Here is a 42,119-nt window from a genome sequence, read left to right as displayed (position 1 = left end):
GAGGTCGGTCTCGAGGGTGCGGCCCTTGATCTCGGCGAAGATCCGATCGCGCAACGTCGCGAGGTGCGCGGTCCGGGCGCGCGTGTATGCGTTCTCGGCCTCGAGGTGCGCGATGACGGCGGGGTCGTCCTTCGCACGGAGCCACTCGTACGGATCGTCGACGTCGTCGCCGTGGTGGCTGCGACGAACCGGGCGCCTCGGGGCGACCGGGGCGGAGACGGTGTCGATCGGAGGCGCGGACGGGTCGTTGGCGGTCACAGGTCAACGGTAGTCGAGGCATCCGCCGGAGCATCCGATTCGCCCGTACAGGCCCGCTCCGGCTGGACAGGCCCTGACCGTCTGCCGGGACACCCCTCCGACGCGCCGTCCTGAGTTGACCGAGGGCGACCGCGGTGTAAGGATTTCTGTGGCCGGTTGCCGGTTCCTGAACTCACGGTGAACTGTTCGTTCGTCACGCCGATCCCGTCGGCACCTCTCAGACCTTCCCCTCATTCTCACGAAAGCGAACGGTGGAAACCGCAGCCCTGCTCGTCGCGCTGGTGATCGCCCTGGCGCTCTTCTTCGACTTCACGAACGGCTTCCACGACACCGCCAACGCGATGGCGACGCCGATCGCGACCGGTGCGCTGCGGCCCAAGGTCGCCGTGCTCCTGGCCGCGGTGCTCAACCTCGTCGGCGCGTTCCTGTCGACCGAGGTGTCGAAGACGATCTCGCACGGGATCATCCGCGAGGACTCCCTGACCGGCACCACGATGCTGCCCATCATCTTCGCGGGCCTCATCGGCGCGATCACGTGGAACATGCTCACGTGGCTGCTGGGGCTGCCGTCGAGCTCGTCGCACGCCCTGTTCGGCGGGCTGATCGGCGCGACGATCGTGGGAGCGAGCGTCGCGGCGATCGACTTCGGTCAGGTGCTCAGCAAGGTCGTGCTGCCCGCCCTCATCGCGCCGTTCACGGCGGGTGTCATCGCCTTCGCCGCGACGCGCATCGCGTACGCGATCACGCGCCGGTACGACAACAAGCCGGATGGGCGCGACGGATTCCGGTGGGGCCAGATCTTCACGTCGTCGCTCGTCGCGCTCGCCCACGGCACCAACGACGCCCAGAAGACGATGGGCGTCATCACCCTCGCCCTCATCGTCGCGGGGTGGCAGGACCCCGCCCACGCGGACCCGCAGACGTGGGTCATCTTCGCGTGCGCCATCACGATCGCGCTCGGCACGTACATGGGCGGCTGGCGCATCATCCGCACACTCGGCAAGGGCCTCACCGACGTCAAGCCCGCGCAGGGCTTCTCGGCCGAGACCGCCACGGCGTCGACGATCCTCGCCTCGAGCGCCTTCGGCTTCGCGCTCTCGACGACGCAGGTCGCTTCGGGCTCGGTCATCGGCTCGGGGCTCGGTCGCCGTGGCTCGAAGGTTCGCTGGCGCACGGTCGGCCGGATCGCGATCGGCTGGGTCCTCACTCTTCCCGCCGCCGCGGCGGTCGGCGCCGCGTGCGCGATGCTCATCGTCTGGTTCGGCCCGTGGGGCATCGCCGTCGACGCGGTGCTCGCCGTCGCGGTCATCCTCGGCCTGTTCCTGCGTTCGCGTCGCAACGCGGTCAACTCCGCGAACGCCATGAGCGAGGTCGCCGAGTCCGGGCGCGCCGTCAAGGTCAAGCGCAACCCGCCGCCCACGCGGCGTCAGCGCGCCGCGATGCGCGCCGAGGCCCGCCGTGAGCGCGAGGCGGCCGCCGCGGCAGCCAAGCGTGAGAAGCGCGAGAAGGAGGCGTCGAAGTGAACATCACGATCGACTGGATCGCCTTCGTCGAGGTGTTCGCAGCCGCTCTCGTCGCCGCGGTTCTCGTGGTCGGCTTCTATGCGATCGGCTTGCGCCTGCTCGTGCGCGCCGGACGCGTGCCGGTCGTCGCGCCGGTCGAGTTCACCGACGCGATCACCGTCATCTCCGAGAAGGAGGCCCGTCGCGCGGCGAAGGCCGCGGCGAAGGCCGCGAAGAAGAACCCCCTCACCGAGGGGCAGAAGCTGTTCGCGCTCGTCTGCGCATACGCGTCGTTCACGCTGTGCGGTCTCGCGGTGCTCGGAGGACTGCTGCTCATCGTCCTGAAGTGAGGCTCACGGATGCGGGACCACCGGCGCCGCCGCACCGGCACGTAGCATGACGGCATGGAGGTCCCCCAGCCCGTCCAGTTCGGCCAGTACCCGCCTGCCCGGCGCACGATCGTCCACCTGAGCGACACGCACCTGCTCGCCGGCAACCCGCCACTCGGGGGCCGGTACGACACGGCGGCGAATCTCGCACGCACGCTCGAGGCTGTCGAGGCGCTCGGCATCCGTCCCGACGCGATCGTGTTCACCGGTGACCTCACCGACCTCGGCGAGCCGGAGGCGTACCGCGCCCTGCGCGCCGCGGTCGAGCCGCTCGTGGCGCGGCTCGGGTCGCCGGTCGTGTGGGTCGCCGGCAACCACGACGAGCGCCCCGCGCTGCGGCGCGACCTGCTCGACCTCGAACCCACCGAGGAGCCCGTCGTCGGGGCGTGGGACCTCGGCGGGCTGCGCCTCGTCGCGCTCGACACGAGCGTCCCGGGGTGGCACCACGGCGACCTCGACGAGGGACAGCTCGCGTGGCTGCGGAGTGTGCTGTCGACGCCGGCCCCGCTCGGCACGATCCTCGCACTCCACCATCCGCCGCTGCCGAGCCACCTGCCGCTGTTCGACATCCTCGAGCTGCGTGACCAGGGTCGTCTCGCCGCCGCGATCGCCGGATCCGACGTGCGCGCGATCCTCGGCGGGCACCTCCACTACTCCACGAGCGGCACCTTCGCGGGGATTCCGGTGAGCGTCGCCGCGGCGACCTGCTACACGATGAACCTCGCGCGGCCGGCATCCGAGGTCAACGGAATGGACGCCGGCCCGTCCTTCCATCTGGTGCACGTGTACGACGACACGATCACGCATTCGGTCGTGCCGGTCGTCGACGCCGTGACGGGGGACTACTTCTCGGCGGAGTGGATCGAGCGGATGGCGCGGCTCACGCCCGAGGAACGGCTGGAGCGCTTCTCGCGCAAGCGCTGACGCGCGGCTCGCGGGCGCGAGAACGCCATCGCCGGGTCGTACATACCACGCGACCGCACCGTACGGGAGGTACAGTCTCGGGGCGCACGCGCGCGGGTACGCTCGTAGGCATCCCACTCCACTTCCGTGACGACCCACAAGGACAACACGATGTCACTGGACGCAATGACGCGCACCCGCACTGAGACAGATTCCCTCGGATCCATGCAGATCCCGGCCGACGCCTATTGGGGCATCCACACCGCGAGAGCCCTGGAGAACTTCCCGATCTCGAAGCGGCCGATCTCGGTGTACCGCGACCTCGTGCGCGCGCTCGCGATGGTCAAGCAGGCCTCGGCGCGCGCGAACAAGGAGATCGGGGTGCTCGACCCCGAGAAGGCCGACCTGATCGACCGCGCGGCCCAGCTCGTGATCGACGACCAGTTCCACGACCAGTTCGTCGTGGGCGTGATCCAGGGCGGCGCCGGCACGTCGACCAACATGAACGCGAACGAGGTCATCACCAACATCGCGCTCGAGCTGGCCGGTCGCGAGAAGGGGGACTACGAGTTCCTCTCGCCGATCGACGACACGAACCGCAGCCAGTCCACGAACGACGTCTACCCGACGGCGGTCAAGATCGGCCTGAGCCTCGACCTGCAGACGCTGCTCGAGGAGCTCGACCTGCTGCGCCGCTCGTTCCTGGCCAAGGCCGTCGAGTTCCACGACGTCCTCAAGGTCGGCCGCACGCAGCTGCAGGACGCCGTGCCGATGACGCTGGGGCAGGAGTTCAACGGCTTCGCGACGACTCTCGGCGAGGACTACAACCGCCTGCTCGAGAACAGGTACCTCCTGATGGAGGTCAACATGGGCGCGACGGCGATCGGCACCGGCATCACGACCCACCCCGACTACAGCAACGCGGTGCTGCGGCACCTCCGCGAGATCACGGGCCTCGATCTGGATCTCGCGACCGACCTGGTGGAGTCCACGAGCGACACGGGCGCGTTCATGTCGTTCTCCTCGTCGCTCAAGCGCAACGCGATCAAGCTGTCGAAGATCTGCAACGACCTGCGCCTCCTCTCGTCCGGACCGCAGGCCGGACTCGGCGAGATCAACCTGCCGGCGCGCCAGGCGGGTTCCAGCATCATGCCGGGCAAGGTGAACCCCGTCATCCCCGAGGTCGTCAACCAGGTCGCCTTCGCGGTCGCGGGCTCCGACCTCACCGTGACGATGGCCGTCGAGGCCGGTCAGCTGCAGCTCAATGCGTTCGAGCCGGTCATCGCGCACTCGATCTTCCAGTCGATCACGTGGATGCGCCGGGCGATGCACACGTTGCGCGTGAACTGCGTCGACGGCATCACGGCGAACCGTGAGCGGCTCGGCGCGATGGTGGGCTCGTCGGTCGGCGTGATCACGGCGCTGACGCCGTTCATCGGCTATGCGGCCGCGGCTGCCCTCGCCAAGACGGCGCTGCTCACGGGCCGCAACGTCGCCGACCTCGTCGTCGAGGCGGGGCTCATGTCGCGCGAAGAGGTCACGAAGCAGCTGTCGCCGGCGCGGCTGTCGGGACTCGAGGCGATCACCGCCGCGATCCCGGTCGTCGGAGCGGACCCGATCACCGACAAGCCGAGCGCACCCGATCTCGACGATGTGTGAGTCCTGATTGCCCGCTGTCCGCGCGGGCCGATAGCGTTCCAGGGTCACGACCGAAAGGTGTCCGCATGTCAGACCCTCAGAACCCTGTCGACCCGCAGCAGCCACCGGCGTACCAGCCGCCCGCGTACCAGCCGCCGCCGCAGCAGTACCCCGGTGCCGGTGACGCGGGGTCGGGGTACTCCGCCGCGCCTCCTGCTCCGTACGGCCCGCCGGCGACCCAGACCGTGCCGGGCAGGACGATGGGCATCGTCGCCTTCATCCTGTCATTCTTCGTCCAGCTCGTCGCGCTGATCCTCGGGATCATCGCGCTCGTGCAGAGCAAGAAGGCCGGCCACTCCAACGGCTGGGCGGTGGCCGCGATCATCATCTCGGCGGTGCTGATGGTCATCGGGATCATCGTCGGCATCGTGCTGCTGGCGGTCTTCCTCCCGGCGCTCGGCGAGCTCGCGCAGCGATGCGCCGAACTCGGCCCGGGCACGCACGAGCTGCCGAACGGCCTCACCATCACGTGCGGCTGAGACCGCCGAACCACGTGAAAGGGCGGCTCCGCGGACGCGGGGCCGCCTTTTCGTCTGCGGTGGCCGCCCCCTCAGTCCACGATCCGGCAGTGGGTCGTGAGCGAGCCGATGCCGTCGATGCCGACCGTGACCGTCGAGCGGTCGCGCAGGAAGATCTGCGGGTCGCGCGAGTAGCCCGCACCGCCCGGGCTGCCGGTCGAGATGAGCGTGCCCGGCAGGAGCGTCGCCGAGCGCGACAGGTGCGATACGAGCGTCGCGACCGAACGCACCATCTGCCCGGTCGACGCGTCCTGCATCTGGTGTCCGTCCACGATGGTCCAGATGTGGAGGTCCTGCGGGTCGGGGATCTCGTCCGCCGTCACGACGAACGGGCCGGTCGGCGTGAACCCGTCGAACGACTTGCATCGCGACCACTGGGCCTCGGAGTACTGGATGTCGCGCGCCGTGATGTCGTTGACGACCGTATAGCCCCACACGTGCGAGAGCGCGTCTTCGGCCGACACGTCCTTCGCGGGGCGGCCGATGATGACGCCGAGCTCCGCCTCCCAGTCGATCGCCTCGCTGAGCGACCGCGGCCAGGTCGTGGTGCCCCCGTGGCCCGCGAGCGAGTTGGGCCACAGCACGAAGACGGTGGGGGTGGAGTCGGTCTTGAGCCCGAGCTCACCGGAGTGGGCGGCGTAGTTCAGGCCGATCGCGAGGATCACGGGCGGGTTCAATACCGCCGAGGCGAAACCGAGGGTGTCGAGCGGATGCCGCTCCGCCGCGCCGGCCGAGGCATCCGCCACCCGCTCCAGAAGCTCGTCGCCTCCGGCGATGAGCTCTTCGAGATACCTCGGCGCACCGGGGAACAGTCTCTCGACGAGGACGGCCGTATCGCCGTCGACGACGGCAAGGCGCGGCGCATCCGACCCCGTCCGGGTCACGTGGGCGAAACGCATCCGACCAGCCTATTCGGATGTGCGGCGACCGCGCCGCCGACCCTAGGCTGTGCGCATGACGACCAACCCGGACGGACGACCCTCGCTCGTCCCGCCCCCGTTCCCGTCGCCCCTCGCCCAGCCTCAGATCGGTCACGGCGCCGCCATCCCGCCGGTCGGCACGCTGCCCGCATCCGTTCCCGTGTCCGTGCCGTCGCGGCTCGGCCGCACCGCCCCGATCTGGCTGTCGGGTGTGCTCGTGCTGCTGTTCTTCGTCCTCGCGGCCTACTTCCTCAACGCGATCGGCGCGGGCGCGTCGATCGTCGGCATGATCCTCGCGCTCATCCCGCTCGCGGGCGTCTTCATCGCGATCCGCCTCGTCGACCGCTGGGAGCCCGAGCCGCGCGGTCTCGTCGTGTTCGCGGTCGCGTGGGGCGCGATCGCATCGGTCGCGATCGCCCTCGGCGTCGACCTGCTGCTGACGATCCTGTTCGGCCCGGCCGATTCCGTCGCCGCGGATGCCGCATCCGCTGTCATCCAGGCACCCATCGTCGAGGAGCTCGCGAAGGGCCTGGGCGTGTTCATCCTCTTCGCGAGCGCCCGGCGCGCGTTCGACGGCCCGGTGGACGGCGTCGTCTACGGCGCGCTCATCGGGGCCGGGTTCGCCTTCACCGAGAACATCCAGTACTTCGCGATCAGCCTCATCGAGGGCGGCGTCGCCGACGTCACGGCGACGTTCTTCCTGCGCGGGATCCTGTCGCCGTTCGCTCACGTCATGTTCACGAGCCTCACCGGCCTGGCACTCGGCCTCGCGGCTCGGCGCGGCCTCACACCGGGGCAGGCGGTCGGCCCGTGGCTCATCGGCATGGTCGGCGCGATGGGTCTCCACGCGTTCTGGAACGGCTCGGCGGTCTTCCTCGACTTCTTCGCGCTGTACATCACGGCGCAGGTGCCCCTGTTCGTGCTGTTCATCCTCGGGATCATCGCGCTGCGACGCGAAGAGGCACGGCTCACGCGCGCGCGACTCGGCGAGTACGCGGCGGCCGGGTGGTTCACGCCCCAGGAGGTCGACATGCTCGCGACGGGTCGTGGGCGGAAGGCGGCGATGCAGTGGGCGATGACGCTGCGCGGCGACCGTCGGCCGATCATGCGGGAGTTCATCGCGGATGCGACGGCCCTCGCCGCCGCTCGGCAGCGAGCGATCACGGGGCGCGACCCGCACGCGATCGACGACGAGCATGAACTCCTGCGCAAGACCGCGGCCGCCCGCGCGGCGCTGTTCGCGCTGTGACGTCGCGGTAGCGGCGACCCGCCGGGCGGCTCTTGACACGTGTGCGGCGGCTTGGGCATCCTGATGCCAGGTCAACTCAGCGCTCGGTAGACACGCAGGCATCGCCGCGGCACCGGGCGCTGAGTCTTGCGGCGCGTGACCAGCCGCGTTGACTCCGTCCTCCTGCTCGCGTTGTATGGACGCATGAGTGACGACCGCACCAAGCCCGAGATCGATGCTCCCGTGGGCCCCGCCCCTGATGAGCTCGTCATCCGCGACATCATCGTGGGGGAGGGCGCTGAGGCATCGCCGGGCGACACCGTCACGGTGCACTACGTCGGGGTCGAGTACGAGTCCGGCGAAGAGTTCGACTCGTCGTGGAACCGCGGCGAGAGCATCCAGTTCCCCCTCCGCGGGCTCATCCAGGGCTGGCAGGACGGCATCCCCGGCATGAAGGTCGGCGGTCGTCGCGAGCTCACGATCCCGCCGGACCTCGCGTACGGTCCGGCCGGCGGGCACTTCCTCGGGGGCAAGACCCTCATCTTCGTGATCGACCTCATCGAGGTCGGCTGACCACCGCTTTCCGCGTTTCGCAAAGGGGACGGATGCCGCGGCATCCGTCCCCTTCGTCATCCGCACGAAGAATTTTTACATTCATGGGAATAGATCCACTCGAGCGGCGCGTTGGACCAAGGAGTCCGTCGCGCCCGCGGCGGCCCCGAGACGAAGGATGAGCATGACCGACACGACCACCGCCACCGCCACCCCGATCGACGTTCCCGGCTACAAGGCGGGCACCTGGGTGCTCGACCCGTCGCACAGCGAGGTGACGTTCAGCGTGCGTCACATGATGATCTCGAAGGTGCGCGGCACGTTCGGCGTCAAGCGCGCGACGATCGTCGCCCCCGAGAACCCCCTCGAGGCCACGGTGGAGGCGAGCGTCGACGTCGCGTCGGTCGACACCAAGGACGAGGGTCGCGACAACCACCTGCGCTCCGCCGACTTCTTCGACGCCGAGAACCACCCGACGATGGAGTTCCGCTCGACCGGCACGCGCATCGAGGACGGCGACTTCCTGGTCGACGGCGACCTCACCATTCGCGGCGTGACGAAGCCGGTCACCTTCGAGCTCGAGTTCGGCGGGTTCGGCGTCGACCCGTGGGGCAACTACAAGGCCGGCGCGACGGCGAAGACGGTCGTCAACCGCGAGGACTTCGGCCTCACGTGGAACGCGGCGCTCGAGACGGGCGGCGTGCTCGTCGGCAAGGACGTCACGATCACGCTCGACCTGCAGGGCGCGCTCCAGCAGGACTGACGCACCGGACCACGAGAGCGGATGCTCCGACCCATCGCACCGGGTCGGGGCATCCGCTTCGTCATTTCTCGGCCCGCGACCGCATGCGCAGCCGGTTCTGCGCGAGCAGGATGCCGAGGAAGACGACGAGGGCGCCGACGGGCTCGTTCCACGAGAGGCGCTCGCCGAGGATGATCACACCCAGCGCGACACCCACGAGGGGCGTGATGTAGGTGACGGTCGACGCGCGCGTGGGGCCCCACGCCCGCACGGCGTTCTGGTTCCAGATGTACGCCACGCCGGTGCCGAGGCAGCCGAGGAGCACGATGCTGCCGACGACCCAGAAGTCGAGGCGCACGGGAGAGAGGACGAGCACGGGCGTCGCGAGCACCATGATCGCCGCGGCGATGCCGATGTTCAGGAACGAGAACATGAGCGCGCTCATGCCGGTGTTCGACACGAACCGACGCATGTACGTGAGGCTGAACCCGTAGCACGCGGTCGCCCCGAGAATCGCGATCTGCGCGACGATGCTCTGGTTGAGATCGAGCCCCTGCCACGGTGCGATGATCACGACGACGCCGAGGATGCCCGCGAGGATGCCGGCGATCTGCGTCAGCGTGAGCTTCTCGACGCGGAAGATCAGCCCCGCCATGACGGCCGTCATGATCGGGGTCGTCGCGTTGTAGATGCTCGCGAGGCCGGACGTCACGTATTGCTGCGCCCACGAGAACAGCAGGAAGGGCACGACGCAGAACGACACCGCGAGGACCGTCATGTGACCCCAGATGCGGATGCTGCGCGGCAGCGCCTCGCGCCGCGCGAGGACGAACACCCCGAGCGCGAGCGCGCCCAGCACGAGCCGCGACCACGCGACCTGCGCGGGGGCGAGCCCGGTGAGGGCGACCTTCATGAAGAGGAAGCTCGAGCCCCAGACGAGTCCCGCGAGCGTGAACTGGATCGCGACCGACGCGTTGGAGCCGACGCGGTCGCGCACGACGGGGAGGGGAGCGGTTGCGGTGTTCACCCGGGTGACTCTAGACCCGGCGTGCGACCGTTCCGCCGGTCGGGCACTGCGGCGTCCGAAATCCGCCGATGTTCGGCCGGGCGGCTACGCTTCGCGAAGTCAGGGCGTGGGGTGGAGCGCGTCGTACTCGCGGAAGCGCGGGTTCAGGCGCACGAGCAGCCCGACCAGCCCGATGATGATGAAACCGCCGATCAGGGGCGGGAACCACAACGTGGTGAGGGTCGCGAGCGTGCCCGCGTACAGAGCGCCGATGCGCGGACCGCCCGCGACGACGACCGTGAAGATGCCCTGCAGGCGCCCGCGCACCGCGTCATGGACGGCGGCCTGCATCATCGTCGAGCGGTAGATCGAGCTCACGTTGTCGGCGGCGCCCGTGATCGCGAGCGCGAGGCACGCGAGCACGATGAGGGCGATGTTCGGATGCGTCGCATCGACCGTCGGCGGAGCGAACCAGCCGAGCGCGCCGGCGACCAGCACGAGGCCGAACAGCACCGTCGCGGCGCCGTACACCTGGATCGAGCGTTGGATGCCGATGCCGTGATGCCGCACGCGTCCGATCGGGCCGGAGAAGAGGCTCGACAGGAAAGCGCCCGCCGCGACGGCCGCCGTCAGGGTGCCGGTCGTGATCGAGCCGCCGCCCAGCAGCACCGCGCCGACGGCGGGGAACAGCGCGAGCGGGTTGCCGAACGTCATCGCGATGATGTCGAGGATGTACTGCAGCCGGATGTTCGGCGCCTGCTTGAGGAAGCGCCAGCCGTCCTTGAGCGACTCGAGACCCGGCCGCACGATCTCGCCTTCGGGACGGATGCTGGGCAGAGCCCACAGCCCGAGGAACAGCGACAGCATCAGCACGACGTCGATCGAGTACGTCCACGCGTAGCCAGCGAACGCGACGAGCACGCCCGCGAGCGCGGGACCCGCCATGACCATGATGCCGATCGTGATGCCCTGGAGCGCGGCCGCCGCGGGCAGCAGCTCGCGGGGGATGAGGCGCGGCACGATCGCGGCGCGCGTGGTCATGACGATCGAGTTCGCGGCCGAGTTCACCGCGCTCAGCGCGTAGAGCCACGCGACGGTCTCCTGCTGCGTCCACGCGAGGATCGCGAGCAGCACCGTCGAGGCGAACGTGACCACGGCGGCCAGAAGCGCCACGAGGCGCCGGTCGAAGGCATCCGCGAGCATGCCGCCGTAGAGCCCCGCGAAGATCATCGGAACGAGGCCGAAGACGGCGACCATCGACACCGCGAAGGTGTCCTGCGTGAGCTCGTACACGTGGAGCATCACGGCGACGATCGTGAGCTGTCCGCCGAGGCCCGCGAGCGTCGAGCCGATCCACAGGCGCGCGAACGCGGGGCTCGTCGTGAGCGGGCGCAGGTCGATCAGGTGGTCGCGGCGCAGTCGCGGCATCCGCCTCTGACCGTTTCCGGCGCTCACGCGTCGACCTCGACGCGCTTGACGCGCGACGTGTGGCCCCCCACGATCTCGACGCGGCTCGGTGCGACGTCGAAGTGGTCGGCGAGCACCCGGACGACCGCCGCGTTGGCGGCCCCGTCGACGGCGCGCTCGCGCACGTACACGGTGAGGCCGTCGGCGGATGCCTCGACCAGGGGCCCCTTGCGGCTCCCCGGCTTGACGCGCACCGTGTACTTCACCCGATCGAGGGTACCTGCGCGCCGGAGCGCGGCATCCGGCGTCATCCCCGCCCATTGGGAGGCAGGATCCGCTCAATTCCGCCTCGCTCTCCGACGCTGGTAGACTCTTCCGGTTGCCGTTAGATCGGCCGCGGATAAAGAGAGCTCACGCACAGGGCGTCGGGCGCCGCGCAACGACGAGGAAGGGGATCACTTTATGGCACTGGATGCAGAGGTCAAGAAGGCGATCATCGAAGAGTACGCGACGCACCCCGGTGACACCGGATCCCCCGAGGTGCAGGTCGCGATGCTGACGCAGCGCATCAAGGACCTGACCGAGCACCTGAAGGAGCACAAGCACGACCACCACTCGCGTCGTGGGCTGTTCCTGCTCGTCGGTCAGCGCCGTCGTCTGCTCGGCTACCTCCAGGACATCGACATCGAGCGTTACCGCAAGCTGATCGAGCGTCTCGGACTCCGCCGCTAAGAAGGCACCGCGACCAGCGTTCAATCGCGCAAAACATTCTTGGAAGGCCGCCCCCAGGTGTGGGGGCGGCCTTCATCGTTGAGTCCGTTCCCGTCGCCCCGGTGCGACGGTAGGAGATGGTGCCGGCGCAGGACCGCTGTCGGGTACCGGGTCCTCCGCGCGGACCATCTCCTACCGTCAGGTCAGGGCGCGTCGGGCGCGGGGGCCGGCGTCGAGATCACCACGGACTTCGTCCGCGTGTAGTGGTGGAGGGCCTCGGGGCCGTTCTCGCGACCGTAGCCGGAGTTCTTGACACCGCCGAAGGTCAGCGTGGGGTCGAGCTTGCCCCATTCGTTGACCCAGATGAGACCCGCCTCGAGCTTCTTCGAGACGCGCATCGCCTTGACGATGTCGGACGTCTGGATGCCCATCGCGAGGCCGTAGCGGGTCGAGTTCGCGAGTGCGATCGCCTCATCCTCGGTGTCGAAGGTCTGCACCGTGAGCACGGGGCCGAACACCTCCTCCTGCACCGCCTCGGCGTCGTTCGGCAGCCCCGTGATGATCGTGGGGGAGAAGTAGTAGCCGCCGTCGAGGTCGACCCGCTCGCCGCCGACGACCACCGTGCCGCCCTGCGCTTTCGCGCGCTCGACGTAGCCGCTCACCCGGTCGAGGTGCCGCTGCGACACGAGCGGTCCGATGATCGTCCCCATGTCGTCGATGCGGCCGATCGGGACCTGCGGCACGGCCTGCGACAGGATCTGCAGGAACGTGTCGTGCAGCTCGCGCTGCACCAGCAGCCGGACGCCCGCCATGCAGAACTGGCCGGAGTTGAAGACGAACGCGTTGATCGTCGCGTTCACCGCCGAGTCGATGTCGGCGTCGGCGAACACGATGTTGGCGCCGTTGCCGCCGAGCTCCACCATGACCGGCTTGAGCAGCTCGCCCGCCCTGGCGGCGACCTTCGAGCCGACCGCCGTCGAGCCGGTGAATGCGATCATGTCGATGTCGGGGTGCTCGACGATGCGCTCGCCGAGCGCGGGGCCGACGCCCGTGATGAGGTTGTAGACGCCGTCCGGGAGTCCGGCATCCGCGAAGATCTGCGCCATGATCACGGCCGACAGGGGCGTGTCCTCGGCCGGCTTGTGCACGATCGAGTTGCCCGCCGCGAGCGCCGGCGCGATCTTGGACGCCGCGAGGATGAGCGGGAAGTTGAACGGCGTGAGCGCACCGACCACGCCGATCGGCTCGCGCACCGTGTACTGGAAGGCCGGGAGGGTCGTGTCGCGCAGCGCGCCCTCACCCGTCTGGGCGAGCGCCGCGTAGTACTCGAACGTCTCGGCGGCGGTCGGCACGTCGACGACACGTGCGAACAGGATCGGCTTGCCCACGTCGGCGCTCTCCGCCTGCGCGAGCTCCTCGGCGCGCTCGCGGATGAGCGCGGCGATGCGGATGAGCACGCGGGCGCGCTCACGGCCGGAGAGACCCGACCAGACACCGCTCTCGAACGAGGCCCGTGCGGCGGCCGCCGCGGCGTCGACGTCGTCGACGGTCGCCCACGAGACGTCCGCGATCTTCTCGCCCGTGGCGGGCGTCACGACGTCATGGCGCTCCCCGCTGGACGATTCGCGCCATTCGCCGCCTATGAACAGCCGTCCGGTGGCGGTCGCGAGCATCGTGTCGGTCATGTCTTCTCCTCATCGAGATGGACGTGTCAGCGCAGGCCGCCCGTTCGGGCAGTTTCAGGTGGCCTGATCGTTGCCGATTATGGCGACAATCCGTCGCGCGGTCAAACAGCTCGATGAGGGTCGCGCAGGCGGGAGGAGATCAGCCGGATGCCGCGGCCCGCGCCGCGAGCAGATCGGCGTGCCAGCGCTCGGCGACATCCGGATGCGCGCGCAGGCGCGACTTGAGGGCGTTCTCGCCGTACAGCGAGTGGATCGGGTTGGACGGGTCGTGCGTGACGCCGCGCGCCTGGACCGCGAGCTCGGGCGGCAGGTCGATGAGCGGCAGCCGCTTGTCGAGCGCCGGGTTGAAGAAGAACGGCACCGAGATGCGGTCGTCGGGGTGGCGCGGCGAGATCACGCGATGGTTCGTCGCGATGAGGTAGCCCTGCGTCGCATACTCGAGCATCTCGCCGATGTTGACGACGAACGCGCCGGGGACCGGGGGAGCGTCGACCCACTCGCCGTCTCGCTCGACCTGCAGCCCGCCCTTGCCCGGCTCGATCCACAGGAGCGTGAGGACACCGGAGTCCTTGTGCGCGCCCACACCCTGCTGGGGCGCCGGATCCTCCTTGCCGGGGTAACGCACGATCTTGATGAGCGTAGAGGGCTCGCCGAAGTGCTCGTCGAAGTAGGTCTCGGGCGCGCCGAGCGACAGCGCCCACGCGCGCAGCAGCTTGCGCGCGACGCCGGAGAGGCGGTCGTGCCACTCCGAGACGACCTCGCGCAACTCGGGCTGGGCCTCGGGCCACAGGTTCGGGCCGATGAGGCGCGCGAAGTCCGGGGCATCCGGATCGTCTATCGCCTCGCGCTCGGGCCCGATGTCGATCTGCTCGCGCCAGTCGACCTTGCCCTGCGTGCGTTCGCCTCCGATTCGCGTGTACCCGCGGAAGTGCGGGCTGTTGACGTTCTCGATCGCGAGCTTGTCGGCCTCGGGAAGCGCGAAGAAGTCCCGCGCGGCGCGGTGCAGGCGTCCCTCGAGCTCGGGCGTCACACCCGTGCCTGTGAGGTAGAAGAACCCGACGTCGTGCGTCGCGGCGCGCAGCTCGTCGCGGAAGCGCGCGGCCGCCTCGGCGCCCCGGTCGAGCTGGGAGAGATCGAGGATCGGCAGGCTCAGGTCGCTCATGCGCCGAGAATAGGCACGGTCGATGCCCGAGCGCTCGAATGTTGCCCGGCGTTACCGTGGGGCCATGCGCTCTGTCGTCGTGCTCCGCCTGGTCGTGCCCTCCGTGTGGTTCGGGCTCGTGCTGGGGCTTTCCTTCATCGAGACCCCGCTCAAGTTCCAGGCGCCGGGAATCACCCTCCCGCTCGGGCTCGGCATCGGGCGTCTCGTGTTCACCGCGCTCGCGATCGCGGGCTGGGTGCTGCTCGTGACGATCACCGCCCTCGCGGTGCCGCGCCCCCGAGTCGACCGCGCGGCGTGGGCGATGGTCGGCGCGATGTGGGTCGTGCTCGCGGTGCAGACCCTTGTCATCCGGCCGCTCCTCAGCGCGCGCAGCGACATCATCATCGAGGGCGGCGATCCCGGTCCGTCGTTCCTGCACTACGCGTACGTCGCGGCGGACGTCATCCTGCTCGCGCTCCTCGTGCTGTGGGTCGTGCGCGAGGCGAAGCGACTGCCGCTCGTGCTCGACGCTTCGCGCGAGACCGCCGCGTAGCATCCGCTTTCGGCCGTTGCGCTCGCGCTCGGGGACCGCTATGTCTGTCTCATGACCGCGACCTCGCGTGCCGTCCTCGTCACCGGATGCTCCACCGGCATCGGCCGTGAGATCGCGACACTGCTCGCGTCGCGCGGCTGGACCGTGTACGCGACGGCGCGCAGGCTCGAGTCGATCGAGGACCTCGAGAAGGCCGGATGCCGCACGCTCGCGCTCGACGTGACCGATGAGGAGTCATCACGCGCGGCGGTCGACGCGGTCGTCGCGGCCGAGGGTGCGGTCGGCGTGCTCGTCAACAACGCGGGGGTCAACGAGCTCGGGGCGACCGAGACGCTCCCCGTCGACCAGGTGCGCCGCATGTTCGAGACGAACGTGTTCGGGGCGCTGCGCCTCACGCAGCTCGTGCTGCCGGGCATGCGGAAGCAGCGGTGGGGACGCATCGTGACGATCGGCTCGATGAACGGGCGGTGGATCATGCCGGGCATCGGCGCGTACGCGGCGACGAAGCACGCGCTCGAGGCGTTCACGGATGCGCTGCGCTACGAGGCGCGCCCCTTCGGCATCGACGTGTCGCTCATCGCTCCGGGGATGGTGACGACGCGGTTCGGCCACGCCGCGGCGGAGCGGCGCGACACCGAGCGCGTCGACCCGGCATGGGACGACTTCAACGAGCGGGTCGCCGCCCTGACGCTCTCGTGGGACCGCGGACCGCAGGCGCGCCTCGCCTGCACGCCGGCCGACGTGGCCGATCGCGTGCTACGGGCGGTGGAGGCGAAGCATCCGCGCGCCCGCTACCGCGTCGCCCCGTCGGCGACCCTCATGCTGGGGCTGCGCCGAGTGCTGTCGGAGCGGGCGTTCGAGCGCGTGCTGCGCACGCAGTTCCCGTCGCCGAAGCCCGGCGCTTAGCGGTCGGGGCCGGGCCGCCCGCCCACCGCTCGCGGCTCGCGAGGCGCTTCCCGCGGCCGTCGCGAGCCCGTCGGATCGCTGCGGCGGCCCTCGCGTCGAGCGAGGTCGCGATCGGCGAACAGCCACGCCGGTCGCGGCTCGATGAACGGGCGGAACACCCACCTGACGGGGCGGGTCGCGAGGCCCAGCGATATGAGCACCGACGCGACGATCACGATCGGGAGCCACAGCCACGTCGGCTCGAGGTGACGCAGCACGCCGGACTCACGGAAGGGGTACAGCACGAAGGAGTGCAGGAGGTACACGTACATCGTGTACTGCCCGAAATGCGTCCACCAGTGGGTCCCGCGCGGCACGAGCGCGAGGAACGCGGTCACGAGCACGAGCGCGATCGCGATGAGCACGAGCCGCACGCCGCCCGCCCACCACTGCGTGCCGCCGATCGACGAGTAGTTCTCGTCGTAGAACAGCCACGCGCCGAGGTTCATCTCGCGCCACTCGTCGATGAAGTACCACGCGGCCAAGCCCGCGGCCGCGAAGGTGCCGATCGCGCCGACGAACACCCACCACGGCCTGCGGTCGAGCAGGCGCAGGCGGTCGACGATGTCGTGCTCGCGCAGCCACCAGCCGAGCGTGAAGAACGGCAGCAGGCCCATCGTGCGCGACAGCGACAGCGTCGAGTCGATGTTCGGCAGGTAGCCGGCGCCGATCGAGATCACGATCGTCCAGGCGAGCGGCCACCGCAGCAGTGCGAGGTACGGGAGCACGAGCCGGAAGATGCCGAGCGCGAGCAGGAACCACAGGGTCCACGAGGGCTGGGTGAGGTTCGGGTTCGCCTGCCCCTCGACGAGCCACTTCGTGAGGGTCCACAGCGCCTCGAAGATGACGTAGGGCACGAGGATGTCGGTGATCACGCGGGCCATCTGCCGCCGACTGGGCGGGTCCGAGCGCGAGAAGTACCCCGAGATCAGGGCGAACGCGGGCATGTGGAAGGCGTAGATCACGAGGTACAGCCCGAGCGCGATGTCGGAGTCGTACGTGAGCCGTTGGATCGCGTGACCGAGCACGACGAGCGTGATGCACGCGAAGCGCGCGTTGTCCCAGAAGGGCACGCGGCGCTTGGCGCGCGGCGTGCCGACGCGCCCCGTGGCCGGCGAGGCGGGGGATCCGGATGCCGCGGCTGCGGCCGCGCTGTGTGATTCGGTCATGGCGGCGAAGCCACACTATCCCCGGTTCTGCGCGCGGGAGAGGGGCTTGACCGCGAGCCGTGCGGGACGTGCCGTGCGACGCGCCGCCCGCGGCGAGGGGCCGGAGGCTGTAGTCTCATCGGCGCGATGACCACGATCGACGACGCGCTCCAGCGCGACCAGGTGATTCCCGACATCGACTGGCGCACCTTCCCGCCCGGCACGGTGCGCGACACGGTGTCGGCTCCGAGCGGTCCGCTCGCGCGTGCGACGCTCGGCGACCCGACCGCGGAGCGCGTCGTGCTCGTGTCGGGCTTCGCGGGCTCGAAGGAGGACTTCCTCCTCATGTTCCCGCTGCTGGCGGAGGCGGGCTATCGCGTCGAGTCGTACGACCTCGCGGGTCACTGGGAGTCGGTCGACGCCGGTCCTCACAACCTCGTGCCGCCGCGCGAGCACTACGACTACCGCCTGTTCGTCGACGACCTCATCGCGGTGCTCGAGGACGGGCCGACGCCCGCGCACGTGCTGGGGTACAGCTTCGGCGGGATCATCTCGGAGCTCGCACTCGTCGAGCGGCCCGACCTCTTCTCGAGCCTCACGCTCATGTCGTCGGCGCCCGCGGTCGGCCAGGTCTTCCGCGGTGTCCGGCACATCGGCCCGCTTTCCGACGTGGACCCGCACAAGGCCGCGGGGCTGATCCTGTGGGGCATCCGCTACAACCTCAACCGATCGCCTTCGCAGCGCATCTCGTTCGTGCGCGATCGCATGGACGTCACACGACGCGACGCGATCGACGATGTGGTGCGGCTCATGATGGACACGCCGGACGTTCTCGACGAGATCGCCGCGATCGACATCCCGAAGCTCATCGTCGTCGGCGACAACGACCTGTGGCCCACAGTGCAGCACAGGGAGTACGCGGCGCGCATCGGCGCGCGCATCGCGATCTACCCGACTGGTCACGCACCGTGCGAGGGGACGCCGCACCAGGTCGTGCGCGACATGCTCGCGCTGTTCGCGGAGGCCTGAGGCGCCCGTCCCGGAGCCGTTCGCGGGCTGCGGGAATAACCTTGGCGCGTAGGCGTTGCACGAGTTACATTCACTTGCATAGATACGGATGCTCCCGCATCCGAGAGCGGAACAGATCGTGAACGAGACCAGCAGCACATGGCAGGGGATGCAGTTCGGCATCTTCACCGTGAGCGACATCACGCAGGACCCCACGACGGGTCGCACCCCGAGTGAGGCCGAGCGCATCCAGGCGACGCTCACCATCGCCAAGCACGCAGAGGAGGTCGGTCTCGACGTCTTCGCTCTGGGCGAGCACCACAACCCGCCGTTCTGGTCGTCGTCGCCCCCGACGACTCTCGCCTACATCGCGGGGCAGACCGAGCGGCTCATCCTCTCGACCGCGACGACGCTCATCACGACGAACGACCCGGTGAAGATCGCCGAGGACTACTCGATGCTGCAGCACGTGTCGCAGGGCCGCATGGACCTCATGATGGGGCGCGGCAACACCGGCCCCGTGTATCCGTGGTTCGGCAAGGACATCCGCGAGGGACTGCCCATCACGCTCGAGAGCTACAACCTGCTGCACCGCCTGTGGCGCGAGGACGTCGTGGACTGGGAGGGCCGGTTCCGCACGCCGCTCCAGGGCTTCACTGCCACGCCGCGCCCGCTCGACGGAGTGCCGCCGTTCGTGTGGCATGGATCGATCCGCACACCCGAGATTGCCGAGCAGGCCGCGTACTACGGCGACGGCTTCTTCGCGAACAACATCTTCTGGCCGAAGGAGCACTACCAGCGGCTCATCGGCCTGTACCGCCAGCGCTACGCGCACTACGGGCACGGGACCCCCGAGCAGGCGATCGTCGGCCTCGGCGGCCAGGCGTTCATGCGCGCCAACTCGCAGGACGCCGTGCGCGAGTTCCGCCCGTACTTCGACAACGCGCCGGTCTACGGGCACGGGCCGAGCCTCGAGGACTTCACCGAGATGACGCCGCTCACGGTCGGCTCACCGCAGCAGGTCATCGACCGCTACGCGTCGATGCGCGACACATTCGGCGACTACCAGCGCCAGCTGTTTCTCATGGACCACGCCGGCCTCCCGCTCAAGACGGTGCTCGAGCAGCTCGACATCCTCGGCGGAGAGGTGGTGCCCGTGCTGCGCAAGGAGCTGCAGAAGAACCGCCCGGCCGAGGTTCCGGATGCCCCGACCCACGCCGCACGCGTCAAGGCGGTCTACGGCGACGGCGAGCCGCGCCAGGCGGTGCCGGGTGCCAACCGCGGCGACAACCTGACGGCCGGCTCGCCGTATCAGGACGCCCACGCGACGAAGCCCGTCGCCGCCGCAGGCGCCGCCTTCGGCGCAGCCGCGACCGCCTCCAACCGGTCGGCGAGCGAGCGAAGCGAGACGAACCGATGAGCGCCCGTCGCATCGCCGTCATCTCGGCAGGGCTCTCGAACCCGTCGTCGACGCGCATGCTCGCCGACCGACTCACGGCCGCGACGGTGGCGGCCCTTCGACGGGCTCAGGGACCGGGCGGGGCTCAGGGACCGGGCGGGGCTCAGGGCCCGGGCGGAGCTCAGGGACCGGATGGAGAGGGCATCGAGGCGGAAGTCGACGTGTTCGAGCTGCGCGACTACGCGCACGACATCACGAACAACCTCCTCACGGGTTTCCCGCCTCCCGCCCTCGAGTCGATGATCAACGCGGTCGTCTCGGCCGACGCCCTCATCGCGGTCACGCCGATCTTCTCGACGAGCTACTCGGGGCTGTTCAAGTCGTTCATCGACGTGCTCGACCCCGACGCCCTCACGGGAAAGCCCGTGCTCATCGGCGCGAACGCCGGGACGCCGCGGCACTCCCTCGCGATCGACTACGCGATCCGGCCGCTGTTCGCCTACCTTCACGCCGAGCCCGTCTCGACGGGTGTCTTCGCCGCTTCGAGCGACTGGGGAGGCTCGGGCGACCAGGTCGCGCCGCTGTCCGAGCGCATCGAGAAGGCCGCGCGCGAGTTCGCCGACGCGATCGCGCGCAAGGACCCGGCGACCGCGTCCGACCCGTTCGACCCGGAGAGCTACCTCGGCGGGGGCCGCTCGTTCGGCCACCTGCTGGGCGGCCTCGCGGGGGAGTGACGCCCGGTCGCGATCAGTCAAGTTCGATGTCGTCGCGCGTGCGGAGGGGCCGCCAGTCGGCCTCTCTGCGCACGGTCGCCTGCGGCAGGACGTCGGCTGCTGCGAGCGGACCCGCGTCGACGGCGGCAAGCCGCTCGATGTCGGAGATCGGCGCCTGGAAGGTACATCCGCGTCCTACACGTACCCGAAGATCACGGGGAAGATCGCCACGACGATCGCGGTCCATGCGAGGTAGACGGGGAGGAACGCCGTCTGCCACGATTCGAGCGCCGCGAACCGCTCGCGTCCGAAGACGAAGCGCGCCTGCAGCCAGGTCGCTCCCACGAGGTTCACGAGCAGGATCACGTTGAGTCCCAGCGACGCGAGCTTGTTCGGGCTGGAACCGTACTCGGCGATGCGACCGACCATCGAGACGAGCACGAGCACGTCGACGACGAGCACGCTCGCCAGCAGCACGATCTGCAGGCGGTCGAACCACCCCGGAGGCTGCAGCGGATCGCGCGCCGACAGGGAGTACAGCAGCAGCGCGAGCGCGAAGATCACGGTGACGTCGAAGATGATGAGCAGGTCGCGCTCGCCGAACACGACGATCGTGCCCTCGCTGCTCGCGGTGACCCCCTGCACGATCCACGCGCCGATGAGCGCGAGCAGCAGGAGGGTGAACAGCGGCGTGAACACCTTCGTCAGCACGGGCGCGATGTTCTCGACCACGCTCTGCTTGGCTTCGACGAGCCACGCGGCGATGAGCACCGCGCCCGCGGCGCCGCACGGCAGCAGCCACTCGCCCACGAACGGCTGCGCGTCGATGCCGATCGAGCCGAAGACGCCCAGCGTGATCGCCGTGATGACGGCACCACCCAGCGCGATGAGCGCGTAGTACACGAGCCATTCGCCGGAGAACCGGATGAAGTCCATGCGCGCGCGGCCCGATCGCCAATCGCCGCCGGCGTACGCGATGCCGACGACGAGCCACATCGCCACGACCGCGTGCATCGCCGAGAGGGCCTGTGTCATGCCGTCGGGCGCGAACGGGTACGCGTTCAGCACGACCGCCGTGATCGCGAACGGGACGAGCACGGCGACCGTCGTCACGGCGCTCGCGCGCCGGCGCACGAGGAAGTGGATCGCGAGGAAGGGCAGCACGAGCACGCTCGCGTTGATGAGCGCGCCTGTCGCTCCGCCGGGGAGCAGCACGGCCGCGAGCCGCACGGCCAGCGCAGCGCCGACCGCGAGGCCCAGGGCGAGCCACAGGCTGCGCGGATCGGATGCCTGGGGTGCCGCATCCGGCATCACCAGCTGCTTCCACAGTCGCTCCGAATGCTCGCGAGCGAACTCCTTCGAGAGCTCGTCGAGCCGCCCCATGCGCTTCACCGCGATGAGGAACGCTTCGTCAGGGGCGAGTCCCGACGCCTGGAGTCCGTCGATCTGGTCGCGCAGATGGCTCTCCAGCTCGTCGACGTCGCGTGCGATCGCATCGCGCCGCGAGACGAACTCGCGCCACTGCGCGATGCGCTCCTCCAGCTGCCCGCCTCCGGTCATCCCGACGCCTCCTGACGTGCTCATGCCGCCCACGCGAGGGCGACTCGCGCGCTCCCGCGGTCGTCCCACACGCGTTTGAGCGCGTCGCTGACGACCTCCCATTGCCTGCGCTGGTCCGCGATCGCGGCGTGGCCGCCGGCGCTCAGCCGGTAGTGGCGCCGTCGCCGTCCCGTGGGCGACATGCCCCACGACGCCTCGACGTAGCCGAGCCGCTCGAGCCGGTGGAGCAGCGGATACAGCATGCCGTCGCTCCACTCGAGCTCGCCGTCCGACAGCTCGCTCACCCGCTGAAGGATCGCGTACCCGTACGACTCTCCCTCGGCGAGGATGCCGAGCACGAGGGGCGTCGCGACCGCCGCGACGAGATCCTTGCCGATGCGCACCGTGCCACCTCCGTATACCTAGAACTTCTAGGTACATAGAACTACAAGGTAACACCCGTCTCGCGCGCCGTCATCCGTCCCGTGCGGGCTCTTCGATCGTCCGGCGCGCGAGCAGGGCGGCGACGAAGAAGCACGCCGCGCCGATCGCGGTGCCGAAGTTCGCCATCGCCGCGCTCACGAGCTCGCCCGTGGCCGGTCGCACGAACGCGGCCACCGCCGAGACGCCGAACGCGATCGATCCGAGCATGTTCAGCCCCGTGCCGTGCCATGTGCGGGCGTCGCGATCCCACAGCTCGCCGCGGTCCTTCGTGGCGACCACCGCGAGGGAGGACGAGACGAGAAACGCGATCGAGCCCCACGCATCCGGTCGCCACCCCGCGCCGACCCTGTCGGGCTCGATGATCGCGGCGACCAGCGCCGCCCCGGTCGAGGCGTTGAACAGGAGCGTGCCGGCGAACTGGATCGCCGCCGCCCACCAGTCCGTCCGGTCCGCGCGGTTCATCTGGATGTCGGGCGCGCGCCGACCGCTCAGCAGCAACTGGATGAGTCCCGCCATCGTGAAGAAGATCGAGCCGGCGAAGAAGGTCGCGTTCGTCCAGACGAGCCCCGCCCACGAGGAGTACGCCAGCAGCACGCCGACGAAGAACAGCGCGGATCCGACCGCGAAGCCCCAGGACTCGCGTCTCAGGCGTCGCACGCGCCGTGTGGCGCGATCGGCCTCGCGGCGCATGTCAGTGGTGGAACGTGGGCCCGATGCCCGGGTGGGGCATGGGCGCGTCGAGCGAGTCGAGGAACGCGGTCTCCGCCCGGATGTCGTCGAGCAGGGCCTCGGCGAGGTCGCGACTGAGTCCGTTGCGGCACACGATCCGCATCACCGTCTGGTCCGACAACTCGCCCGATAGAGGATACGCAGGCACCAGCCAGCCCTTGATCCGCAGGCGCTCCGACAGGTGGTACAGCGTCCACTTGTCCGTGTAGTCCGGCCTTAGGCGCCATGCGAAGACGGGGATGTCGGTGCCGTCGCTGAGCAGCTCGAAGGCGTCGAGTTCCGCGACCCCCGACGACAGGTACGTCGCCACATCCTGCGACGCCTGCTGGATCGCCGTGTAGCCCGCGCGCCCCAGCCGCAGGAATCGGTAGTACTGCAGCAGCACGGTGGCTCCGGGCCGCGAGAAGTTGAGGGCGAACGTCGGCATCGAGCCGCCGAGGTAACTCACGCGGAACACGAGGTCTTCCGGGAGGGCGGCGGTGCTGCGCCACACCACCCAGCCAACGCCGGGGTAGACGAGGCCGTACTTGTGCCCCGACGTGTTGATCGACTGCACGCGCTCGACGCGGAAGTCCCACTCGAGGTCCGGCTGCAGGAACGGGGCGACCATCGCGCCCGAGGCGCCATCGACATGCATCGGAATGTCGAGTCCGGTCGTGGCCTGAATCTCGTCGAGCTTCGCCGCGATCGCCCTCACCGGCTCGTACGCTCCGGTGTAGGTCACGCCGACGATCGCGACGACGCCGATCGTGTTCTCGTCGACCACGTCCTCGAGGCCCGTGCCGTCCATGAGCGGATGCTCCGCGGTGACCGGGACGAGTCGCATCTCGACGTCGAAGTAGTTGCAGAACTTCTCCCAGCACACCTGCACCGCCGAGCTCATGATGAGGTTCGGCTTGTCGGCGGGCTTGCCCGCCTCGCGACGCGCGTGCTGCCAGCGACGCTTGAGCGCGAGGCCGCCGAGCATGCACGCCTCGGACGAGCCGATCGTCGACGTGCCGATGACGTCCTCGTCGTCGGGCGCGTGCCACAGGTCGCCGAGGATGCGCCAGCAGCTCTCCTCGATCGCCGCGGTGGCGGGGTACTCGTCCTTGTCGATCATGTTCTTGTCGGCCGAGTCGATGTAGAGCCGGTCGGCGTACTCGTCCATCCACGTGCCGACGAAGGTCGCGAGATTCAGCCGCGCGTTTCCGTCGAGCATGGTCTGGTCGCGGATGACGCGGTACGCCGTCTCGGGAAGCATCGAGTCCTCGGGAAGCGTGCGGTAGCGCGCGGTCGTGGCCTCGCCCACGCGGGTGAACGTCGGCTGGAGCGCGTCGTCGTGAGTCATGCTGTCCTCCGTCGCATCGGGGACCGGCTCGTGTGCGAGGGTGCGTACGGAGCGGCGCCGACGCGCGCGGGACGGTCCTTGTGGGCGAGAACCTATTTCGCGGCCGGCGGGACGTCACCGCGCAGATCGCATGAAACCGAACCGGATGCTCAGGACGCGGGTGCGCCCGTTCGCCGACCTGTCGCCGCCATCGCGACGGTGAGCGCGATGGCGGCACCCGCGACGACGAGTGAGAGCACGAGCCAGTCCTCGGTGCCCACCGCGCCCGAGAACGACAGGCCGACCACCGCGGCGGCGGAGATGCAGCCGATGGAGCGGGCCGTCTGGAAGAGCCCCGCGGCCTGGCCGACGATCGCGGGAGGCGCCGTGCGGTAGAGCGATTGGGTGAGCGAGATGAGCACGAACGCGTAGGGGATGCCGACCGCCGCCATGAGCAGCAGCACGATCCACCACTCCGACGACAGCGCCAGCAGCGGGAGCGCGGCCGTCGCGACGACGAGCCCGGCCCCGCCCGTGAGCATCGTGCGGCGCACGCCCCACCGGTCGATGAGACGCTCGATCGGCCGCGCGAGCACGGCGTTGAACGCGGCGAGCGGCACGAGCGTCACGCCGACGATCGCCGTCGAGTAGGACGCGTAGTCCTCGAGATACTGCGGGATGCCGAAGAGCGTGCCGTAGAGCACGACGTTGCCGATCACGAAGAGGACGTACACGCGCACGAGCGGCAGATTCGCGGCGAGGAGCCGCAGGTCGATGAACGGCACCCGTGCGCGCAGCTCGCGCCAGACGGAGAGGCCGCCCGCGACGATCGCGGCCGCGAGCAGCAGCCACTCCGGCCCGTCGGGAAGGGCCAGCAGGAACATGAGCATCGCGACGACGGTCGCGGCGAACGCGAGCAGACCGGGGATGTCGGACTCGCTCAGCGTCTGCCGGACCGGGACGTGACCGCGGGGCTCGTCGCGCGGGATGAGGATGCGCGTGCTGACGATCGCGAGCAGCGCAAGCGGCACGTTGATCCAGAACACCGCCTCCCATCCCGCGACGAGGATGAGCGCTCCGCCGACGACGGGCCCGATGGCAGCCGTGCTCGTGTCGATGAGCTGGATGCGCCCGATCACCCGCGCCGCGTCGAAGCCCCCGCGCGGCGCGAGCGAGCGCAGCAGGGCCGCGGCGGACGGGAACGCGGCCGCCGTGCCGACCGCGAGCACGACCCGCGCGACGCACACCCATTCGAGCGAGGGGGCGAATGGTCCCGCGGCACCGGCGATCGCGACGACGATCATGCCGAACGTGAAGACGCGGTGGGCGCCGTAGCGATCGGCGAGGCGCCCCATGAGCGGCTGCAGCACGGCCGACGTCAGGTAGAAGACCGTGATGACCCACGTGACGGTCGCGACGTCGACCGAGAACTCGCGGCGCAGCGTCGTCAGGGCGACGGCGATCATGCCCGAGTTCAGCGCACTCAGCGCCGTACCCGTGCACAGCGCGGCGACGATCCAGGCGGCCCCCGCGCGCGGGGGCGACTCCCGGGCCGAGGGGTCAGTCGCCAGGGTCGATCTCCCCGGCCTCGATGGCAGCCTCGCGCACCTCGAGCTCCTGCTCGTCGACGTCCTCCTCGACCGACTCGAGGGGGTCGATCGTCGGCGGCGGAAGCTCCAGCTCGTCCTCGTCGTCGATCGGCACCTCGCGCTCGTCGTCGGGAATCGGCTCGTGGAAGTCGCTCATGTCACTCCTCGCCTTCGGGTGGCAGATCAGCGGGGTCGACGTCCTCCAGGGGAGCGGCCTCGGGGTCGGATCCGTCGAGGTCGGGCAGCTCGTCGGCCTCGCCGGAGATCTCGTGGAACGTCGGATCGAAGACCATCGCCGTGCTCCTTCGCGTCAGCCGCTCTTGCGGCGGAACTCTCGCTTCGTGATCGCGCCGTGCGTGCCGTGGATCGCCGAGTCGCCGTCGAGGTGCGCCTCGCCCTCACGGTGCTGCGCGTTCTTCTTGTCGAGTGCCTCTTTGAACTTGCGCTTCATCTCGTCGGATGCCGCGCCCGCCGGCTTGTCGTCGGTGCTCATGCCCTAACCCTAGGGGCGCCGTCGCGGGGTCGCCACCTGCGCGGAAGAGGCCAGGTGGGTGGGCAGAAGCCGCACTGCTAGGATCGACGAGGCTGCCTTTGCGGCATCCGCTCAATTCAACATGAGCTTTCACGGAGCAGGCCGGCAGGAAGCTGGTCCCCTGTGGTGGGTTCCCCGACGCGACGCGGCGGGTGATCTTCGACTGGTGACCAGCGCTGGCGAGTCCCGCGGCGATGCCGCGCGTCGAGATCTGCCTGTTCCTGCTCCTTCGAGAAACCCTCGCCCGGCACACGGCCGGACGAGGCTAAACAAAGAAGGAGAGACCTCTTGGAAGGTCCTGAAATCACGTTCGCCGAAGCCGTCCTCGACAACGGACGCTTCGGCACCCGCACGGTCCGGTTCGAGACCGGACGCCTGGCCCAGCAGGCCCAGGGCGCCGTGGCGGCGTACCTCGACGAGGAGACGATGCTCCTGTCGGCCACCAGCGCCAGCAAGCAGCCCCGCGAGGGCTTCGACTTCTTCCCGCTGACCGTCGACGTCGAGGAGCGCTCGTACGCGGCCGGCAAGATCCCCGGCTCGTTCTTCCGTCGCGAGGGCCGTCCCTCGACCGACGCGATCCTCGTGTGCCGTCTGATCGACCGCCCGCTGCGCCCGTCGTTCGTCGACGGCCTGCGCAACGAGGTCCAGATCGTCGTGACGGTGCTCTCGATCGCGCCGGGCGAGTTCTACGACGCGCTCGCGATCAACGCGGCATCCGCGTCGACCCAGATCTCGGGTCTCCCGTTCTCGGGTCCGATCGCGGGCGTGCGTCTCGCGCTCGTGCCGGGCCACGGCGAGCACCCCGACCAGTGGGTCGCGTTCCCGAACACCAAGGTGCTCGAGGAGGCCGTGTTCGACCTCGTCGTCGCGGGCCGCGTGCTCGAGGACGGCGACGTCGCGATCATGATGGTCGAGGCCGAGGCGACCGAGCACAGCTGGAACCTCATCAAGGCCGGCGCCACCAAGCCCAGCGAGGAGATCGTCGCGCAGGGCCTCGAGGCGGCCAAGCCCTTCATCCGCGAGCTCGTGGGGGCGCAGAACGTCCTCGCGAACGCTGCCGCGAAGGAGATCCAGCCGTACCCGGTGTTCCTGCCCTACAGCCAGGAGACGTACGACTTCGTCGCGTCGCGTGCGTACGACGAGCTCGTGCCGGTGTACCAGATCGCCGACAAGATCGAGCGCCAGAACGCCGACGATGCGATCCGCGAGCGCGTCAAGGGCGAGCTCGTCGCCGCGGTCGAGGCGGGTGAGCTGCCCGCCGTCGCGACGATCGAGTTCGCGGCCGCGTACAAGGCCGTCACGAAGAAGATCGTGCGCGGTCGCATCCTCACCGAGGGTGTCCGCATCGACGGCCGCGGTCTCGCCGACATCCGTCCGCTCGACGCGGAGGTGCAGGTCATCCCGCGCGTGCACGGCTCGGCGATCTTCCAGCGCGGCGAGACCCAGATCCTGGGCGTCACGACCTTGAACATGCTCAAGATGGAGCAGCAGATCGACTCGCTGTCGCCCGTCACGCACAAGCGCTACATGCACCACTACAACTTCCCGCCCTACTCGACGGGTGAGACGGGTCGTGTGGGCAGCCCCAAGCGTCGCGAGATCGGCCACGGATTCCTCGCCGAGCGCGCGCTCGTGCCGGTGCTGCCGTCGCGTGAGGAGTTCCCCTACGCGATCCGCCAGGTGTCGGAGGCGCTCGGGTCGAACGGCTCGACCTCGATGGGCTCGGTGTGCGCGTCGACCCTGTCGCTGCTCAACGCCGGTGTGCCGCTGCGCGCGCCGGTCGCGGGCATCGCGATGGGACTCGTGTCCGACGAGGTCGACGGCCAGACGCGCTACGCCGCGCTGACCGACATCCTCGGCGCCGAGGACGCGCTGGGCGACATGGACTTCAAGGTCGCCGGCACGAGTGAGTTCGTCACGGCGATCCAGCTCGACACGAAGCTCGACGGCATCCCGTCGTCGGTGCTGTCGGCCGCGCTGCAGCAGGCGAAGGACGCGCGCATGCGCATCCTCGACGTCATCACCGCGGCGATCGACGGTCCCGACGAGATGGCGCCGACGGCTCCGCGCGTGATCAGCGTGCAGATCCCGGTCGACAAGATCGGCGAGCTCATCGGCCCCAAGGGCAAGACGATCAACGCGATCCAGGACGAGACCGGAGCCGAGATCTCCATCGAGGAGGACGGCACCGTCTACATCGGCGCGACCGACGGCCCGTCGGCCGAGGCCGCGCGCGCGCAGGTCAACGCGATCGCCAACCCGACCAACCCCGAGGTCGGCGAGCAGTTCCTGGGCACGGTCGTCAAGATCGCGACGTTCGGGGCGTTCATCTCGCTCCTCCCGGGCAAGGACGGCCTGCTGCACGTCAGCGAGGTCCGCAAGCTCGCCGGCGGCAAGCGCGTCGAGAACGTCGAGGACGTGCTGGGCGTCGGGCAGAAGCTGCTGGTGCGCATCACGAAGATCGACGACCGCGGCAAGCTGTCGCTCGAGCCGGTGCTCGAGGAGGCCGACCAGGAGAGCCGTGCGGCTGCCAGCGTCGGCCCCGAGGCTCCTGCCGAGGGCTGATCGGAGTCGAGATCGCGGATGCCCGCCCTCCCGTTCGCGGAGGGGCGGGCATCCCCGTCTCCGGCATGGGTGTCTCATCGTGATGCAAGCGTTATGCAATGTTTACCGTAGGTTCCCCTCAACGACCGGTCTCGTCGGTGGCCTGCCCTAGCCTTTAGATACGTGCCGGGGGGCACACAGCATCAAAAGGTCACGATCTGTCCTCTAGGACATCGTGAGGGGGTGTGGCACATGGCTTATTTCGACGTCGAATCGAAGCGTACGGCGACGCATCTGGCTGCCGTGGCCGCGAACGCGACGGATGCATCGGCGCCTCCTGCGCCGCATCCGTCGGAGCCCATCCCCGTCCAAGGTCCCGCCGTCGGCGAGGGCGTCCGCGTACGACTGGGTGAAACCGGGCACGACATCTTCCCGCTCATCCTCGGCGGCGCCGAGTTCGGATGGAACGTCGATCTCGAGTCGAGTCACGAGATCATCGACGCGTTCGTCGAACTCGGCGGCAACGCGCTGCACACCGCCGACAGCTTCTCGGGCGGCCGCAGCGAGCACATCGTCGGCCAGTGGCTGCACTCGCGCGGCATCCGCGACGACATCGTGCTCATGGTGCGCGTCGGCGGCAACCCCGACCACCCGGGCCTCGGCCCGGTGAATCTCGTGCGCGCCGTCGAGTCGTCGCTCACGCGTCTTCGCACCGATCGCATCGACGTGCTCTACCTCGACGCGACGGCCGACACGGCTACCGCGCTGGAAGACACGCTCGCGACGGCGGAGTGGCTCGTCGAGTCGGGCAAGGTCGGATCGCTCGGCGCGATCGGCTACACGGCCGCGCAGCTCGTCGAGGCGCGCATCTACGCGTCGGCGGGCTTCCCGCGCATCACGGTGCTCGACGTTCCCTACAACGTGCTGCGCCGCCACGAGTTCGACGACGACCTGCGGCTCGTCGCCGGGGCGCAGGGGATGGCCGTGACTCCGTCGCACGCGCTCGAGCACGGCTTCCTCGCGGGTCGCCACCGCACGCGTGTGCGCGGGGCGCTCTCGGTGCGCGGCGCTCAGCTCGCGGCGAACCTCAACCGGCGCGGCAGCCGCACGCTGCGCGCGCTCGACGCGGTCGGATCCGAGCTCGGCGTGCCCGACGCCGCGGTCGCGGTGGCGTGGCTGCTCGCGCAGCGCCTCGTGACCGCGCCGATCGTCAACGCGTTCGCGCCGCAGCACGTCGAGGAGCTCGTGCAGGGGGTCGGCGTGCGCCTCAACCGCGCGCAGCTCGCCGACATCGGCCGCGCGTCCGAGTAGGCGGCGGTCCGACTGTCCACAGTCCGCGTCGGCGGGCCGGGTCGCGCGCGCCGTTGTCGTAGGGTGGAGGGGTGCCTCTGAGCGCGCAGATCCCCCCGACGAAGTGAGCTGGTGTGACGCACTACATCTACCTCGTGCGGCATGGCGAGCATCAGGACGCCGAGCACGGCCTCGCCGACGGACCCCTGTCGCCGCGCGGCCGCCGACAGGCCGCGCTGCTGGCCGACCGCCTGTCCGGTGTGCCGTTCGATGCCGTGTGGCACTCGCCCCTCGAGCGCGCGAGCCAGACGGCCCATGCGGTGGCAGACCGCATGCCGTCGGTGAACCCCGAGCCCTCGGCGCTCCTGTTCGACTGCGTCCCCACCGGCATGACCCCTGAGACGCCCGCCGCGTTCGAGCCCTTCTTCGGCGGCGTGACCGACGCCGAGATCGAGGCCGGCCGCGCGCAGATGGGCGACGCGGTGAGCGAGTTCCTCGTGCGAAGGCCGGGTGAGGTGCACGAGCTGCTCATCACGCACAACTTCGTCATCGCATGGTTCGTGCGCGAGGTGCTGCAGGCGCCCGAGTGGCGATGGATGACCCTCAACCAGGCGCACTGCGGGCTCACGGTCATCGCCCAGAAGCAGGGTCGCCCATGGACGCTCGTGTCCCACAACGACATGGCGCATCTGCCTGTCGAGCTGCGCACGGGTCTGCCCGAGACCTACCCCGTCTGACGCCGTCAGGCGAGTGTTTTCGCGTACCAGCGCGTGGCGTTCGGATTGTCGTTGTACGGCTCGATCTGCGTGAAGCCGCTGGCCGCGTACAGGCCGCCCGCGGCCTCGAGCGTGTGATGGGTGTCGAGGACGAGCTCTGCCGCACCCCATTCGCGCGCGCGACGCTCGAGATCGGCGAGGAGCATCCGCCCCCACCCCCGTCCGCGCGTCGCGGGGGAGAGGTACAGGTGCTTGACCTCGTAGCGGACCCCTGCGGGGCCGTCGGGAACGCGACGGATGCCGCCGCAGCCGACCGGCGCCCCGTCGTCGTCACGCACGATCACGAACACGCCCGCGGGCGGCTCGAACGCGGCGGGATCGGGGAACACGGTGCGGTAGCCGCCGCCGGGGAAGATCTCGGCGCGCAGCGCGAAGTAGTCGGCGAGGAGGGCATGCGCTTCGGGTGAGTCGACGGATGCCTCGACGATTTCGACCATCCTTCGATCCTAGGTCGCGCGGCCGGCGTCTCCGCCCGCCCGATTAGGCTGGACGCATGACGACGCGCGTGGCCATCGTGGGCGGAACCGGCAAGCTCGGCGGCATCATCCGCTCCGTCGTCGAAGCCGAGGACGGATTCGAAGCGCACGCCGTGCTGTCGTCGAAGTCGACGCTGGATGAGCTCGAGGGCGCCGACCTCGTGGTCGACGCGTCGTCGCCCGCCGTGTCGATCGACGTCGTCCGCGCCGCGATCGAGCGCGGCATCAACGTGCTCGTGGGAACGTCGGGCTGGTCGGCCGAGCGCATCGCCCTCGTGCGCCCGCTCGTGACGGCCGCCGGGACCGGCGCCGTGTTCATCCCCAACTTCTCGCTGGGCTCGGTGCTCAGCACGGCGCTCGCCGCCGCGGCGGCGCCGTTCTTCCCGTCGATCGAGATCGTCGAGGCGCACCGCGAGACGAAGATCGACTCGCCGAGCGGCACCGCCGTGCGCACCGCAGAGCTCATCGCGGCGGCGCGCGGCGCGGTCGGTCCGGTGGAGTCGCCGCACGTCGATCAGCGCGCCCGCGGCCAGCAGGTCGCGAGCGTTCCCGTGCACTCGCTGCGTCGCCCGGGCGTCGTCGCGAAGCAGGACGTGATCCTCTCCGGACCGGGGGAGTCGGTGACCATCACGCACGACACGCTCGACCCGGCCCGTGCGTATGCGCCCGGCATCCGCATCGCCCTTCGCGCTGCGCGCGACGCGCAGGGCGTCGTCGTCGGCCTCGACAGCTTCATCGACCTGGGCGTGCGCATGCCGGGCACGGTCGAGGAGCCGCCCGTCGCCGACGGAGACGTCTCGGGCCAGGTCGCCGGCGTGACCCCCGCATGAGCGCGCGCATCGGCGTCTTCGTCATCGCGGCGGCGCTCGCGCTGTACATCGTGCTGGTGGGGCAGCGGGCCGTGCTGCTGCTCATGAGCGGCGACGTGGTGGGCACACTCATGGGCGTCGCCCTCGTCGTGCTGCCGCTCATCGCGGCATGGGGGCTCGGGCGCGAGCTGTGGTTCGGCGTGCGCGCCGAGCAGCTCGCGCGCCGCCTGGAGGCCGAGGGTGCCGTGCCGACCGAGGAGGTCGCGGTGCGCCCGAGCGGTCGTGTGCTGCGCGAGGACGGCGACGCGATCTTTCCCGCGTATCGCCGCGCGGCGGAGGAGAATCCGGACGACTGGCGCGCGTGGTATCGCCTCGGCCTCGCGTACGACGCCGCGGGCGACCGCCGCCGCGCGCGGGAGGCCGTCCGTCGCGCGATCCGCCTCGAGTCGGGCGAGCGCAAGGCGTCTTCCGGGGCCTGAGCGCCCCGGAAGACGCCGAGATTGCGCGAATGACCGCGCGGCGGCGCATCCGGTCGTCGTTCGCGCAATCTCGGCGGGAGTAGGCGACGGGCGAGGGGTGGTCAGACCGCGGGGGGCACGGCCGCGGCGACCGCGTCCTCGACGCGCGGGTGCGCCCACGTGAAGCCCGACGCCTCGAGCTTCTCAGGCACGACGTGCAGGTCCGAGGTCAGGAGCGCCTCGGTCGCGTCGCCGCCGAGCACGAGCTTCATGCCCCACTCCGGCGCGCGCACGAGGTAGGGGCGGTTCATGCGGAGAGCCAGCGCGAAGCCGAGGTCGTTGGCTGTCGCGCGCGTGGGGCCGGTGAGGTTGACGGGTCCGTCCAGACCCGCGTCGATGACGTGACGGATTCCGCGCACCGCGTCCTCGAGCGAGATCCACGGCCACGCCTGGGTGCCGCGCCCGATGGGGCCGCTCACCCCGAAGCGCGTGAGGAGGATGAGCGGCTTGAGGATGCCCTCCCGGTGCACGATCGGCGCCGTCCGGAGCACCGCGACCCGCGCGCTCCGCCCCGCCGCGAACGCGGCCGTCTCCCATTCGCCGACGAGATCCGCGAGGAAGGACTCGCCGCGTGGGGAGTCCTCGGTGAGCCGGCGGCCGGGCGCCGACCCGTAGTAGCCCGCGGCGGACGCGGACACGAAGGGCGGGGCATCCGACCCCAGTTCGCGCACGGCGCGCGCGATCGCCTGCGTCGGGGTGATGCGCGACCAGAGGAGGGTGTTCTTGTACTTTCCCGTCCACGGAAAGCGGCCGATGCTCGCGCCGTTCAGCCCGACGACGGCGTCGGCGCCCTCGAGCACGCCCGGGTCGAGCGGCTCGGCTCGCGTGAGCCACTCCACCTCATCCGGATGCTCGGCCGGACGCCGGACGAGCCGGGTCACCGCGACGCCGTCCGCGCGGAGGCTGTCGGCGAGAGCACGCCCGATCAGGCCGGACGCGCCGCCGATGACGACGCGCCGGCCACGATCGGATTCAGGCAAGCGTCGCCTCGAGGGTGATCTCGATGCCCGCGAGCGCCTGCGACACGGGGCATCCGGCCTTCGCGGCCTGCGCGATGCGCTCGAAGTCCTCGGGCTCGATGCCCGGCACCACCGCGTTGACGTTGAGGTGGCTGCCGGTGATGCCGGTGCCCGGCTTGAACGTGACGGATGCCGTCGTGTCGATCGACTCCGGGGGAGTGCCGTTCTGCGCCAGTTCGTGCGACAGCGCCATGCTGAAGCACGACGAGTGCGCCGCCGCGATGAGCTCCTCGGGGGTCGTCGTGGAGCTGGACCCCTCGCTGCGGGCCTTCCAGTTCACGTCGAACGTGCCGGTGCCCGAAGAGACCAGGGTGACCGTGCCCTGGCCATCGGCAAGGCTGCCCTGCCAAGCGGTGGTGGCTTCGCTCGTGACGGTCATCGGTACCTCCTTGTCGCCGGCATCCGCCGTTCGGACGCCGTTCCGTCAGCCTAGCCACGCCGCACGGGCGACGCGATGGATTGACGCGGTGTCGTCAGGCCGCGGCACGCTCGCGGCCGACCAGGCCCATGCGCTGCAGCAGGAGGTAGAGCTGGCACCCGAGGCACAGCCCGAACACGGCGTTGAGGAACGCCGCGACGAAGGCCATCGCTGCCGCGATCGGCAGTGCCCACGGCACTCCGACGAGGTGCAGCATGAGCCCGACCGCGGTGACGAGCAGGCCGACGCCCTGCGCGAAGCGCGGCGGGCGCGGGTCTTCGAGCTCGGTGGGCGGGCTCAGGCGCGGCTGCACCGCCTTGCGGTAGAGGACACCCCACGGCGCGGTGCGCGGCGAGAGCACGCCCCACAGGAACAGGAGCGCGATCACGAGCAGCAGCAGGAAGGCGGGGTCGAGGACGCGCTGCGCGAGGGACGCGTAGCGGATCGCCCACTCGGCGCCGGGAATGAACGTCGCGTCGGCGAGTGGCTGGTAGGCGAACCACACCGCGTCCGCGCGCGCCGTCGACAGCCCGGTGAGACCCAGGAGCACGTCGACGAGCAGCAGGAAGCTCGTGATGCCCGCGGCGAAACGGGGTCCTCGGGGGTCGATGCCGCGGGCGGGGGCGTCAGACATGGGTGGCCGTCTCCGAGGTCAGGCGTGCGAGCTCGAGCTCGAGCACGTCGCGGTTGGGGGCGCCGCCGAATCGGGTCTGGACGGCGCCGTCGCGGTCGAGGATGAGCGTGGTGGGGGTCTGCAGCACGTGGAAGTGGCGCGCGATGTCGGGCCGGTGCGTCAGGTCGATGTCGAGATGGCGCACGCCCTCGTGGGCGGCGGCCACAGCGGCGAGCGTGCGGTGCACTCCGGGGCAGCGCGCGCACAGCTCGGTGGAGAACTGCAGCAGCGTCGCGTTCTCGCCGAGGCCGTCGGCGCCGAGGCGCTCGGGCTGCACGATCTCGTGCGGGATGTGGCGGCGGGGGCGGTTCTGGCGCCAGCGGAGGAAGACGCCGAGGGCGACCGTCGCCGCGAGCAGCACGGCGAGGCCGACGAGAGCGCTCACGAGATCCACAACGAGCCAGGCTAACTGCAATCACCTGAATGGAGGCCGGATGCGGCGCAGTATGACGAAACGGACGTAACACGGCGTCGGCCCCGGCTGCTCTCCGATGGCGGCGGGCGCGGCTAGTGTGGCAGGCGTGACCGACGAAGCCATCACCGAGCCCGAGATCGAGTTCCGCAGCGACGTCACCGTCGAGATCGTGCGCGCGAGCGCGTCCGACTCCGACGTGCTCTTCGCCGCGCGCGTGTCGACGATGGGCGAGCAGACGCTCGAGTCCGCGGCCGCGGGCACCGAGGCATCCGCTCGCGATCGCGGCCTCATCAACTACCTCATGCGCGACCGGCACGGATCGCCGTTCGAGCACAACTCGATGACCTTCTACGTGCAGGCGCCGATCTTCGTGTTCCGCGAGTTCATGCGGCACCGCATCGCGTCGTACAACGAGGAGTCCGGTCGCTACCGCGAGCTGCGCCCCGTGTTCTACGTGCCCGCGCCCGATCGGCGGCTCGTTCAGGTCGGCAAGCCCGGCGCGTACGAGTTCCTCGAGGGCACGCCCGAACAGGCGGCGATCGTCGACGAGGCGACCCGCGAGGCATCCGTGCATGCGTTCCGTGCGTATCAGCGGATGCTGGACGCCGGCGTCGCCCGCGAGGTCGCGCGCATCGTGCTGCCGCTGAACATCTACTCGTCGATGTACGTGACGATGAACGCGCGCTCGCTCATGAACTTCCTCTCGCTGCGCACGAAGGTCGAAGGCACGCACTTCCCGTCGTTCCCGCAGCGCGAGATCGAGATGTGCGCCGAGAAGATGGAGGCGATCTGGCGCGACCTCATGCCGCTGACCCACGCCGCGTTCAACGCCAACGGGCGCGTCGCGCCGTGATCCGAGGACGGATGCGACAGGAGGCGATGTGACGACAGCGCTCATCACCGGCGCCAGCTCCGGCCTGGGCGCCGAGTTCTCCCGGCAGCTGGCGGCGCGTGGCGCCGACCTCGTGCTCGTCGCGCGAGACCGCGAGGCGCTCGACGAGCTGGCGGCACGGCTGACGTCGAGGTATCGCGTGCAGTGCGAGGTGCTCGTCGCCGATCTCGCCAAGCCCCGGCAGCGCGCGAAGGTCGTCGAGCGCATCGTCGACGAGGAGCGCCCGATCGAGGTGCTCGTGAACAACGCGGGGTTCGGCCTGCCGCTCGCGTTCGAGCGCAACGACATCGAAGACGAGGCGCGGCACCTCGCGGTGCACGTCGAGGCGCCCATGCGGTTCATGCACGCGGCGCTGCAGTCGATGCTCGCGCACGGCCACGGACGCATCATCAACGTCGCTTCGGTGGCCGCGTTCACCCCGCGCTCCACGTACGGCGCCGTCAAGGCATGGATCGTGAGCTTCAGCCGCTGGGCGAACACCGCGTACCGCTCGCGCGGCGTCACCGTCACCGCGGTGTGCCCCGGCTACACGCACACGAACTTCCACGAGCGCGCCGGGCTCCCGCCGGGGCAGGAGGGCGTGCCGGCGTTCATGTGGCTCGACGCGCCGGCGGTCGTGGGCCAGGCGCTGCGCGATTCCGCGCGGGGCAAGGCGGTGTCGATCCCGTCGCTGCGCTACAAGGCGATCGTCGCGGTGTCGCGGATCCTGCCAGCGGGCGTCGTCGCCTCCGCAGCGCGGCGCGGCCGCTGAGCGGTGTCGGAAACAGGCCGGAACACGGAACGGCCGCCCCTCGCGAACCGATAACCTGAACACCATGACGCATACGGGCAACCCCTTCGGACAGGTGCTCGTCGCGCTCGTCACCCCCATGACGGCCGACGGTGAGGTCGACTGGCCCGCCGTCGAGAAGCACATCGACGACGTCATCACGGCAGGAGCCGACGGCGTCGTCGTGACCGGCACGACGGGCGAGACCTCGACGCTCACCGACGCCGAGAAGGTCCGCCTCGTCGAGGTCGGCAAGGACGTGGCATCCGGCCGCGCCAAGATCATCACGGGCGGCGGCTCCAACGAGACCGCGCACGCGATCGAGCTCTACAAGGCGAGCGAGCGCGCGGGGGCCGACGGCATCATGATCGTGACGCCGTACTACAACAAGCCCACGCAGGCCGGCATCCTGACGCACTTCCGGCTCGTCGCCGACGCGACCGACCTCCCGGTGATCCTGTACGACATCCCGGGTCGCACGGGCGTCCCGATCACGTACGAGACGATCCTGCGTCTCGCGAAGCATCCGAACATCCTCGCCATCAAAGACGCCAAGGGCGATTTCAGCGAGGTGAGCCGCGTGCTCAACCAGACCGACCTCATGTACTTCTCCGGCGACGACGCGAACGTGCTCCCGCATCTCTCGATCGGCGCGACCGGGCTCATCGGGGTCACCGCGAACATCGCGGCGCAACCGTATCGCGAGATCGTCGACGCCGTGAACGCGGGAGACCTGCACCGAGCGACGGCCGCGCATAAGAAACTCGAGCCGCTCGTGCGCGCGGTGATGACGCACGTGCCCGGCACCGTGTCGGCGAAGTACATCCTGCACGGCCTCGGCCGCATCGGCAGCCCGCGCGTGCGCCTGCCGCTCGTGGGGCCGGAGGAGTGGGAAGCCGCGAAGATCGAGGACGAGCTCGCTCTCGTGCGCGACGTGCCCGGTGCCGACTTCTCCAACTTCCGCCCCGACCGCAACGCCGCCGCGGGCGGCGCATTGCCGAAGGTCTCCGGCACGACGAGATGAGGGCGGTCCGTCGGGCGCGCGGCGCCCGATGACGCGAGAGGCGGATGCCGCGTGGCATCCGTCGAGGAAAGGCGATCGGAAGGCGATCAATGCCCAACACCGTGTACGACCCGCCGGCTCTTGCCCAAGGCACGCTGCGCGTCACGCCGCTCGGCGGGCTCGGCGAGGTCGGCCGCAACATGACGGTCTTCGAGTACGGGGGCAAGCTCCTCGTGGTCGACTGCGGCGTGCTGTTCCCCGAGGAGCACCAGCCGGGCGTCGACCTGATCCTGCCCGACTTCGAGCCCATCAAGGAGCGTCTCGACGACATCGTCGGCCTCGTGCTGACGCACGGCCACGAGGACCACATCGGCGCGGTGCCGTACCTGCTCAAGCTCAAGAGCGACATCCCGATCCTCGGCTCCGGCCTCACGCTCGCGCTCACCGAAGCGAAGCTCAAGGAGCACCGGATCAAGCCGTACAGCCTCACCGTCGCCGAGGGGCAGCGCGAGAACGTCGGCCCCTTCGACCTCGAGTTCATCGCGGTGAACCACTCGATCCCCGACGCGCTCGCGGTCGCGATCCGAACCCCCGCGGGCACCGTCCTCGCGACGGGCGACTTCAAGATGGACCAGCTGCCCCTCGACGGACGCCTCACCGACCTGCGCGCGTTCGCACGGCTGGGGGAGGAAGGCGTCGATCTCTTCCTGCCAGACTCGACGAACGCGGATGTCCCGGGCTTCACGCCGCTCGAGCGCTCGATCGGCCCCGTGCTCGACCAGGTGATCGCGAAGGCGCCGCGTCGCGTCATCGTCGCGAGCTTCGCGAGCCACGTGCACCGCGTGCAGCAGGTGATCGACGCCGCGTACGCGCACGGCCGTCGTGTCGCGTTCCTCGGGCGCAGCATGGTGCGCAACATGACGATCGCCGAGGAGCTCGGCTACCTCAACGTCCCCGAGGGCGTGCTCATCGACTACAAGCAGGCGCGCGAGCTGCCCGACGACCGGATCGTGTACATGTCGACGGGATCGCAGGGCGAGCCGATGGCGGTCCTGTCCCGCATGGCGAACCTCGACCACGAGATCGAGCCCGGACCGGGCGACACCGTGATCCTCGCGTCGAGCCTCATCCCGGGCAACGAGAACGCGGTGTACCGCGTGATCGACGGACTCACGAAGCTCGGCGCGAATGTCGTGCACAAGGGCAACGCGAAGGTGCACGTCTCGGGGCACGCGGCCGCGGGTGAGCTGCTCTACTGCTACAACATCCTCCAGCCGCGAAACGTGCTGCCTGTGCACGGCGAGTTCCGTCACCTGCGTGCGAACGCCGCCCTCGCGCAGGACACGGGCATCGCGCCGGAGCGCACGATCATCGGCGAGAACGGCACCGTCGTCGACCTGCGCGACGGCGAGGCATCCGTCGTCGGTCAGCTCGACCTCGGCTTCGTGTACGTCGACGGCTCGACCGTGGGCGAGATCACCGAGGCCGACCTCAAGGACCGCCGGATCCTCGGCGAGGAGGGGTTCATCTCGGTGATCGTCGTGGTCGACGCCGCGACCGGCAAGATCATCTCCGGCCCCGAGATCCACGCGCGCGGCTTCGCGGAGGACGACGCGGTGTTCGACTCGGTCAAGCCGAAGATCGCCTCCGCGCTGACCGAGGCCGCGCAGTCGGGCGTGCGCGACACGCACGCGCTGTCGCAGGTCGTGCGGCGCACGATCGGTCGCTGGGTCAACCAGTCGCTGCGTCGGCGCCCCATGATCGTGCCCCTCGTGATCGAGGCGTAGCCCCCTCGGATCCCGCCCCCGCGGAGCCCGCGCGGTGCGCCGCGTGGCTACCTGGCGATGTCGTCCGGCGCGCTTACGGTGGAATCTATGGCCAGGAGCTCCAGCCCGACCACGAACGGTCGCGCGCCCGCGAAGGGCTCGTCTTCGCGCGCGTCGAAGTCCTCCGCGGGGTCGAAGGGCGACGCCCCCACGAAGGCGCGCTCCGCGCCGGCTCCGCGTCGGTACGTCGGCGAGCCAGAGCGGCCGCCGGTGATCGTGCGCCTGTGGCTCGGCCTCGCGCACGCGACGGGCGCGCTGTTCCGCGCGTTCGGGCCCGAGACGCTCGAGAAGGAGCAGCGTCGCGACGGCTTCCCGCTCCTGCTCGTGCTCCTCGCGGTCGCGGGCGCCATCGTGGAGTGGTTCTTCATCGGCAACGACGTCGCGGGCACGATCAGCGACTACACCGCGGGAGCGCTCGTGGGCCGCGAGGCGTTCGTGCTGCCCGTGCTGCTTCTGCTGCTCGCGGGCTGGATGTTCCGGCATCCGTCGTCCGTGCACGACAACGGGCGCATCGGCATCGGCTTCGGCCTGCTGCTGTGGACGATCGCGGGCTTCTGCCACATCGCGGGCGGCCGCCCGCAGCCGCCCCAGGGGCTGCCCGCGCTCAGCGAGGCGGGCGGCCTGTTCGGCTGGATGATCGGCGAGCCGCTCGCACTCGGCCTCACCGACATCGGCGCGTACATCGTGCTGTCGCTGCTGGCGGCGCTGAGCATCCTCATCATCACGAAGACGCCGCCGAACCGCATCGGCCGCAGGCTGGGCGAGCTGTACACGTGGATGTTCGACGCCGAGCCGCGCACGGCCGACGACGCGGCATCCGATTCCTCGACCGAGTCCGAAGACCCGTCGCTGCCGTGGTGGCGTCGCAACAAGACCGGCCGCGAGAAGGACCCCGACGAGGGCTCGATCTCGAGCGATCTGACCGAGCTCCTGCCGCCCGGGTCGTCGGAGGGCGGGTTCGAGCAGGCGATCACGCCTCCGGTGATGCCGGATGCCGCGACCGAGGTCATCGTGCCGTCGGCGCCGCCCGTGCCGTCGCAGGGCAAGGGCGGCACGGCGCTCGTCGACGACTCCGCCGCACCGCACGACGACGGCACGCTGCCCGGGCTCTCGGGGCTCGGAGGCGATGGTCCGCGCACGCCGCCGTCGGCGCCGTACCGGCTGCCGTCGGTGTCGTCGCTCGCGGCGGGGACGCCGCACAAGGCGCGCTCGCAGGCCAACGACGACACCGTGCGGGCCATCACGGGCGTGCTCGAGCAGTTCGGCGTCGACGCCCGCGTGACGGGCTTCTCGCGTGGTCCGACAGTGACGCAGTACGAGATCGAACTCGGTCCGGGAGTCAAGGTCGAGCGCATCACGGCGCTCACGAACAACATCGCGTACGCCGTCGCCTCGAACGAGGTGCGCATCCTCGCGCCGATCCCGGGCAAGAGCGCGATCGGGGTCGAGATCCCCAACACCGACCGCGAGATCGTGACGCTCGGCGATGTGCTGCGCTCGGACGCAGCGCAGCGGTCGACGCATCCGATGACCATCGGTGTCGGAAAGGACGTCGGCGGCGGCTACGTCGTGGCGAACCTCGCGAAGATGCCGCACCTGCTCGTCGCGGGCTCCACCGGCTCCGGCAAGTCGAGCTTCGTGAACTCGATGATCACGAGCCTGCTCATGCGCGCTAAGCCGTCCGAGGTGCGGATGGTCCTGATCGACCCCAAGCGCGTCGAGCTCACGAACTACGCCGGCGTGCCGCACCTCATCACGCCCATCATCACGAACCCCAAGAAGGCCGCCGAGGCGCTGCAGTGGGTCGTGAAGGAGATGGACATGCGGTACGACGACCTCGCGTCGTTCGGGTTCCGCCACATCGACGACTTCAACCGCGCGGTGCGGGCGGGCGAGGTGAACGTCCCCGCCGGCAGCGAGCGGGTGCTCAAGCCCTATCCGTACCTGCTCGTCGTCGTCGACGAGCTCGCCGACCTCATGATGGTCGCCCCGCGCGACGTCGAGGAGTCGATCGTCCGCATCACGCAGCTGGCCCGTGCGAGCGGCATCCACCTGGTCCTGGCGACGCAGCGTCCGTCGGTGGACGTCGTCACGGGTCTCATCAAGGCGAACGTGCCGTCTCG

The 42,119-nt window shown here is 70.0% G+C and carries 44 protein-coding genes and 1 pseudogene; 24 read left to right on the top strand and 21 right to left on the bottom strand.

Features of this window, described 5'->3' with window-relative positions:
• Positions 1-258, bottom strand: a pseudogene (locus VFF97_RS04260) (oligopeptidase B); the annotation flags it as partial.
• A 251-nt stretch (positions 259-509) separates the two neighbouring features.
• Between VFF97_RS04260 and VFF97_RS04255 the strand changes: the two are divergent.
• From VFF97_RS04255 to VFF97_RS04235, 5 genes are all read left to right on the top strand, one after another.
• Positions 510-1,781, top strand: a complete 1,272-nt coding sequence (locus tag VFF97_RS04255; RefSeq protein WP_325032252.1) for an inorganic phosphate transporter — start codon at positions 510-512, stop codon at positions 1,779-1,781.
• Positions 1,778-2,110 (top strand): peptidase, encoded by a 333-nt coding sequence (locus tag VFF97_RS04250; RefSeq protein WP_325032251.1) that lies wholly within the window; start codon positions 1,778-1,780, stop codon positions 2,108-2,110. The genes VFF97_RS04255 and VFF97_RS04250 overlap by 4 nt, the downstream gene beginning before the upstream one ends.
• Positions 2,111-2,164: 54 nt before the next feature.
• A complete protein-coding gene (locus VFF97_RS04245; protein ID WP_325032250.1) occupies positions 2,165-3,073 on the top strand; it encodes a phosphodiesterase in 909 nt (302 codons plus the stop codon).
• A gap of 150 nt (positions 3,074-3,223) precedes the next feature.
• Positions 3,224-4,711 (top strand): aspartate ammonia-lyase, encoded by a 1,488-nt coding sequence (locus tag VFF97_RS04240; RefSeq protein WP_325032249.1) that lies wholly within the window; start codon positions 3,224-3,226, stop codon positions 4,709-4,711.
• Between the two features lie 65 nt (positions 4,712-4,776).
• On the top strand, positions 4,777-5,229 hold the full coding sequence (locus VFF97_RS04235; RefSeq protein WP_325032248.1) for a DUF4190 domain-containing protein: 453 nt from the start codon (positions 4,777-4,779) through the stop codon (positions 5,227-5,229).
• Between the two features lie 71 nt (positions 5,230-5,300).
• Here the strand turns inward: VFF97_RS04235 and VFF97_RS04230 are convergent, their stop codons facing one another.
• A complete protein-coding gene (locus tag VFF97_RS04230; RefSeq protein WP_325032247.1) occupies positions 5,301-6,167 on the bottom strand; it encodes a fumarylacetoacetate hydrolase family protein in 867 nt (288 codons plus the stop codon).
• A gap of 55 nt (positions 6,168-6,222) precedes the next feature.
• Here VFF97_RS04230 and VFF97_RS04225 point away from each other — a divergent pair, with 55 nt between their 5' ends.
• The 3 genes from VFF97_RS04225 (at position 6,223) to VFF97_RS04215 (ending at position 8,731) form a co-directional block, all read left to right on the top strand.
• A complete protein-coding gene (locus tag VFF97_RS04225; protein ID WP_325032246.1) occupies positions 6,223-7,437 on the top strand; it encodes a PrsW family intramembrane metalloprotease in 1,215 nt (404 codons plus the stop codon).
• 183 nt (positions 7,438-7,620) lie between these two features.
• Positions 7,621-7,989, top strand: a complete 369-nt coding sequence (locus VFF97_RS04220; RefSeq protein WP_325032245.1) for an FKBP-type peptidyl-prolyl cis-trans isomerase — start codon at positions 7,621-7,623, stop codon at positions 7,987-7,989.
• 163 nt (positions 7,990-8,152) lie between these two features.
• Complete coding sequence (locus VFF97_RS04215) at positions 8,153-8,731, top strand: YceI family protein (RefSeq protein WP_325032244.1); 579 nt, start codon at positions 8,153-8,155, stop codon at positions 8,729-8,731.
• A gap of 61 nt (positions 8,732-8,792) precedes the next feature.
• Here the strand turns inward: VFF97_RS04215 and VFF97_RS04210 are convergent, their stop codons facing one another.
• The 3 genes from VFF97_RS04210 to VFF97_RS04200 form a co-directional block, all read right to left on the bottom strand.
• A complete protein-coding gene (locus VFF97_RS04210; RefSeq protein ID WP_325032243.1) occupies positions 8,793-9,737 on the bottom strand; it encodes a DMT family transporter in 945 nt (314 codons plus the stop codon).
• A 99-nt stretch (positions 9,738-9,836) separates the two neighbouring features.
• Complete coding sequence (locus VFF97_RS04205) at positions 9,837-11,144, bottom strand: MFS transporter (protein ID WP_325032255.1); 1,308 nt, start codon at positions 11,142-11,144, stop codon at positions 9,837-9,839.
• A 23-nt stretch (positions 11,145-11,167) separates the two neighbouring features.
• On the bottom strand, positions 11,168-11,389 hold the full coding sequence (locus tag VFF97_RS04200; protein ID WP_325032242.1) for a DUF167 domain-containing protein: 222 nt from the start codon (positions 11,387-11,389) through the stop codon (positions 11,168-11,170).
• A 196-nt stretch (positions 11,390-11,585) separates the two neighbouring features.
• On the opposite strand from VFF97_RS04200, the gene rpsO reads away from it, so the two are divergent.
• Positions 11,586-11,855 (top strand): 30S ribosomal protein S15, encoded by a 270-nt coding sequence (rpsO, locus tag VFF97_RS04195; protein WP_179491015.1) that lies wholly within the window; start codon positions 11,586-11,588, stop codon positions 11,853-11,855.
• Positions 11,856-12,037: 182 nt separating this feature from the next.
• Here the strand turns inward: rpsO and VFF97_RS04190 are convergent, their stop codons facing one another.
• Together VFF97_RS04190 and VFF97_RS04185 are read right to left on the bottom strand one after the other, a co-directional pair.
• Positions 12,038-13,519, bottom strand: a complete 1,482-nt coding sequence (locus VFF97_RS04190) for an aldehyde dehydrogenase family protein (RefSeq protein ID WP_325032241.1) — start codon at positions 13,517-13,519, stop codon at positions 12,038-12,040.
• A 139-nt stretch (positions 13,520-13,658) separates the two neighbouring features.
• Positions 13,659-14,681 (bottom strand): isopenicillin N synthase family dioxygenase, encoded by a 1,023-nt coding sequence (locus tag VFF97_RS04185; protein ID WP_325032240.1) that lies wholly within the window; start codon positions 14,679-14,681, stop codon positions 13,659-13,661.
• 64 nt (positions 14,682-14,745) lie between these two features.
• Between VFF97_RS04185 and VFF97_RS04180 the strand changes: the two genes are divergently transcribed.
• Both VFF97_RS04180 and VFF97_RS04175 read left to right on the top strand, forming a co-directional pair.
• Positions 14,746-15,213: a hypothetical protein gene (locus VFF97_RS04180; RefSeq protein ID WP_325032239.1), complete on the top strand. Its 468-nt coding sequence runs from the start codon at positions 14,746-14,748 to the stop codon at positions 15,211-15,213.
• Between the two features lie 51 nt (positions 15,214-15,264).
• The gene (locus VFF97_RS04175) at positions 15,265-16,119 is read left to right on the top strand and encodes an SDR family NAD(P)-dependent oxidoreductase (protein ID WP_325032238.1); all 855 of its coding nucleotides are present in this window, start codon (positions 15,265-15,267) and stop codon (positions 16,117-16,119) included.
• On the opposite strand, the gene VFF97_RS04170 is transcribed toward VFF97_RS04175, so the two are convergent.
• Positions 16,116-17,327 (bottom strand): acyltransferase family protein, encoded by a 1,212-nt coding sequence (locus VFF97_RS04170; RefSeq protein WP_325032237.1) that lies wholly within the window; start codon positions 17,325-17,327, stop codon positions 16,116-16,118. The two genes, VFF97_RS04175 and VFF97_RS04170, sit on opposite strands and share 4 nt — an antisense overlap.
• 126 nt (positions 17,328-17,453) lie before the next feature.
• Here VFF97_RS04170 and VFF97_RS04165 point away from each other — a divergent pair, with 126 nt between their 5' ends.
• The 3 genes from VFF97_RS04165 to VFF97_RS04155 all read left to right on the top strand — a co-directional run bounded on the left by VFF97_RS04165 (position 17,454) and on the right by VFF97_RS04155 (position 20,447).
• The gene (locus VFF97_RS04165; RefSeq protein WP_325032236.1) at positions 17,454-18,335 is read left to right on the top strand and encodes an alpha/beta hydrolase; all 882 of its coding nucleotides are present in this window, start codon (positions 17,454-17,456) and stop codon (positions 18,333-18,335) included.
• A gap of 148 nt (positions 18,336-18,483) precedes the next feature.
• On the top strand, positions 18,484-19,734 hold the full coding sequence (locus VFF97_RS04160; protein WP_325032254.1) for an LLM class flavin-dependent oxidoreductase: 1,251 nt from the start codon (positions 18,484-18,486) through the stop codon (positions 19,732-19,734).
• Complete coding sequence (locus tag VFF97_RS04155) at positions 19,731-20,447, top strand: FMN reductase (protein ID WP_325032235.1); 717 nt, start codon at positions 19,731-19,733, stop codon at positions 20,445-20,447. The genes VFF97_RS04160 and VFF97_RS04155 overlap by 4 nt, the downstream gene beginning before the upstream one ends.
• 174 nt (positions 20,448-20,621) lie before the next feature.
• Here the strand turns inward: VFF97_RS04155 and VFF97_RS04150 are convergent, their stop codons facing one another.
• The 8 genes from VFF97_RS04150 to VFF97_RS04115 form a co-directional block, all read right to left on the bottom strand.
• A complete protein-coding gene (locus tag VFF97_RS04150) occupies positions 20,622-22,010 on the bottom strand; it encodes a permease prefix domain 1-containing protein (RefSeq protein WP_325032234.1) in 1,389 nt (462 codons plus the stop codon).
• Positions 22,007-22,369: a PadR family transcriptional regulator gene (locus VFF97_RS04145; protein WP_325032233.1), complete on the bottom strand. Its 363-nt coding sequence runs from the start codon at positions 22,367-22,369 to the stop codon at positions 22,007-22,009. The genes VFF97_RS04150 and VFF97_RS04145 overlap by 4 nt, the downstream gene beginning before the upstream one ends.
• A 70-nt stretch (positions 22,370-22,439) precedes the next feature.
• Positions 22,440-23,066, bottom strand: coding sequence for a hypothetical protein (locus VFF97_RS04140; RefSeq protein WP_325032232.1), 627 nt, complete (start codon positions 23,064-23,066; stop codon positions 22,440-22,442).
• Between the two features lie 34 nt (positions 23,067-23,100).
• Positions 23,101-24,468, bottom strand: a complete 1,368-nt coding sequence (locus VFF97_RS04135) for a glutamate decarboxylase (protein ID WP_325032231.1) — start codon at positions 24,466-24,468, stop codon at positions 23,101-23,103.
• Positions 24,469-24,617: 149 nt separating this feature from the next.
• Complete coding sequence (locus tag VFF97_RS04130) at positions 24,618-25,952, bottom strand: MFS transporter (RefSeq protein ID WP_325032253.1); 1,335 nt, start codon at positions 25,950-25,952, stop codon at positions 24,618-24,620.
• 55 nt (positions 25,953-26,007) lie between these two features.
• Positions 26,008-26,193 (bottom strand): hypothetical protein, encoded by a 186-nt coding sequence (locus VFF97_RS04125; RefSeq protein ID WP_325032230.1) that lies wholly within the window; start codon positions 26,191-26,193, stop codon positions 26,008-26,010.
• A gap of 1 nt (position 26,194) precedes the next feature.
• On the bottom strand, positions 26,195-26,329 hold the full coding sequence (locus tag VFF97_RS04120; RefSeq protein ID WP_325032229.1) for a hypothetical protein: 135 nt from the start codon (positions 26,327-26,329) through the stop codon (positions 26,195-26,197).
• 17 nt (positions 26,330-26,346) lie between these two features.
• On the bottom strand, positions 26,347-26,529 hold the full coding sequence (locus VFF97_RS04115; RefSeq protein ID WP_325032228.1) for a DUF5302 domain-containing protein: 183 nt from the start codon (positions 26,527-26,529) through the stop codon (positions 26,347-26,349).
• Positions 26,530-26,856: 327 nt separating this feature from the next.
• Between VFF97_RS04115 and VFF97_RS04110 the strand changes: the two genes are divergently transcribed.
• The 3 genes from VFF97_RS04110 to VFF97_RS04100 all read left to right on the top strand — a co-directional run bounded on the left by VFF97_RS04110 (position 26,857) and on the right by VFF97_RS04100 (position 31,139).
• Complete coding sequence (locus VFF97_RS04110; protein ID WP_325032227.1) at positions 26,857-29,133, top strand: polyribonucleotide nucleotidyltransferase; 2,277 nt, start codon at positions 26,857-26,859, stop codon at positions 29,131-29,133.
• Positions 29,134-29,364: 231 nt separating this feature from the next.
• Complete coding sequence (locus VFF97_RS04105) at positions 29,365-30,423, top strand: aldo/keto reductase (protein ID WP_325032226.1); 1,059 nt, start codon at positions 29,365-29,367, stop codon at positions 30,421-30,423.
• Between the two features lie 113 nt (positions 30,424-30,536).
• Positions 30,537-31,139 carry a histidine phosphatase family protein gene (locus VFF97_RS04100; protein ID WP_325032225.1) on the top strand — a complete coding sequence of 201 codons (603 nt, stop codon included), beginning with the start codon at positions 30,537-30,539 and terminating at the stop codon, positions 31,137-31,139.
• 5 nt (positions 31,140-31,144) lie between these two features.
• Here VFF97_RS04100 and VFF97_RS04095 read toward each other — a convergent pair whose 3' ends face one another.
• A complete protein-coding gene (locus VFF97_RS04095; protein WP_325032224.1) occupies positions 31,145-31,615 on the bottom strand; it encodes a GNAT family N-acetyltransferase in 471 nt (156 codons plus the stop codon).
• A gap of 56 nt (positions 31,616-31,671) precedes the next feature.
• On the opposite strand from VFF97_RS04095, the gene dapB reads away from it, so the two are divergent.
• On the top strand, positions 31,672-32,484 hold the full coding sequence (dapB, locus tag VFF97_RS04090; RefSeq protein WP_325032223.1) for a 4-hydroxy-tetrahydrodipicolinate reductase: 813 nt from the start codon (positions 31,672-31,674) through the stop codon (positions 32,482-32,484).
• Positions 32,481-32,942, top strand: coding sequence for a tetratricopeptide repeat protein (locus VFF97_RS04085; protein WP_325032222.1), 462 nt, complete (start codon positions 32,481-32,483; stop codon positions 32,940-32,942). Before dapB ends, VFF97_RS04085 begins: the two co-directional genes overlap by 4 nt.
• Positions 32,943-33,043: 101 nt before the next feature.
• Here VFF97_RS04085 and VFF97_RS04080 read toward each other — a convergent pair whose 3' ends face one another.
• The 4 genes from VFF97_RS04080 to VFF97_RS04065 all read right to left on the bottom strand — a co-directional run bounded on the left by VFF97_RS04080 (position 33,044) and on the right by VFF97_RS04065 (position 35,485).
• Positions 33,044-33,961 carry a TIGR01777 family oxidoreductase gene (locus VFF97_RS04080; protein WP_325032221.1) on the bottom strand — a complete coding sequence of 306 codons (918 nt, stop codon included), beginning with the start codon at positions 33,959-33,961 and terminating at the stop codon, positions 33,044-33,046.
• On the bottom strand, positions 33,954-34,379 hold the full coding sequence (locus VFF97_RS04075; protein ID WP_325032220.1) for an OsmC family peroxiredoxin: 426 nt from the start codon (positions 34,377-34,379) through the stop codon (positions 33,954-33,956). Before VFF97_RS04075 ends, VFF97_RS04080 begins: the two co-directional genes overlap by 8 nt.
• A gap of 94 nt (positions 34,380-34,473) precedes the next feature.
• The gene (locus tag VFF97_RS04070; protein ID WP_325032219.1) at positions 34,474-35,052 is read right to left on the bottom strand and encodes a DUF4395 domain-containing protein; all 579 of its coding nucleotides are present in this window, start codon (positions 35,050-35,052) and stop codon (positions 34,474-34,476) included.
• Entirely contained in the window at positions 35,045-35,485 is a 441-nt protein-coding gene (locus VFF97_RS04065; protein WP_325032218.1) for a thioredoxin family protein, read from the bottom strand. Before VFF97_RS04065 ends, VFF97_RS04070 begins: the two co-directional genes overlap by 8 nt.
• A 127-nt stretch (positions 35,486-35,612) precedes the next feature.
• Between VFF97_RS04065 and thyX the strand changes: the two genes are divergently transcribed.
• From thyX to VFF97_RS04040, 5 genes are all read left to right on the top strand, one after another.
• Positions 35,613-36,359, top strand: coding sequence for an FAD-dependent thymidylate synthase (gene thyX, locus VFF97_RS04060; RefSeq protein WP_325032217.1), 747 nt, complete (start codon positions 35,613-35,615; stop codon positions 36,357-36,359).
• 28 nt (positions 36,360-36,387) lie between these two features.
• Positions 36,388-37,149, top strand: coding sequence for an SDR family oxidoreductase (locus tag VFF97_RS04055; RefSeq protein WP_325032216.1), 762 nt, complete (start codon positions 36,388-36,390; stop codon positions 37,147-37,149).
• Positions 37,150-37,213: 64 nt separating this feature from the next.
• Complete coding sequence (gene dapA / locus VFF97_RS04050; protein ID WP_325032215.1) at positions 37,214-38,191, top strand: 4-hydroxy-tetrahydrodipicolinate synthase; 978 nt, start codon at positions 37,214-37,216, stop codon at positions 38,189-38,191.
• 89 nt (positions 38,192-38,280) lie between these two features.
• On the top strand, positions 38,281-39,957 hold the full coding sequence (locus VFF97_RS04045; RefSeq protein WP_325032214.1) for a ribonuclease J: 1,677 nt from the start codon (positions 38,281-38,283) through the stop codon (positions 39,955-39,957).
• An 87-nt stretch (positions 39,958-40,044) separates the two neighbouring features.
• Positions 40,045-42,119, top strand: a 2,075-nt coding sequence (locus VFF97_RS04040) for a DNA translocase FtsK (protein ID WP_325032213.1), incomplete at its 3' end; no start/stop codon positions are given.

Origin of the sequence: Microbacterium sp., from assembly GCF_035687345.1 — a bacterium.
Classification (GTDB): domain Bacteria; phylum Actinomycetota; class Actinomycetes; order Actinomycetales; family Microbacteriaceae; genus Microbacterium.
This window is presented reverse-complemented; position numbering and strand designations above follow the sequence as displayed.

Excerpts from the sequence above, each read along its gene's own strand:
- VFF97_RS04115 (WP_325032228.1), bottom strand. The coding sequence starts at position 26,529 with ATGAGCACCGACGACAAGCCGGCGGGCGCGGCATCCGACGAGATGAAG.
- VFF97_RS04165 (WP_325032236.1), top strand. The coding sequence starts at position 17,454 with ATGACCACGATCGACGACGCGCTCCAGCGCGACCAGGTGATTCCCGAC.
- VFF97_RS04245 (WP_325032250.1), top strand. The coding sequence starts at position 2,165 with ATGGAGGTCCCCCAGCCCGTCCAGTTCGGCCAGTACCCGCCTGCCCGG.
- VFF97_RS04185 (WP_325032240.1), bottom strand. The coding sequence starts at position 14,681 with ATGAGCGACCTGAGCCTGCCGATCCTCGATCTCTCCCAGCTCGACCGG.
- VFF97_RS04205 (WP_325032255.1), bottom strand. The coding sequence starts at position 11,144 with ATGCCGCGACTGCGCCGCGACCACCTGATCGACCTGCGCCCGCTCACG.
- VFF97_RS04095 (WP_325032224.1), bottom strand. The coding sequence starts at position 31,615 with ATGGTCGAAATCGTCGAGGCATCCGTCGACTCACCCGAAGCGCATGCC.
- VFF97_RS04175 (WP_325032238.1), top strand. The coding sequence starts at position 15,265 with ATGACCGCGACCTCGCGTGCCGTCCTCGTCACCGGATGCTCCACCGGC.
- VFF97_RS04070 (WP_325032219.1), bottom strand. The coding sequence starts at position 35,052 with ATGTCTGACGCCCCCGCCCGCGGCATCGACCCCCGAGGACCCCGTTTC.
- VFF97_RS04160 (WP_325032254.1), top strand. The coding sequence starts at position 18,484 with ATGCAGTTCGGCATCTTCACCGTGAGCGACATCACGCAGGACCCCACG.
- VFF97_RS04075 (WP_325032220.1), bottom strand. The coding sequence starts at position 34,379 with ATGACCGTCACGAGCGAAGCCACCACCGCTTGGCAGGGCAGCCTTGCC.
- VFF97_RS04240 (WP_325032249.1), top strand. The coding sequence starts at position 3,224 with ATGTCACTGGACGCAATGACGCGCACCCGCACTGAGACAGATTCCCTC.
- VFF97_RS04225 (WP_325032246.1), top strand. The coding sequence starts at position 6,223 with ATGACGACCAACCCGGACGGACGACCCTCGCTCGTCCCGCCCCCGTTC.
- VFF97_RS04215 (WP_325032244.1), top strand. The coding sequence starts at position 8,153 with ATGACCGACACGACCACCGCCACCGCCACCCCGATCGACGTTCCCGGC.
- VFF97_RS04085 (WP_325032222.1), top strand. The coding sequence starts at position 32,481 with ATGAGCGCGCGCATCGGCGTCTTCGTCATCGCGGCGGCGCTCGCGCTG.
- VFF97_RS04220 (WP_325032245.1), top strand. The coding sequence starts at position 7,621 with ATGAGTGACGACCGCACCAAGCCCGAGATCGATGCTCCCGTGGGCCCC.
- VFF97_RS04230 (WP_325032247.1), bottom strand. The coding sequence starts at position 6,167 with ATGCGTTTCGCCCACGTGACCCGGACGGGGTCGGATGCGCCGCGCCTT.
- dapB (WP_325032223.1), top strand. The coding sequence starts at position 31,672 with ATGACGACGCGCGTGGCCATCGTGGGCGGAACCGGCAAGCTCGGCGGC.
- VFF97_RS04190 (WP_325032241.1), bottom strand. The coding sequence starts at position 13,519 with ATGACCGACACGATGCTCGCGACCGCCACCGGACGGCTGTTCATAGGC.
- VFF97_RS04235 (WP_325032248.1), top strand. The coding sequence starts at position 4,777 with ATGTCAGACCCTCAGAACCCTGTCGACCCGCAGCAGCCACCGGCGTAC.
- VFF97_RS04045 (WP_325032214.1), top strand. The coding sequence starts at position 38,281 with ATGCCCAACACCGTGTACGACCCGCCGGCTCTTGCCCAAGGCACGCTG.
- VFF97_RS04155 (WP_325032235.1), top strand. The coding sequence starts at position 19,731 with ATGAGCGCCCGTCGCATCGCCGTCATCTCGGCAGGGCTCTCGAACCCG.
- rpsO (WP_179491015.1), top strand. The coding sequence starts at position 11,586 with ATGGCACTGGATGCAGAGGTCAAGAAGGCGATCATCGAAGAGTACGCG.
- VFF97_RS04150 (WP_325032234.1), bottom strand. The coding sequence starts at position 22,010 with ATGAGCACGTCAGGAGGCGTCGGGATGACCGGAGGCGGGCAGCTGGAG.
- VFF97_RS04170 (WP_325032237.1), bottom strand. The coding sequence starts at position 17,327 with ATGACCGAATCACACAGCGCGGCCGCAGCCGCGGCATCCGGATCCCCC.
- VFF97_RS04120 (WP_325032229.1), bottom strand. The coding sequence starts at position 26,329 with ATGGTCTTCGATCCGACGTTCCACGAGATCTCCGGCGAGGCCGACGAG.
- VFF97_RS04180 (WP_325032239.1), top strand. The coding sequence starts at position 14,746 with ATGCGCTCTGTCGTCGTGCTCCGCCTGGTCGTGCCCTCCGTGTGGTTC.
- VFF97_RS04105 (WP_325032226.1), top strand. The coding sequence starts at position 29,365 with ATGGCTTATTTCGACGTCGAATCGAAGCGTACGGCGACGCATCTGGCT.
- dapA (WP_325032215.1), top strand. The coding sequence starts at position 37,214 with ATGACGCATACGGGCAACCCCTTCGGACAGGTGCTCGTCGCGCTCGTC.
- VFF97_RS04135 (WP_325032231.1), bottom strand. The coding sequence starts at position 24,468 with ATGACTCACGACGACGCGCTCCAGCCGACGTTCACCCGCGTGGGCGAG.
- VFF97_RS04125 (WP_325032230.1), bottom strand. The coding sequence starts at position 26,193 with ATGAGCGACTTCCACGAGCCGATTCCCGACGACGAGCGCGAGGTGCCG.